This is a genomic window from Acinetobacter sp. WA-87 (genome assembly GCF_039938935.1).
Classification (GTDB): domain Bacteria; phylum Pseudomonadota; class Gammaproteobacteria; order Pseudomonadales; family Moraxellaceae; genus Acinetobacter; species Acinetobacter seifertii.
In genome coordinates this window covers 519,045-576,715 of sequence record NZ_JBDUVF010000002.1, presented here as the reverse complement: position 1 = coordinate 576,715, position 57,671 = coordinate 519,045, and the positions used below count along the sequence as shown (strand labels likewise).

General features: G+C 38.4%; 51 protein-coding genes and 2 pseudogenes (2 of these 53 cut by a window edge). 28 read left to right on the top strand and 25 right to left on the bottom strand.

The genetic code is table 11. From position 1 onward, the window contains the following. On the bottom strand, window positions 1–1,099 hold the 5' portion of the coding sequence (locus ABFY81_RS09670) for a glycerate kinase (protein ID WP_347913641.1). Its footprint begins 59 nt before the window's first position; 1,099 of the gene's 1,158 nt are visible here — the first part of the coding sequence; the start codon lies at window positions 1,097–1,099; the stop codon falls past the left edge of the window. Between the two features lie 394 nt (window positions 1,100–1,493). On the opposite strand from ABFY81_RS09670, the gene ABFY81_RS09665 reads away from it, so the two are divergent. The 5 genes from ABFY81_RS09665 (at window position 1,494) to epmA (ending at window position 7,415) form a co-directional block, all read left to right on the top strand. Further along, a complete protein-coding gene (locus ABFY81_RS09665) occupies window positions 1,494–3,902 on the top strand; it encodes an FdhF/YdeP family oxidoreductase (protein ID WP_347913640.1) in 2,409 nt (802 codons plus the stop codon). 78 nt (window positions 3,903–3,980) lie between these two features. Then, window positions 3,981–4,772 (top strand): formate dehydrogenase accessory sulfurtransferase FdhD, encoded by a 792-nt coding sequence (gene fdhD / locus ABFY81_RS09660; RefSeq protein ID WP_347913639.1) that lies wholly within the window; start codon window positions 3,981–3,983, stop codon window positions 4,770–4,772. 107 nt (window positions 4,773–4,879) lie between these two features. After that, complete coding sequence (locus ABFY81_RS09655; protein ID WP_077163187.1) at window positions 4,880–5,272, top strand: DUF1232 domain-containing protein; 393 nt, start codon at window positions 4,880–4,882, stop codon at window positions 5,270–5,272. A gap of 104 nt (window positions 5,273–5,376) precedes the next feature. After that, entirely contained in the window at window positions 5,377–6,444 is a 1,068-nt protein-coding gene (locus ABFY81_RS09650; protein ID WP_347913638.1) for a 4-phosphoerythronate dehydrogenase, read from the top strand. Further along, on the top strand, window positions 6,441–7,415 hold the full coding sequence (gene epmA, locus ABFY81_RS09645; RefSeq protein WP_019457319.1) for an EF-P lysine aminoacylase EpmA: 975 nt from the start codon (window positions 6,441–6,443) through the stop codon (window positions 7,413–7,415). Before ABFY81_RS09650 ends, epmA begins: the two co-directional genes overlap by 4 nt. A gap of 57 nt (window positions 7,416–7,472) precedes the next feature. On the opposite strand, the gene ABFY81_RS09640 is transcribed toward epmA, so the two are convergent. After that, the gene (locus tag ABFY81_RS09640; RefSeq protein WP_151750076.1) at window positions 7,473–8,453 is read right to left on the bottom strand and encodes a TIM44-like domain-containing protein; all 981 of its coding nucleotides are present in this window, start codon (window positions 8,451–8,453) and stop codon (window positions 7,473–7,475) included. A gap of 82 nt (window positions 8,454–8,535) precedes the next feature. After that, a complete protein-coding gene (radA, locus tag ABFY81_RS09635; protein WP_049063572.1) occupies window positions 8,536–9,924 on the bottom strand; it encodes a DNA repair protein RadA in 1,389 nt (462 codons plus the stop codon). A 339-nt stretch (window positions 9,925–10,263) separates the two neighbouring features. Here radA and ABFY81_RS09630 point away from each other — a divergent pair, with 339 nt between their 5' ends. From ABFY81_RS09630 to ABFY81_RS09605, 6 genes and pseudogenes are all read left to right on the top strand, one after another. Further along, on the top strand, window positions 10,264–11,787 hold the full coding sequence (locus ABFY81_RS09630) for an alanine/glycine:cation symporter family protein (protein ID WP_347913637.1): 1,524 nt from the start codon (window positions 10,264–10,266) through the stop codon (window positions 11,785–11,787). Window positions 11,788–12,088: 301 nt separating this feature from the next. Further along, window positions 12,089–13,495, top strand: coding sequence for an amino acid permease (locus ABFY81_RS09625; RefSeq protein WP_031944927.1), 1,407 nt, complete (start codon window positions 12,089–12,091; stop codon window positions 13,493–13,495). 140 nt (window positions 13,496–13,635) lie between these two features. Then, window positions 13,636–13,860: a lipoprotein gene (locus ABFY81_RS09620; protein ID WP_347913636.1), complete on the top strand. Its 225-nt coding sequence runs from the start codon at window positions 13,636–13,638 to the stop codon at window positions 13,858–13,860. A gap of 22 nt (window positions 13,861–13,882) precedes the next feature. Further along, window positions 13,883–15,133, top strand: coding sequence for a diaminopimelate decarboxylase (gene lysA, locus ABFY81_RS09615; RefSeq protein WP_200027181.1), 1,251 nt, complete (start codon window positions 13,883–13,885; stop codon window positions 15,131–15,133). 5 nt (window positions 15,134–15,138) lie between these two features. Next, window positions 15,139–15,984 carry a diaminopimelate epimerase gene (gene dapF, locus ABFY81_RS09610; protein WP_019457312.1) on the top strand — a complete coding sequence of 282 codons (846 nt, stop codon included), beginning with the start codon at window positions 15,139–15,141 and terminating at the stop codon, window positions 15,982–15,984. A gap of 104 nt (window positions 15,985–16,088) precedes the next feature. Continuing rightward, window positions 16,089–16,694: pseudogene (locus tag ABFY81_RS09605) on the top strand (alpha/beta fold hydrolase). Between the two features lie 49 nt (window positions 16,695–16,743). Here the strand turns inward: ABFY81_RS09605 and ABFY81_RS09600 are convergent. Next, the gene (locus tag ABFY81_RS09600; protein ID WP_347913635.1) at window positions 16,744–17,367 is read right to left on the bottom strand and encodes a LysE family translocator; all 624 of its coding nucleotides are present in this window, start codon (window positions 17,365–17,367) and stop codon (window positions 16,744–16,746) included. Window positions 17,368–17,531: 164 nt separating this feature from the next. On the opposite strand from ABFY81_RS09600, the gene xerC reads away from it, so the two are divergent. The 4 genes from xerC (at window position 17,532) to gyrA (ending at window position 23,663) form a co-directional block, all read left to right on the top strand. After that, complete coding sequence (xerC, locus tag ABFY81_RS09595; protein WP_077169680.1) at window positions 17,532–18,419, top strand: tyrosine recombinase XerC; 888 nt, start codon at window positions 17,532–17,534, stop codon at window positions 18,417–18,419. 465 nt (window positions 18,420–18,884) lie between these two features. Beyond that, window positions 18,885–19,634, top strand: a complete 750-nt coding sequence (locus ABFY81_RS09590; RefSeq protein ID WP_004699812.1) for an electron transfer flavoprotein subunit beta/FixA family protein — start codon at window positions 18,885–18,887, stop codon at window positions 19,632–19,634. Between the two features lie 17 nt (window positions 19,635–19,651). Continuing rightward, window positions 19,652–20,584 (top strand): FAD-binding protein, encoded by a 933-nt coding sequence (locus ABFY81_RS09585; RefSeq protein ID WP_347913634.1) that lies wholly within the window; start codon window positions 19,652–19,654, stop codon window positions 20,582–20,584. A gap of 364 nt (window positions 20,585–20,948) precedes the next feature. Then, entirely contained in the window at window positions 20,949–23,663 is a 2,715-nt protein-coding gene (gyrA, locus tag ABFY81_RS09580; RefSeq protein WP_347913633.1) for a DNA gyrase subunit A, read from the top strand. A 56-nt stretch (window positions 23,664–23,719) separates the two neighbouring features. Here gyrA and ABFY81_RS09575 read toward each other — a convergent pair whose 3' ends face one another. The 8 genes from ABFY81_RS09575 to ABFY81_RS09540 all read right to left on the bottom strand — a co-directional run bounded on the left by ABFY81_RS09575 (window position 23,720) and on the right by ABFY81_RS09540 (window position 32,631). Next, a complete protein-coding gene (locus tag ABFY81_RS09575; RefSeq protein WP_347913632.1) occupies window positions 23,720–25,366 on the bottom strand; it encodes a glycosyltransferase family 39 protein in 1,647 nt (548 codons plus the stop codon). 9 nt (window positions 25,367–25,375) lie between these two features. Beyond that, entirely contained in the window at window positions 25,376–25,756 is a 381-nt protein-coding gene (locus ABFY81_RS09570) for a GtrA family protein (protein ID WP_019457304.1), read from the bottom strand. A 1-nt stretch (window position 25,757) separates the two neighbouring features. Next, the gene (locus ABFY81_RS09565) at window positions 25,758–26,738 is read right to left on the bottom strand and encodes a glycosyltransferase family 2 protein (protein WP_174724749.1); all 981 of its coding nucleotides are present in this window, start codon (window positions 26,736–26,738) and stop codon (window positions 25,758–25,760) included. Beyond that, window positions 26,735–27,529, bottom strand: coding sequence for a ChbG/HpnK family deacetylase (locus ABFY81_RS09560; protein ID WP_346788858.1), 795 nt, complete (start codon window positions 27,527–27,529; stop codon window positions 26,735–26,737). The genes ABFY81_RS09565 and ABFY81_RS09560 overlap by 4 nt, the downstream gene beginning before the upstream one ends. A 257-nt stretch (window positions 27,530–27,786) precedes the next feature. Continuing rightward, entirely contained in the window at window positions 27,787–28,878 is a 1,092-nt protein-coding gene (locus ABFY81_RS09555) for an ABC transporter permease (RefSeq protein WP_347913631.1), read from the bottom strand. After that, complete coding sequence (locus ABFY81_RS09550; protein WP_347913630.1) at window positions 28,875–30,005, bottom strand: ABC transporter permease; 1,131 nt, start codon at window positions 30,003–30,005, stop codon at window positions 28,875–28,877. Before ABFY81_RS09550 ends, ABFY81_RS09555 begins: the two co-directional genes overlap by 4 nt. 3 nt (window positions 30,006–30,008) lie before the next feature. Next, window positions 30,009–31,130: an efflux RND transporter periplasmic adaptor subunit gene (locus ABFY81_RS09545; RefSeq protein ID WP_347913629.1), complete on the bottom strand. Its 1,122-nt coding sequence runs from the start codon at window positions 31,128–31,130 to the stop codon at window positions 30,009–30,011. Between the two features lie 13 nt (window positions 31,131–31,143). Continuing rightward, window positions 31,144–32,631 carry a TolC family protein gene (locus tag ABFY81_RS09540; RefSeq protein ID WP_347913628.1) on the bottom strand — a complete coding sequence of 496 codons (1,488 nt, stop codon included), beginning with the start codon at window positions 32,629–32,631 and terminating at the stop codon, window positions 31,144–31,146. Between the two features lie 376 nt (window positions 32,632–33,007). Between ABFY81_RS09540 and serC the strand changes: the two genes are divergently transcribed. Beyond that, window positions 33,008–34,087, top strand: a complete 1,080-nt coding sequence (gene serC / locus ABFY81_RS09535; protein ID WP_347913626.1) for a 3-phosphoserine/phosphohydroxythreonine transaminase — start codon at window positions 33,008–33,010, stop codon at window positions 34,085–34,087. 58 nt (window positions 34,088–34,145) lie between these two features. Here the strand turns inward: serC and ABFY81_RS09530 are convergent, their stop codons facing one another. Together ABFY81_RS09530 and ABFY81_RS09525 are read right to left on the bottom strand one after the other, a co-directional pair. Continuing rightward, window positions 34,146–34,292 (bottom strand): hypothetical protein, encoded by a 147-nt coding sequence (locus tag ABFY81_RS09530; RefSeq protein ID WP_347913625.1) that lies wholly within the window; start codon window positions 34,290–34,292, stop codon window positions 34,146–34,148. Between the two features lie 33 nt (window positions 34,293–34,325). Continuing rightward, window positions 34,326–35,267, bottom strand: a complete 942-nt coding sequence (locus tag ABFY81_RS09525) for a hypothetical protein (protein WP_347913624.1) — start codon at window positions 35,265–35,267, stop codon at window positions 34,326–34,328. Window positions 35,268–35,523: 256 nt separating this feature from the next. Here ABFY81_RS09525 and ABFY81_RS09520 point away from each other — a divergent pair, with 256 nt between their 5' ends. Continuing rightward, window positions 35,524–36,009: a YaiI/YqxD family protein gene (locus ABFY81_RS09520; protein WP_077163168.1), complete on the top strand. Its 486-nt coding sequence runs from the start codon at window positions 35,524–35,526 to the stop codon at window positions 36,007–36,009. A gap of 10 nt (window positions 36,010–36,019) precedes the next feature. Then, window positions 36,020–36,928 (top strand): EamA family transporter, encoded by a 909-nt coding sequence (locus ABFY81_RS09515; RefSeq protein ID WP_019457293.1) that lies wholly within the window; start codon window positions 36,020–36,022, stop codon window positions 36,926–36,928. Between the two features lie 29 nt (window positions 36,929–36,957). Here ABFY81_RS09515 and ABFY81_RS09510 read toward each other — a convergent pair. Continuing rightward, window positions 36,958–37,059 (bottom strand): annotated as a pseudogene (locus ABFY81_RS09510) (PilZ domain-containing protein); the annotation flags it as partial. 116 nt (window positions 37,060–37,175) lie between these two features. On the opposite strand from ABFY81_RS09510, the gene ABFY81_RS09505 reads away from it, so the two are divergent. From ABFY81_RS09505 to ABFY81_RS09495, 3 genes are all read left to right on the top strand, one after another. After that, window positions 37,176–38,411: a lipoprotein-releasing ABC transporter permease subunit gene (locus ABFY81_RS09505; RefSeq protein WP_031944926.1), complete on the top strand. Its 1,236-nt coding sequence runs from the start codon at window positions 37,176–37,178 to the stop codon at window positions 38,409–38,411. Then, window positions 38,404–39,090: a lipoprotein-releasing ABC transporter ATP-binding protein LolD gene (gene lolD, locus ABFY81_RS09500; RefSeq protein ID WP_004699850.1), complete on the top strand. Its 687-nt coding sequence runs from the start codon at window positions 38,404–38,406 to the stop codon at window positions 39,088–39,090. Before ABFY81_RS09505 ends, lolD begins: the two co-directional genes overlap by 8 nt. A gap of 83 nt (window positions 39,091–39,173) precedes the next feature. Further along, on the top strand, window positions 39,174–41,588 hold the full coding sequence (locus ABFY81_RS09495) for a DNA internalization-related competence protein ComEC/Rec2 (protein WP_347913622.1): 2,415 nt from the start codon (window positions 39,174–39,176) through the stop codon (window positions 41,586–41,588). On the opposite strand, the gene ABFY81_RS09490 is transcribed toward ABFY81_RS09495, so the two are convergent. After that, window positions 41,559–42,542: a lysophospholipid acyltransferase family protein gene (locus ABFY81_RS09490; protein WP_347913621.1), complete on the bottom strand. Its 984-nt coding sequence runs from the start codon at window positions 42,540–42,542 to the stop codon at window positions 41,559–41,561. The genes ABFY81_RS09495 and ABFY81_RS09490 overlap by 30 nt on opposite strands. A 132-nt stretch (window positions 42,543–42,674) precedes the next feature. Here ABFY81_RS09490 and sppA point away from each other — a divergent pair, with 132 nt between their 5' ends. Together sppA and ABFY81_RS09480 are read left to right on the top strand one after the other, a co-directional pair. Beyond that, complete coding sequence (gene sppA / locus ABFY81_RS09485) at window positions 42,675–43,691, top strand: signal peptide peptidase SppA (protein ID WP_019457289.1); 1,017 nt, start codon at window positions 42,675–42,677, stop codon at window positions 43,689–43,691. Between the two features lie 19 nt (window positions 43,692–43,710). Further along, window positions 43,711–44,520, top strand: coding sequence for an alpha/beta hydrolase (locus tag ABFY81_RS09480; RefSeq protein ID WP_347913620.1), 810 nt, complete (start codon window positions 43,711–43,713; stop codon window positions 44,518–44,520). Between the two features lie 63 nt (window positions 44,521–44,583). Here ABFY81_RS09480 and purN read toward each other — a convergent pair whose 3' ends face one another. Both purN and purM read right to left on the bottom strand, forming a co-directional pair. After that, window positions 44,584–45,213: a phosphoribosylglycinamide formyltransferase gene (purN, locus tag ABFY81_RS09475; protein WP_347913619.1), complete on the bottom strand. Its 630-nt coding sequence runs from the start codon at window positions 45,211–45,213 to the stop codon at window positions 44,584–44,586. Then, window positions 45,210–46,280, bottom strand: a complete 1,071-nt coding sequence (gene purM / locus ABFY81_RS09470) for a phosphoribosylformylglycinamidine cyclo-ligase (RefSeq protein WP_347913618.1) — start codon at window positions 46,278–46,280, stop codon at window positions 45,210–45,212. Before purM ends, purN begins: the two co-directional genes overlap by 4 nt. 135 nt (window positions 46,281–46,415) lie before the next feature. Between purM and cxpE the strand changes: the two genes are divergently transcribed. From cxpE to ABFY81_RS09450, 4 genes are all read left to right on the top strand, one after another. After that, window positions 46,416–47,597, top strand: a complete 1,182-nt coding sequence (cxpE, locus tag ABFY81_RS09465) for a chloramphenicol efflux transporter CxpE (RefSeq protein ID WP_049064268.1) — start codon at window positions 46,416–46,418, stop codon at window positions 47,595–47,597. 32 nt (window positions 47,598–47,629) lie between these two features. Then, window positions 47,630–48,328 carry a DnaA regulatory inactivator Hda gene (gene hda / locus ABFY81_RS09460; protein WP_347913617.1) on the top strand — a complete coding sequence of 233 codons (699 nt, stop codon included), beginning with the start codon at window positions 47,630–47,632 and terminating at the stop codon, window positions 48,326–48,328. 306 nt (window positions 48,329–48,634) lie between these two features. Beyond that, entirely contained in the window at window positions 48,635–50,488 is a 1,854-nt protein-coding gene (gene rbtA / locus ABFY81_RS09455) for a rhombotarget A (protein WP_347913616.1), read from the top strand. 15 nt (window positions 50,489–50,503) lie between these two features. Further along, window positions 50,504–52,930 (top strand): CSLREA domain-containing protein, encoded by a 2,427-nt coding sequence (locus ABFY81_RS09450; RefSeq protein WP_347913615.1) that lies wholly within the window; start codon window positions 50,504–50,506, stop codon window positions 52,928–52,930. Between the two features lie 81 nt (window positions 52,931–53,011). On the opposite strand, the gene ABFY81_RS09445 is transcribed toward ABFY81_RS09450, so the two are convergent. From ABFY81_RS09445 to ABFY81_RS09425, 5 genes are all read right to left on the bottom strand, one after another. Then, window positions 53,012–53,401 (bottom strand): DUF3106 domain-containing protein, encoded by a 390-nt coding sequence (locus ABFY81_RS09445; RefSeq protein ID WP_004699871.1) that lies wholly within the window; start codon window positions 53,399–53,401, stop codon window positions 53,012–53,014. After that, entirely contained in the window at window positions 53,391–53,711 is a 321-nt protein-coding gene (locus ABFY81_RS09440; RefSeq protein WP_019457283.1) for a hypothetical protein, read from the bottom strand. The genes ABFY81_RS09445 and ABFY81_RS09440 overlap by 11 nt, the downstream gene beginning before the upstream one ends. Further along, window positions 53,701–54,315 carry an RNA polymerase sigma factor gene (locus tag ABFY81_RS09435; protein ID WP_019457282.1) on the bottom strand — a complete coding sequence of 205 codons (615 nt, stop codon included), beginning with the start codon at window positions 54,313–54,315 and terminating at the stop codon, window positions 53,701–53,703. Before ABFY81_RS09435 ends, ABFY81_RS09440 begins: the two co-directional genes overlap by 11 nt. A gap of 159 nt (window positions 54,316–54,474) precedes the next feature. Further along, window positions 54,475–55,251 (bottom strand): RNA methyltransferase, encoded by a 777-nt coding sequence (locus ABFY81_RS09430; protein ID WP_077169603.1) that lies wholly within the window; start codon window positions 55,249–55,251, stop codon window positions 54,475–54,477. A gap of 58 nt (window positions 55,252–55,309) precedes the next feature. Further along, on the bottom strand, window positions 55,310–56,281 hold the full coding sequence (locus ABFY81_RS09425) for a class 1 fructose-bisphosphatase (RefSeq protein WP_004699879.1): 972 nt from the start codon (window positions 56,279–56,281) through the stop codon (window positions 55,310–55,312). A 182-nt stretch (window positions 56,282–56,463) separates the two neighbouring features. Between ABFY81_RS09425 and ABFY81_RS09420 the strand changes: the two genes are divergently transcribed. After that, window positions 56,464–56,652, top strand: coding sequence for an NF038105 family protein (locus tag ABFY81_RS09420; RefSeq protein WP_002052586.1), 189 nt, complete (start codon window positions 56,464–56,466; stop codon window positions 56,650–56,652). A gap of 57 nt (window positions 56,653–56,709) precedes the next feature. Here the strand turns inward: ABFY81_RS09420 and pal are convergent, their stop codons facing one another. Both pal and tolB read right to left on the bottom strand, forming a co-directional pair. Then, the gene (gene pal / locus ABFY81_RS09415) at window positions 56,710–57,273 is read right to left on the bottom strand and encodes a peptidoglycan-associated lipoprotein Pal (RefSeq protein WP_347913614.1); all 564 of its coding nucleotides are present in this window, start codon (window positions 57,271–57,273) and stop codon (window positions 56,710–56,712) included. A 27-nt stretch (window positions 57,274–57,300) separates the two neighbouring features. Continuing rightward, window positions 57,301–57,671 carry the 3' portion of a Tol-Pal system beta propeller repeat protein TolB gene (tolB, locus tag ABFY81_RS09410; RefSeq protein WP_347913613.1) on the bottom strand. The gene runs 910 nt beyond the window's last position, so the window shows 371 of its 1,281 coding nt (coding positions 911–1,281); its start codon lies off the right edge, out of view; its stop codon occupies window positions 57,301–57,303.

The window sequence follows — 57,671 nt, the reverse complement described above, 5'->3', positions numbered from 1 at the left end:
CTGTTCTTTCATAAATAAGTTCCGCCGCATGTTCACAGGCTTGTTCTAATGTAATGGGACCATTGGCGAGTGAAAAAGCAGCCGTAACCCCATGTTCATAAAGCGCTTGGTAGCCTTCGCCTAATGTCCCAGCAATCACAATCACAGGTACATTGTGCGCCTTTGCTATTTGGCTCACCCCAAAAATGGTTTTGCCACTTAAAGTTTGCTGGTCAAATTTACCTTCACCCGTAATCACCCAATCTGCATCAGCAATTTTACGTTCAAGTTCATTCAGTTCAGCCACGACTTTAACACCAGCTTTAAACGACGCATTTAAATAACTTTTGGCAGCAAAGCCTAAACCACCCGCAGCACCTGAGCCTGCTTCATCTCGTTTGTCGAAACCTAAAAGTTGTGCCGTGACATCGGCAAAATGGGCAAGGGCTGCATCGAGTAACTGTACTTGAGCAGGGGAAGCCCCTTTTTGTGGGCCAAAAATATGTGATGCGCCATTTGGACCGCAAAGTGGATTGGTTACATCGGCAGCCAGTAAAAACCGTGTATGTTCAATACGAGAGTCGAGATGTGTTAAATCAATGTGTGATAGGTTGCTTAGAGCGAGGCCACCTGCGGGTAAAACCCTTTGATTGGTATCGAGCAAAACTGCGCCCAAAGCACTGAGTAAGCCTGAGCCACCATCATTAGTTGCACTACCGCCCAAGGTTAAAATAATATCTTTTGCGCCTGCATCTAAAGCATCCAAAATGAGCTGGCCTGTTCCAAACGTCGTGCTGTGGCAAGCGTCTCGCTCAGTCGGTGGGACTAACTGTATGCCGCTTGCTTGAGCCATTTCAATAATGGCAATTTTTTGATGCTCTAGCCATCCCCATTTGGCCTGAACAGGCTGACCTAATGGCCCGACTACAGTTTTTTCACGCCATTCACCTTTGCAGACTTCTAAAACAGCTTCAATAGTTCCTTCACCGCCGTCTGCCATTGGGCAAATCAACGTTTCTGCATGAGGAAAAACCTCTTGCCATCCTTTGGCAATGGCTTGTGCTACCTTCAAAGCAGATAAGCTGTCTTTAAATGAGTCAGGGGCAATCACAACCTTCATAAATGCTCTAATACGAATAGATTTCTCATTGTTTTATACTGCTTAATGCCAAAAAACCATAGATAAACACATGTAAGTGTCAATTTAAAAACACTTTCACTCTGTTAAGTGTGAAGGCTAATAATGTTTTGATCTGTAAAAACCACAGTTATTATTTTTTTAAATATTTGTTTTAATTGGTATTATTTAAATAGTGTACTTGGGGTGAATGATTGTAATTGTAAACAATATGGCACATATTATAAGAAGCCTTGAGCCAGCTTTTAAAATATGAGCAATAACATCAAAAGCAGACTCTACTCATCGGTAAATAGCGGGTAGCTTTGATCAAACCATAATTAAATTGTGATTTCATTGAGCCTGTTGAGTGTAAAAGAAATAAGAGGATGAAAAAGTGGATAATTCAGAAGAACAAAAGCACATACAGGAAAATAATAGTTTTGCGCGAATTGAGCCATATACTCATCCTGCTGGTGGGTGGGGCGCACTGCTCAGTGTTGCTCGAAACCTAAAGCGACAAGATATTTTAGGCAAAGGCTCAATTACCTTACTCAACATTAATCAGCCGACAGGCTTTGACTGTCCCGGCTGTGCATGGCCAGAAAAGAAAGACGCTCACGCATTTAACTTTTGTGAAAATGGTGCCAAAGCGGTTGCCTTTGAAGCAACCAGTAAAACCGTTACTCCCGAATATTTTGCAGGTCATACCGTCAGTTGGTTGTCAGAACAAAGTGACTTTTTCTTAGAAGACTTAGGGCGCTTAACCGACCCAGTTCGTTATGACGCTGCAACCGATAAATATGTGCCTATTTCATGGGATGACGCATTTAAGCTCATTGCTCAACATTTACATGCGCTAGACAACCCAGACCAAGCGGCGTTTTATACGTCTGGCCGTGCCAGTAACGAAGCAGCATTTTTATATCAATTGTTTGTGCGAAGCTTCGGTACAAATAACTTTCCAGACTGTTCGAACATGTGTCATGAAACCACAAGTGTCGGCTTGCTCGACTCGATTGGTTTAGGAAAGGGCACAGTCACCCTAGACGACTTTGATATAGCCGATGCTATTTTTAGTTTTGGGCATAACCCCGGCACGAATCATCCGCGTATGTTAGGTACTTTACGTGAAGTGTCTAAACGCGGCGGCAATATTATTGCGATTAACCCAATTAAAGAACGAGGCCTAGAGCGTTTCCAAGACCCGCAAGCACCGCTTGAAATGATGACCAACGGCAGTACGCCAATTAGTCGTTATTATTTCCAGCCTAAAATTGGGGGTGACTATGCACTCATGTTAGGGATGTTAAAGCATTTAAATGAGTGGGATAAAAAAGCACTTGCCTCAGGTAAACCAAGCGTTTTTGACCGAAACTTTATTGCGGTGAATACCGTTGGTTTCGATGAAATGATTGCCGAGGTAGAAAGAACCGAGTGGGCAGATATTCATAAGCACTCAGGTCTGTTACCTGAACATTTAGAAAAACTCTCTAAACTCTTTTTAGAGTCAGAGCGCTCCATTTTCTGTTGGGGTATGGGGATTACCCAGCACCGTCACGGAACTGCTAACGTACATATGCTGGCAAATTTATTGTTGGCGCGTGGTCAAATTGGCAGACCGGGTGCAGGACTTTGTCCGGTTCGTGGGCATAGTAATGTGCAAGGCGACCGCACGATGGGTATTAATGAGTTGCCTAGTCCTAAGCTGCTCGATAGCATTGACCGTGTATTCGGTATTAAATCACCAAGAAAAAATGGGCATGGTGTAGTCGAAACCATTAAAGCTATGGCTGAAGGTGAGGTTAAAGTCTTTATTGGTTTAGGCGGAAACTTTGCAGTTGCAACCCCCGATACCCCATATACCCAAGAATCACTTAGAAAATGTGATTTAACTGTTCATGTCGCAACAAAATTAAATCGTAGTCATTTGGTGTGTGGTAAAGATGCACTCATTTTGCCGTGTTTAGGTCGTACCGAAATTGATGAGCAGCTTCATGGCCCACAAGCTATTTCAGTTGAAGACTCAATGAGTAATGTTCACTTGTCAGCAGGGCGCAACACGCCAATTTCTAAAAATATTTTGTCTGAACCGGATATTGTGGCAAGAATGGCTGAAGCGGTACTGCCAGACAGTCAGATTAAATGGAAATGGTATATCGAGAGCTATGACCGCATTCGTGACTCAATTGCCGATGTATTTGATGAATTCCATGACTTTAATTTACGTGTTTATAAACCGGGCGGTTTTCACTTAGAGCATCCTGCTAATCAACACATCTGGAATACAAAAAGTGGTAAAGCGCAGTTTATGATTACACCTCTGAGTGAGGTTTATGCCGATAAGGAAAATCAGTACGCTGCGGCATATACCGAAAGTAAAGTATATACCTTAATGACTACTCGTTCTCATGACCAATACAACACCACTTTATATGGGCTAGATGACCGTTACCGCGGAGTGTTTGGTCAGCGCCGCGTATTATTTATGAACCAAGCCGATATTGATGAAGCAGGCTTCGAAGCCAACCAATGGGTCGACATTGAAAGTGTTTTCTCGGATGGTGTAAAGCGTATTGTGCATAGTTTCCGTATTGTGCCGTATAACATTCCGCGTGGCAGCTTGGCCGCTTACTATCCGGAAACCAATCCTTTAGTCGCATTAAGCAGTCACGACAAATATGCCAAGATTCCGGCTTCGAAAAGTGTTCCTGTGATTTTGCATCCTGGAAATGCACCTGAGCATTTTAACTTGGCAACAGCCGTTGACCCTCAAGATGCAGATAGAAAAGTCAGTAGTCTTTAAATCAAACACGACATTTAAAATGTAACTCAAACAAATGGCGCTCTAAACAAGCGCCATTTTGAAATAAGGGAAATAACTTTGACACCACATGCTTATGGGGTTGAAACATTACAAGTACAGCGGTTTAACAAAACCGAATCTGAAAATGTTTTAGATCATATTGTGCAAGAGTACCCAATCGCCTTGGTGTATAACGGTATTTCACATGCGGTGATGATGGCAACACCAACCGATGTCGAATTATTTGCCAAAGGTTTTAGTCTCTCAGAAGGTATTTTGACCAGTTTAAAAGAGCTATATGTGCTTGATGTACATCAAAATGAATTGGGCATTACGGTGGAAATGACCATTTCATCGAGAGCATTTACTGCTTTAAAACAACACCGCCGTATGATGGTAGGTCGTACAGGCTGTGGTTTATGTGGAATTGAAAGTTTGGAGCAATTTCAGTTAGATGTTCCTAAAATTACAACGCATGCATCAAAGCTATGGCTTGAGCAAATTCCGAGCGCCATTTCCCATTTAAAAGCCCAGCAAGAAATTACCGCTTTAACAGGTGGGGCACATGCCGCCGCTTGGGTGGTTGATGGTCAAATCGTGGCTTTATTTGAAGATGTTGGCCGTCATAATGCCTTGGACAAACTAATTGGTTATTTAGCCCAAGAAAACTACGACACCAGTTTAGGTTTTGTGGTGATGACCAGTCGGGCAAGTTATGAACTAATACGAAAATGTGCGCAGTTGAATATTAGCTTGCTAGCTTCAATTTCAGCTCCGACCAGTATGGCTATTCATTTAGCCAAACAATCTGGACTGACATTGGCTAGTTTCTGTAGGGGAGATAGGTTTGTTTTATATACTGACATTTAAAATATATTTTTCTTAAAACAAAGCTCATCTGACATTTCTGTTGCTTTTAAGCTATGGGTAGATTTTATAGATTATGATAAAACTCTACAGGTTCAGAGACAGTCCAAATGTCTTGGGTACAATCACTAAAAGAATGGGCAAAACGTCTAAGAAAACAGATTATTATGCTTTGGTTTGCATCAAGACATCCTCAAATGCCGTGGTTGCCTAAAGTTATTGCGGTCGTGGCTGTAGCTTATGCTTTTAGTCCCATCGACCTAATTCCAGATTTTATTCCTATTTTGGGTTTTGTAGATGATGCGATTATTTTGCCCATACTCATTTGGTTAGCACTTCGCTTTACGCCAGAACAAGTCATTTTTGATGCAGAACAGCAAGCGAATGAATGGTTAGAGGAACATGAAAAAGCACCACGAAATTATTTAGTTGCTGTTCTTATTATTCTAATTTGGATAACACTTGCGGTCATGGCTTATTTTTATTTAGGTGGTGGTTTGTAGATAAGCCAAACTTAGAAACCCTTTGTGAATTTAGCGCCTTGAACATTGTGCTTTATTGCAACTCAAAGGATAATAACGTTTTTATAAGCTATGAGTTGCAGACAATGAAAATCGTCGCAGATGAAAACTTGGCATTTACCGATTACTTTTTTTCAGAATTTGGCGATATTCAACACCATGCAGGACGCACCTTAACGCACGCAGATGTAAAAGATGCTGAAGCTTTATTGGTTCGCTCAGTCACCGCAGTGAACGAAAGTTTAATTCAAAACACCACTTTAAAATATGTGGGTAGTGCAACAATCGGAACCGATCATTTAGATATTCAAGCTCTAGAAAAATATGATATTACATGGGCCAATGCAGCAGGTTGTAATGCCCAAGCGGTTGCTGAATATGTGATTACAGCTTTACTTTATTTAGATGTGAACCTTTTAGAACAACAAGAAAAATTTACGCTAGGCATCGTTGGTCTTGGCAACGTCGGTAAACGTTTGGCTTATATGGCTCAGTTACTTGGTTGGAACGTCATTGGTTTTGACCCCTATGTGCAGTTAGATTCAATTGAAAATGTAAGCTTTAAAACCCTATTGCAACAAGCCAATGCCATTTCAATTCATGTGCCGCTCACCAAAAACGGTGAACATGCGACATATCATTTGTTTGACGAAAATGCTTTTGCAGCGCTTCAACCTAACACAATTTTAATTAATAGCGCTCGTGGTCCAGTCGTGAAAGAAGCCGCTTTAATGCAAGACATTCAACGTACCCAGCGTAAAGTCGTGCTCGATGTATTTGAACATGAGCCAGTGATATCAGATGAGCTTTTAAATATGTTAGCGTTGGCAACACCGCATATTGCAGGTTATAGCCTCGAAGGTAAGGCTCGCGGTACACAAATGATTTATGAAGCGTTTTGCCAAAAATTTGGATATGACATCAATAAACGTTTTGAAACTCAGTTGCCTGAATGCGAAGACTATTTTTCAGGACATGATTTAAAAGCGGTTTTAAAGCAAAAATTAGCTCAAATTTATGATATTGCTCAAGATGATGCCAACATCCGTGCCTGCGTTAAAGACGGTAAAGTAGAGCAAAAAGCATTTGATTTATTACGTAAAAATTATCCGCTGCGCCGTGAATGGGCAGCACATGGGGGGCCACAGGCATGAGTTTAAGTTATCAGCCTACTTGTTCAATTGATGCTTTAAAGGCTCGTGCTAAGCTTTATAACCAAATTCGCCAGTTCTTTGCAGAACGTGATGTCATGGAAGTCGAAACGCCAATTGTTTCACAAGCAGGCGTTACCGATGTACATTTAGCTTCAGTTCAGACTTTGCGTCATATTCATGGCAAGTTGCAGACTCAATATTTACAAACCTCGCCAGAGTTTGCCATGAAACGTTTGCTAGCAAGTGGTAGTGGGCCGATTTATCAAATCTGTAAGGTTTTCCGAGATGATGAACACGGGCGTAAACATAACAGTGAATTTACCATGCTTGAATGGTACCGTCCGGGTTTAGACTTAAAAGCATTAATGCATGAAACAGCCGATTTATTACAAACTTGTTTGCAGCATCGTTTTGGTGAAGTGCGTCCATTTATTTTAAGTTATAAACATGCTTTTCAGGACCGTTTAGACATTAACCCTTTGCAGGCCACTTTGAAGCAACTCAAAGATACGGCAAATCGTGTGGGGTTAAATCTAGATTTGGGTGATGACCGCTTAGCTTATATGGATTTGTTGTTTTCTCATTTTGTTGAGCCAAGTTTAGGTTTTGATGCACCTGTATTTTTAACTGACTTTCCACCAGAAATGGCGTCTTTGGCAAAAGTGAAAGTAGATGAAGATGGGGAAGAGGTCGCAGCGCGTTTTGAGGTTTATATTGAAGGCTTAGAGCTTGCCAATGCTTACGATGAATTGCTCGATGCAGACGTGTTACGTTCACGCTTTGAAGCAGATAATGCAGAACGGGCTAAGCAAGGGCTTCATGTCATGCCACTAGATGAGCACTTGTTGGCTGCGTTACCTCATATGCCTGAATGTTCAGGAATTGCTTTAGGCATAGACCGTTTACTCATGGTTGCAACTGATCAACTTAAAATTGAAAAAGTCATCGCATTTCCAGCCGAAATTGCTTAAAAACAATGAAATAAAAAAGCCACATAGTGTGGCTTTTTTATTTAGAGCTTAGTTAAATTAAGCTTGTTGAATACCTGCAACAACCCAGTCTTGCTGAGAGCCAACAGGTTTTACAAAGTGCCAGATTTCAGTAAATGGCTGTGGCAAGCTATTTAAATCTTCACTTACTGTACCTGTGAAGCGTACGCTCACAATGTATTGACCATTTTCAGTCGCACTGTCTACAACCATTGCGTTTAAGTTACTAAACTCAGCAACGTCCTGATCTTGATTCTCCATGATGTCGTTATACATAGAGTTATAAAGCTCAGGTGTTAAGTAGCGACGAATTTCTTCAACGTTACTTGCACTGTTAATTGACTGAATGTGGTTAAAACGCTGACGAGCGACACGTAAGAAAGAAGCAGGTTCGCTACCATCTGGTAACTGGTTGCCGTTACTTGTTGTTGCACCACCAAACGGAGCCTGAGTTGCTGCTGCACCGCCAGCAACCGACTGACCAAAAATATTGGTGTTGTCGTTTGAGTTAGTTGGAGCAGCCGAACGTCCAAAAGTGTTTTGACCGTTGCTGTTTGGAGCATACGGATTATTCGCTGCTAATTTTTTTTTCCCGCCAAATTTGCGAAATACAAAAAAGGCAACAGCAGCAGCAAGTAATACCCATAACCAACCTGGGATACCACCTTTCTTCTCTTGTTGTTGAGCAGCTTGTTGCTGATTGTCTGGCTGTGTTACACGTTGTTCAGTTGATGTTGGTTTATCATCAGCTAAAGCATGTGCTGCAACAGCACCTACGGCAGCACCAGCTACACCAGCCGCAACCATTGAACCCACACCCGGACCAGATCTTTGAGGTGCTGTAGCAGGTTGTTGAACTGGAGCCACTTGACGAGGTTGTTGATATGACTGGCTTGAAGTGGTAGAGCGTGCCATGCCGTGGCTTTTACCACCACCTGCACGTTTTGCTTCAGCAAGCGGAGAAATTGCCAAAGCAGCCATTAAAATACCCGTTATCAAGCCGCGCTGGTGTACTTCCATAGGAAATTCCTGTTTAAAATTAATTTGTAATTGTATTTATGCAGCCATTTACACTAAATTTCAACTATAAAAATATGTTTTTTTATGTCAATTCATCACTGAGTTGCATTGCTTCAGTGAGGGCTTCATGTAAGCGTGCCACAGCAATCACTTGAACGCCCGGAATCTCTTTTTGTGGTGCGTTGCCTCTAGGTAAAATGACATATTTAAAGCCATGTTTTGCTGCTTCTTTCAAGCGCTCTTGTCCATTTGGTACTGGGCGAATTTCACCTGAAAGCCCAACTTCACCAAAAACTGCAAGTTGCTGTGGTAATGCTTTGGTACGTAAACTCGAAGCACAGGCAAGTAAAACAGCTAAGTCTGAACCTGTTTCAGTAATTTTTAAACCACCGACAATATTGACATAGACATCTTGTCCTGTGGTTTGCACACCACCATGACGGTGCATGACAGCAAGTAACATGTTTAAGCGGTTTTGTTCAAGACCAAGTGCGACACGTCGTGGTTGTCCTTGAGCATCATCGACTAAAGCTTGAACTTCAACTAAAAGTGGGCGAGTTCCTTCACGGCTAATCATGACAATTGAACCGGGAATAGCTTCATCGTAACGACTTAAGAAAATAGCAGAAGGGTTAGCTACTTCACGTAAGCCTTTATCGGTCATGCCAAATACGCCTAGTTCGTTAACTGCACCAAAACGGTTTTTAACAGCACGAATCATACGATAACGTGAGTCAGATTGGCCTTCAAAGTAAAGTACACAGTCCACCATATGCTCTAAAACACGCGGACCTGCAAGTGCACCTTCTTTGGTCACGTGGCCAACAATAAATAGCGCCGTGCCACTATTTTTTGCATAGCGGGTTAACAAAGCAGCAGATTCACGAATTTGTGAAACACCACCCGGAGCAGATTGGAGGGTTTCTGTATAAAGCGTTTGAATCGAATCTAGAATAGCGACTACAGGTTTTTCTTGCTCTAAAACTTCACAAATGCGTTCTACACAGGTTTCAGCCATGACTTTTAACTGATCTGTCGGCAGGTCAAGGCGCTGAGCACGTAAAGCCACCTGAGACAACGATTCTTCACCAGTAATATAAAGTGCAGAGCTTTTTGCACTTGCCATATGGGTTGCGGTTTGCAAAAGAATAGTCGATTTACCAATACCCGGGTCACCACCAATTAGGACAACAGAGCCTGTGACCAAACCACCGCCAAGTACACGGTCAAACTCGCTAATACCTGTAGGTAAGCGGGTTTCATGAGAAACTGAGACTTTATTTAGTGTTGTGATATTGGCAACTTGGCCTGCGTAGCCCCCAATTTTAGGACGCGCGCGATGGGCTGTAGTCGGCTCGAGTTTGACTTCAGTCAGAGAATTCCATTCACCACACTCTGAACATTGACCAGCCCATTTAAGATGATCGGCACCACATTGCTCGCAACGGTAAACAGTTTTGACTTTACTCATAAAAAATTGAAATTTTGCTCGATATTATAGAAATATAGTTCTTTGGAAATTCTTCATACATTTTCCCTTAATTTTTCATAAAAGAGTATTAGGAAATTTGAAGGGATATTTTTAAGAACTAACAAAGGAAGGACACCAAAAATAACACGATATAAGATTTTTACAAGTCAGATAGGGTTTGTTTTAAGTGCCTATACAAAATCTAAGCTATCCCCAAGGAATGTATTTTTACTGAAGTCTATATCACGGTTTATCATAGGTATGGCATGGATATTGCTCAATTGAAAATGAACAAAATAATATGAGTATTGTATTTTAAAAATACAAAGGTTGATATCTATGAGTGCAGCAGAAATTGTTGATTGGGTTAATAGTGTTATATGGAGTAAGGCGCTGATTTATTTATGCTTAGGCGTCGGTTTATTCTTTTCTATTTTGACACGATTTGTTCAAGTCCGCCAAATTAAAGAAATGGCCAGACTATTAATAAAAGGGACTTCTTCAGAACAGGGAGTTTCATCATTTCAAGCTTTATCCGTATCTCTAGCTGGTCGTATTGGTGTAGGTAATATTGCGGGTGTTGCAGCAGCAATTGGCTTTGGTGGACCTGGTGCAGTTTTTTGGATGTGGATGGTTGCATTCTTTGGTGCTGGCACAGCTTATGTAGAGTCAACACTTGGTCAACTTTATAAAGTTGAGTATCAGGGGCAATATCGTGGTGGCCCAGCATTTTATTTTGATAGAGGATTAGGTCAGCGTTGGTTGGGAATTGTATTTGCTATTGCTGCAATTGTTGCTTGTGGTTTATTTTTACCGGGGATTCAAGCAAATGCAGTAGGAAAAGCTTTTACCCAGATTACTGGTGAAGGTGCAATTGTTTTTGGTGATGTAGGTGTTTATAAACTGGTTGCTTTAGTTGTCGTAATTGGTTTGCTTGCTATCCTCATTTTTGGTGGTATTAAACGAATTGCTCAATTTGCTGAACTGGTTGTACCTTTCATGGCAATTGGTTATTTCCTCATGGCTGTAATCATTGTTGTGGTTAACATTTCAGATCTTCCAAAAGTATTAAGTCTAATTTTCACTGATGCATTTACTCCAATGGCGGGTCTTGGTGCTGCAATTGGTTGGGGGGTAAAACGTGGTGTTTATGCCAATGAGGCAGGGCAAGGAACAGGTCCACACGCAGCAGCGGCAGCAGAAGTTCAACATCCAGCTCAACAAGGTTTAGTACAATCTTTTTCAATTCACTTTGACAGTATAATTGTTTGTTCTGCTACTGCATTTATGATTTTAATGACAAGCCAATATAATGTTCAGGGGGCTTTAGAAGCAGGTCAATTCCTTGTTCAAAATGTTCCCGCATCGACTGAAATTGGTTCACCAGCATTTACACAATTAGCAGTGAGCACTATTTTTGGTAATTTTGGTCAGATCTTTGTCGCTTTAGCCGTATTCTTTTTTGCCTTCACTACCATCGTAGCTTATTACTATATAGCAGAAACAAATCTTGCTTATTTGAGCTACATTACAAAATCACCATCATTATTGTTTATTGTGAAATGTTCAATCATTCTCGCTGTAGGCTATGGTTTGCTTAGTGCGACAGGTTATATCTGGGGTATTGGTGATATTGGTGTAGGTTTAATGGCATGGATTAATATTATTGGTATCGTAGTCACCTACTTTATTTATAAACCAACGATTAAAGCACTCAAGGATTACGAAGAACAACAAAAAGCTGGAGTAAAAGAATACACTTTTGATCCTATTAAATTAGGAATTAAAAATGCAACATTCTGGGAGGAACGCTTGAAGAAAAAACAAGAAATAGATACACAGTTGAAAAAAACAGGTAGTTAAATTTTAGAGATAACATAACTCACAAAAGGTGGTCATATTGACCACCTTTTTTTATATGAGATTGATCATTAAATGAGAAACTGCATGTTCCAAAGATGTGCGTTGTATTGCTTGGTTCTTGTGCGTATTATCAGATTTAATGGTATGTATCTTTAAATTATCAGCCATACAGACAAAATTGGTTAGCTGAAAAGTTGTCAAAAAATATACATTTAAAAGATACCTGCAAATGGTGCGATATCGTCTTTTTGATTTGGATTTAGCTAACGGACTAAAAAAATTACTGGAGTGTATTCATAAAATGTCGAATCAAAATCTGAGTGAGCCTCATGAACAAGGTGAACTCCATCGAAGCCTCTCTAATCGGCATTTACAGCTGATCGCGATTGGCGGTGCAATTGGTACTGGATTATTTATGGGATCAGGCAAAACAATTAGTCTTGCTGGTCCATCGATCTTATTCATTTATTTGATTATTGGCGTGATGGTGTTTTTTGTCATGCGCGCGCTTGGTGAATTACTTCTTTCAAATCTTGCCTATAAATCATTTATTGACTTCACCACTGATTTAATCGGTCCATGGGCGGGTTACTTTGTGGGATGGACATACTGGTTATGTTGGATCACGATTGGTATCGCTGACCTTTCTGCAATTATCTACTACTTACAATTCTTCAATAATGGTCTACCTTTCTCGCCTGTCGAAGGGGCAATGATTAGTGTTGCCGCGATTGTATTTATTATGGGTTTAAACCTACTGACAGTACGTTTATTTGGTGAGTTAGAGTTCTGGTTTGCACTCATTAAGATTTTAGCAATTATCATTTTAATTGCTGTAGGTCTATGGATGATCTTTACTGGCTTTACGTCTAGTACGGGTGAGGTTGCTTCATTTACTCATTTGTGGGCGAATGGTGGTTTCTTCCCAACAGGTGTGCATGGCTTCTTGGCTGGTTTCCAGATTGCAATCTTTGCTTTCGTTGGTGTCGAACTTGTGGGAACAACGGCTGCGGAAACAAAAGATCCAGCACGTAACTTGCCAAAAGCAATTAACTCCATTCCAATTCGTATCATTATTTTCTATGTGTTGGCATTGCTTATTGTGATGTCTGTAACGCCGTGGAATAGAATTGATCCAGCGATTAGCCCGTTTGTAAACTTGTTTAGCCAAGCAGGTGTTGCAGCAGCAGCAATCTTGATGAACTTGGTGGTGTTATCATCGGTTATGTCATCAATGAATAGCGGTGTATTCTCAACAAGTCGTATGTTGTTTGGTTTATCGCGTGAAGATCAAGGGCCAAAAGCTTTTGGTAAACTGAATAGACGAGCAGTTCCTGCAAATGCATTGTATTTCTCTGCTGCGTGTTTATTGTTAGGTGCAGCATTACAGTATTTTGTACCTAATACAGTAGAAGCATTTACGCTAGCAACGACGCTTTCAACCATTCTGTTCATTTGCGTGTGGTTACTTATTATCTGGAGTTATATCCGTTACTACACGACACGCCCTGAACTGCATGCCAAATCAACATTTAAATTGCCAGGTGGTTTATTTACCTGTTGGATCACGATTATTTTCTTTGTGGGCATGATTTACGTGTTGTCTTTAGAGCCAGACACGTTTAAAGCGCTTAAAGTTAGCCCAATTTGGTTTGTTATCTTGATCATTGGTTATTTCTTCTTTTATAAACCACGTCATAAAAAGTAATTAAATTTATTTGCTTATGACTAAACGCTGGCTGAAAAGCTGGCGTTTTTTATGCATATTGTTTTTCTCTTTAAGTTTACTCTTTAGCCGCTTGCATGATCACGGTATACTGCATCGAATTGTTTAAATCAGGTGCTCAGATGCTTCGTGTCATTTGCCTCATCAGTTTATTGAGCAGCAGTATTTTGCTTACAGCTTGCGGTCAGTCAGGAGCATTGCAGCTACCTTCTGATCCAAATTATGACAACCGTGCAAAATACTTGCTTTATCGTAATAAAGAATCAAAACCAGCTGTGCAAAAGGATGAAAAGTCTGAACAGCCAGTCGAGTCATCATCAGCCAAAAACCAAACTACATCACCTTAAGCTTTGAAATAAGGACACATTCATGAGTTTCACTCGCATTAATGGAGTATTGCATGCAGAGCAATGTTCTATGGAGCAGCTTGCGCAGCAATTTGGCACCCCTTTGTATGTTTATTCAAAAGCGGCTTTTGAAAAACATTACTTGGATATGGACCGTGCTTTTGACTTTATTGATCATCAAATCTGTTTTGCGGTGAAATCTAACTCAAATTTAGCTGTTCTTAATGTCTTAGCAAAACTTGGTGCGGGTTTTGATATTGTATCTGGTGGTGAGCTGGCTCGCGTTTTAAAAGCGGGTGGAGATGCATCTAAAGTTGTTTTTTCAGGTTTAGGTAAAACCGAAGCAGATATTGAAACATCACTCAATGTAGGTATTGCTTGCTTTAACGTAGAGTCTTATGCCGAATTAGACCGCCTTCAAAAAGTGGCAGCTCGTTTAGGCAAGAAAGCGCCGATTTCATTACGTGTAAATCCAGACGTTGATGCAAAAACGCATCCTTATATTTCAACTGGTTTAAAAGAAAATAAATTTGGTATTCCAAGTGATACAGTTTATGAAACTTATCAATACGCGGCTTCTTTACCTAATCTTGAAATTGTAGGTATTGATTGTCACATTGGTTCGCAATTGACCGAGACTAAACCGTTTGTTGATGCTTTAGACCGTGTCATGCTGATGATTGATGAGTTGAAAAAACTTGGTATCAATCTTAAACATATTGATATCGGTGGTGGTTTAGGTGTTTGCTATAAAGATGAAACACCGCCAAGTGTTGAAGAATATGCAAACTCTATGAAACCAGCTTTAGAAAAGTTAGGTCTTAAGGTTTATATGGAGCCGGGCCGTAGCATTAGTGCAAATGCGGGTGTACTTTTAACTAAAGTTGATTTGCTTAAACCAACGACACATCGTAACTTCGCCATTATTGATGCAGCAATGAATGATTTGATTCGTCCTGCTTTATATGAAGCATGGATGGATATTCAGCCTGTTGTACCACGTACCGATACAGAAGAAAAAGTATGGGACCTCGTTGGTGCGATTTGTGAGACAGGTGACTTTATTGGTAAAGATCGCTCACTCGCATTACAAGAAAATGACTTGTTGGCTGTACTCGGTGCAGGGGCTTATGGTTTTGTCATGAGTTCAAATTACAACACGCGTGGCCGTGCAGCAGAAGTCATGGTATCAGGTGAAAAGAGCTATTTAATTCGTGAACGTGAAACGGTTGAGTCGCTTTGGGAAAAAGAACGTTTATTGCCTGAGGAGTAAATGAGATGTTATTAGAATTTACCAAAATGCATGGTTTGGGCAATGATTTCATGGTGGTTGACCTAATTAGCCAAAGAGCTTACTTAGATACGGCAACCATTCAACGTTTGGCAGATCGACACTTTGGTGTTGGTTTTGACCAGCTTTTAATTGTTGAGCCACCAGATTTACCAGAAGCTGACTTTAAATATCGCATTTTCAATGCAGATGGTTCTGAGGTTGAACAGTGTGGTAATGGCGTACGTTGTTTCGCGCGTTTTGTACACGAGCGTCATTTAACCAATAAAACCAACATTACCGTGCAAACCAAAGCAGGTATTGTAAAGCCAGAGCTTGGGCAAAATGGGTGGGTGCGCGTAAATATGGGCTACCCAAAGTTTCTACCAAATGAAATTCCATTCATTGCTGAACAACCAGAAGCTTTATATACCCTTGAGTTAGCAAATGACCAAAACATTAGTATTGATGTGGTCAACATGGGTAATCCACATGCAGTCACTATTGTTCCAGATGTACTCACTGCTGATGTAGCAGGTATCGGTCCACAAGTTGAATCACATCAACGATTCCCTGAACGTGTGAATGCTGGTTTTATGCAAGTGATTGATGAAAAGCATGTGCGTTTACGTGTATTTGAACGTGGTGTAGGTGAAACACTCGCTTGTGGTACAGGAGCATGTGCTGCTGCGGTAAGTGGTATGCGCCGTGGCTTACTTGCGAACTCAGTTGAAGTTGAACTTGCTGGTGGTAAGTTACAAATTGAATGGCAAGAAGGTGATGTAGTTTGGATGACTGGTCCAACAACCCATGTATATGATGGACGTTTGGATTTACGTTATTTCCAAGGCTAATCGCATGGCCTAAATAGTAGCCTCTTTTTCATCAGTTAAAGTGATAAAAGAGGCTTTCTTTTATATGTACAATAATTTTTTAATTTCATTACTTTATAAAAAATATGAATAATTTAATTTTCTTACCTGGTGCGTCAGGCAGTACTGCATTTTGGCATCCTTTAATTGAAAAATTACCTCAGCAATACCGTACAAAAATTATTGGTTACCCCAGTTTCGGTGATACACCAGAATCTCTTGAGATCAAAAACTTTGAAGACCTAACAAATTATGTGGTCGATCAAATTAATGAAGAATCTATCATTGTTGCCCAATCTATGGGTGGGATTTTTGCCGTTGCCACAGCGCTACAAAAACCTCATTTGGTGAAAGGGTTGGTCTTAATTGCAACTTCTGGTGGAATCAACCTTAAACGATTTAATGTGCAAGACTGGCGTGAAGCATACCGGCAAACATTTTTAAAATATCCAGATTGGTTTGTTACCACTAATGCTAACTATTAAGAGTTTTTAGCGGATATAAATGTTGAAACTTTATTAATCTGGGGTGATAAAGATCCGGTAAGTCCAGTTTCGGTGGGCCAATATTTAAATCAAAAGTTTGAAAAGTCGACTTTATATGTTGTGAAAGATGGGGACCATCAATTAGCAGAAAAACATGCCGATGAAGTAGCAGTCAAAATAGAAAGCTATTTAAGAAACCTAATGTAAATCTTTAGCTATTATTTAGCGTGCTATGCGTTAGCACGCTTTTTAAAAGTTATCTTTTACTCAACGCCAATTTCAATGCAAACAGAACAAAAATACTGCCCGTAATTCGGTCCATATATTTCACAAATTTAGGTTGTTTTAGATAACGTGAAAGTGGCTGCATGGCTAGAATTAATAAAGTTGACCATACTATTCCAATCACCACATGAATCATTACAAGTCCCATTACCCAAGTGACAGCCGATGCTTGGGCTGGAATGAACTGGGGAAGAAATGAAATATAAAAAATGCCTACTTTGGGATTGAGTAAATTGCCAAAGAAACCTTTGATAAACCAATTCTCTGAAGTAGAGCGATTGGAATTATTTTCTTGCATATCTGCGAGTCGGCTACGTGGTTTTAAAATCATATTTAAACCTAGCCACGCTAAATAAGCAGCTCCCATCCATTTTAGAATATTAAAAGCTAAATCAGATGCCATAAGTAGAGCGCCTAAACCGCAGGCCACGACAATTCCCCAAGCAATACAGCCAAGACTAATTCCTAGAGCTGCTTGGAACGCTTTAGATTTACCCTCAAGTGTAGCGGTACGAATAATTAAAGTCGTATCTAAGCCAGGAGTAAGCGTAAGTAAAGTAATGGCAATTAAGTAGGGAATGAGTATGGTAGTCATGACAGCAAGGTTCCGACGAATACTTAAAGTGAAGTGTAATATATAAGTTAGATTCATTATGCTGTGCGATATGAAATTTTCATGATCAATTAGTTTTTGGTACACTCAAAAAAATGGGCAAATAAATGGAGAGCAATTTGGATTTTGCATTACAACTGCTCTCGATGTGGTTGAAAGAAAGAAAAATTCAGAACCAGTCTGAGCATACAATCACGGCTTATGAGCGAGATGTGAAAAGCTTTCTTGAGTTCTGTGACTCAAAAAAAATTGATTTAAAAAATGTTGAAGCTTCAGATTTACGTGAATATCTAGCTCAACGTGTTGAGCAAGACCAGTTAAGCGCAAGTAGCATGCAGCGTCATCTCACTTCTATTCGTCAGTTTATGAAATGGGCTGAACAAGGCAAATATCTAGAAATTAATCCCACTGACGATTTTAAGTTAAAACGCCAGCCTAGACCCTTGCCAGGCATGATCGACATAGAAACGGTTAATCAAATTTTAGATCAACCCATGCCGGAAAAACCAATTGATCAGCAGCTTTGGTTGCGAGATAAAGCCATGTTGGAACTACTTTACTCAAGTGGTTTACGACTCGCTGAACTACAGGGCCTAACCATTAAAGATATCGATTTTAATCGTCATCTTGTTCGTATTACGGGTAAAGGAAATAAAACCCGTATCGTCCCGTTTGGGAAAAAGGCAAAAGAAAGTCTATTGAACTGGCTCAAAATTTATAAAATCTGGAAAGGTCATTTTGATCAAAATGCTTTTGTATTTATTTCACAGCGTGGTGGTGTACTCACTCCACGGCAAATTGAGAAACGTGTAAAACTTCAGGCGCAAAGAGCCGGTGTAAATGTCGATTTACATCCGCATTTACTTCGACATTGTTTCGCCAGCCATATGTTATCGAGTAGCGGTGATTTGCGTTCAGTCCAAGAAATGTTAGGCCATAGCAACTTATCGACTACGCAAATTTATACGCATATCGATTTTGATCATTTGGCTCAAGTGTATGATCAAGCTCATCCGCGAGCGACCAAGCATTAAGTCATTTAAGTTAAATTATTTATCAATATACGACTTTGATTGCACTAAATAAGGTGAATGTAGAGATCATTTGTATTTATTTACAAATTTGTATAAAGAAAAAGGGTGAAATTACCCAATTGACCATTTTGATCTTTGCACAATTTGTCAGCATATATAGCCTAAAAACGACAAATTTTGAGTCTTTTACACCGTGCTTATGCTTCTTACTAATAAGGTAAATAAAATAAAAAGATAATAAAAATCAATGTATAAAATAGACTTTAAAAAGAATAAAATAGAGGGTAATCATGTATAAAATTTTTTTTATGAACTGATGATTTCATTTTTTTTGTACTGTTCCAGAAAATTGTGACTTGACCGAAATGCCAAACACATTGCAAGATAGGGTACCTAAAAAATTTTAATCGAAGAGTTAATATACTTTTCTCAACATTTACTTTTGCTAGAACAGCCGAGGATTACATGAAGGCTCTTGTTGCTGTAAAACGCGTGGTTGATGCCAACGTTAAAGTTCGTGTTAAGCCGGACAATAGTGGGGTTGACCTTACCAACGTTAAAATGTCAATCAACCCATTTTGTGAAATCGCAGTGGAAGAAGCGGTTCGCTTAAAAGAAAAAGGAACAGTATCAGAAATCGTTGTTGTTTCTGTTGGCCCTAAAGAAGCTCAAGAACAAATCCGTTCTGCAATGGCTTTGGGTGCAGACCGCGGTATTTTAGTTGAAACCACTGACGAAATTGGCGCTTTAGAAGTTGCTAAAATCTTAAAAGGTGTTGTTGATGCTGAAAAACCAGAACTTATCCTTCTTGGTAAACAAGCAATTGATGATGACTCTAACCAAGTAGGTCAAATGCTTGGCGCATTATTAGGTGCTGGTCAAGGTACGTTCGCTTCTGAAGTGAAAGTAGATGGCGGTAAAGTACAAGTGACTCGTGAAATCGACGGTGGTTTACAAACTGTTGAGCTTGCACTTCCTGCAATCATTACAACTGACTTGCGTTTAAACGAGCCACGTTATGCAGCATTGCCTAACATTATGAAAGCTCGTAAAAAACCGCTTGATACTAAATCTCCTGCTGATTACGGTGTTACAGCTGGTACTAAGCTTAAAACTGTTAAAGTTGAAGCTCCAGCAGAACGTAAAGCTGGCGTACAAGTGAAATCTGTAGATGAGCTTGTAGAAAAATTGAAAAATGAAGCGAAAGTGATCTAATACGGAAGGATAAAATCATGAGTATTTTAGTTATCGCTGATCACAACAACCAAACACTTAACGGTGCTACTTTAAACGTTGTTGCTGCAGCACAAAAAATCGGTGGTGATATTACTGTATTAGTTGCTGGTTCAGGCGCTCAAGCAGTTGCTGACGCTGCTGCTAAAGTTGCTGGCGTAAGCAAAGTATTGCTTGCTGATAATGCGGCTTATGCAAACCAATTAGCTGAAAACGTAGCTGGCTTAGTTGCTGACTTAGCTAAAGGTTACAAATACGTTTTAGCTGCTTCTACCACTACTGGTAAGAACATTCTTCCACGTGTTGCTGCACTTCTTGATGTAAGTATGATCACAGACATTATTTCTGTTGAATCTGCTAACACATTCAAGCGTCCAATCTACGCTGGTAACGCAATTGCAACTGTTCAATCTGAAGAAGCAATCATTGTTGGTACTGTTCGTGGTACAGCATTTGATCCAGTTGCTGCGGAAGGTGGTTCTGCTGCGGTTGAAACAGTTGGCGAAGTAAAAGACGCAGGCATTTCTAAGTTTGTATCTGAAGAAATCGTTAAACTTGATCGTCCAGAATTAACAGCTGCTCGTATTGTTGTATCTGGTGGTCGTGGTGTGGGTTCTGGTGAGAACTACCACAAAGTACTTGATCCATTAGCTGACAAGCTTGGTGCAGCACAAGGTGCTTCACGCGCAGCAGTTGATGCAGGCTTCGTACCTAACGATTTTCAAGTTGGTCAAACTGGTAAAATCGTTGCACCTGAGCTTTACATTGCTGTAGGTATTTCTGGTGCGATCCAGCATTTGGCTGGTATGAAAGATTCTAAAGTTATTGTTGCAATCAACAAAGACGAAGAAGCGCCAATCAACAGCGTTGCTGACTACTGGTTAGTTGGTGATTTAAACGCTGTAGTACCTGAATTGGTATCTAAGCTTTAATCTATACTGATTGAAGTTAAAAACCCTTAGTTTTACTAAGGGTTTTTTTATTGGAAATAGTAATATGAAATGCATAATTGAGACTTGTATCTCATTTGAGGTTTGATTTTTATAGAATAAAAATCACATAGTTTTATGAAGGTAAGACGATGTAGGTTATAGCGATATGATAAGAATAATATGCAATTAAATTATACAAATATCACTAGATTGGCAGTGTAGATTCCGCACATTACAAAGTGCTTTTATGCTATAGTATACAGCTATATTTTTTTCGATTTTAGTTCACTTTCCGGAACTAAATTTTTTGCAAGATCAAGACATATAAACGGATAGAAATATCTATCTGTAAGAAGGAGTATGCATGAGCGTATCGGAAATCCGACCGATTGCCATTGAGGACGAACTCAAGCATTCATATTTAGATTACGCAATGAGTGTAATCGTATCTCGTGCATTGCCGGATGTGAGAGACGGTCTTAAACCTGTTCACCGTCGTGTGCTTTATGCCATGCACGAATTGGGCAATGACTATAACAAAGCCTACAAGAAATCTGCTCGTGTCGTTGGGGACGTAATTGGTAAATATCACCCGCATGGTGACTCAGCTGTTTATGAAACCATTGTTCGTATGGCTCAAGACTTTAGCTTACGTTATTTATTGGTTGATGGTCAGGGTAACTTCGGTTCGATCGATGGTGATAGTGCCGCGGCGATGCGTTATACCGAAGTCCGTATGACTAAGCTGGCACATGAGCTTCTTGCAGATTTAGAAAAAGACACAGTTGATTGGGAAGATAACTACGACGGTTCAGAACGTATTCCTCAGGTACTTCCGACGCGCGTTCCAAACTTGTTAATTAACGGTGCTGCTGGTATTGCTGTAGGTATGGCAACCAACATGGCACCACACAACATGACAGAAGTTGTGAATGCATGTTTGGCTTATGCTGATAATCCGAATATTTCGATTGAAGGATTGATGGAATACATTACCGGTCCTGACTTCCCTACGGGCGGTATTATTTACGGTAAATCAGGTATTGTTGATGCCTACCGTACTGGTAAAGGTCGTTTACACATTCGCGGTAAATACCATTTCGAAGAAGATGAAAAGACAGGTCGTACAACCATCGTCTTTACTGAAATTCCATATCAAGTCAACAAAGCAAGAGTGATTGAACGTATTGCTGAGTTAGTTAAAGAGAAAAAACTTGAAGGTATTTCAGAGCTTCGTGATGAGTCTGATAAAGACGGTATGCGTATTGCAATTGACTTAAAACGCGGTGAAAACGCAGAAGTCGTTGTAAATAACTTATTCTTAAATACCCAGCTTGAAAACTCATTCAGCATCAACATGGTTTGTTTAGACAATGGACAGCCAAAATTGATGAATCTGAAAGATATTATTGCGGCATTTATTCGTCACCGCCAAGAAGTTGTGACACGCCGTACCATGTTCGAATTACGTAAAGCACGTGAACGTGGTCATATCTTGGAAGGTTTGACAGTTGCTTTAGCAAATATTGATGAAATTATTGAAACCATCAAAACTTCTGCTAACCCTGCTGAAGCGCGTGAGCGTTTACTTGCTGGTGAGTGGGCAGGTGGTGGTGTTATTTCATTACTTGAAAAAGCAGGTGCAATTTCTGTTCGTCCAGATGAGATTGAAGGTGAAGATCCAAATCGTCCATTTGGTCTAAGCGATTCAATTTACCGTCTATCTCCGACGCAAGTAGGCGCAATTTTAGAATTACGTTTACACCGTTTAACAGGTCTAGAACAAGACAAGTTACACGCAGAATATACTGAAATTTTAGGTCAAATTGCTGAACTGACGGCAATTCTAAACGACTTCAACTTGTTGATGGCTGTTATTCGTGAAGAGCTAGCACAAGTATTACAACAATATGGTGATGCACGTCGTACCGAAATTGTTGAATCTCGTGTTGATTTCTGTCGTGAAGATTTAATTCCAGAAGAACAAGTGGTATTAACTGTTTCTCAAACGGGCTATGCAAAAACTCAACCACTTTCAGATTATCAGGCACAGCGCCGTGGTGGACGTGGTAAGTCTGCAACCTCAATGAAAGATGATGACTTTATTCAACATCTGATTGTGGCATCGAACCACGCGACGGTACTTTGCTTTACCAACGTAGGTAAAGTGTATCGCCTGAAAGTATTTGAAGTTCCTCAAGCATCACGTGGGGCAAAAGGCCGTCCAATCGTGAACTTGTTACCTTTAGATGCAAATGAAACCGTCACTGCTATCTTGCCGTTAACAGAGTTCCCAGAAAACCACTATGTGTTTATGGCGACTGCTTCTGGTACGGTTAAGCGTGTTGAGTTAGAACAGTTTGCTAACATTCGTTCAAATGGTTTACGTGCTATTGAACTCAATGAAGAAGATACCTTAATTGGTGTTGCGATTACTGATGGTAATCAGCAAATCATGTTGTTCTCTAACGAAGGTAAAGCGATTCGTTTTGCTGAAACTGACGTACGTGCAATGGGTCGTACAGCGAAAGGTGTACGTGGTATGCGCGTGAGCTTCGCAAGCAGTACCTTAAGTGAAGAAGATGCAGACGTTGAAAACGATGAATCGGATGATAATGATGATTCAGCAGATTCAAATCTAGTAAGTCGTATCGTATCGCTTGTTGTTGTCCCAGAGACAGGTGAAGTGTTATGTGCGAGTGCTAACGGTTATGGTAAACGTACCCCTGTAAATGACTTCCCAACCAAGAAACGTGGTGGTAAGGGTGTTATTGCAATTAAAACAACTGAACGTAACGGTGAGCTAGTTGGTGCAGTTTCTATTGATGAAACTAAAGAGTTATTGTTGATTTCTGATGGTGGTACGCTTGTTCGTACACGTGCCGCAGAAGTTGCAATGACAGGCCGTAATGCTCAAGGTGTTCGTCTCATTCGTTTAAGCGAAGAAGAAACTTTAGTTGGCGTAGTTTCAATTGAAGCTGTAGAAGACGAAGAAGAACTTCTTGAAGGCGAAGTAGATACGACTGAAACCGATAACGAAGAAGTTGTATCTAATAATGAAGATACTTCTGAAGAGTAAAACGTTTTAAAATAAAAAAAGGAAGCTTAGGCTTCCTTTTTTTATTTCTGATTTATTTATTTTGCTGAATGGAAAATAAACACATTATAGTTTCTGTAATGCAAAGTTTTTACTGACGGGTCTTTAGTTGCAAAATTATTAGGTTGGCTTACCACGATCAAATCTTGCTTTTGAGATAAAGCATCTTTGAGCTGCTGTTCGCTCCATAAATACTTCTTACGTTCAGGCTCAAATAATAAACCATCCTTAATTTCTAAAGAGGCGCTATCAGAATGAACACTATTCCATTCATTTACAACATACACAGGCTGTTTAAGCTGTAAAAGGAAAGGCACATCATAGAAATAGTAATTATAGAAAACTATTTTTGTAGATGGGGTGATGTACTCAGCAAAATCTGTTTGGCCCACATTATTTTTAGTATCTAAAATACGAACAGCAAAAGGAACCGAACTACATAGAACAATCAAACTCATAAAAATATAGTTTAAATAGTTCACTTTTTGCTTTTTATATAACCATACTAAAACCAATGGAAGCACAATTAACAGTGTGCCAATCGTGTAAATGAATATGGCTTGATGTTGGAAAAAAGGCTGATTCGCACGCAGAAAATGTGGGGTAGCCACAATGCCTATTCCAAGAATCATAATAAATACAGGAGTACCCCATACCTGTAATTTGGTTTTATAACTGCTTTCAAGAACTTTGTTAATCACAAGTGCCAAGAAAATAGTAAGGGGCGGTACTGCAGGTAAAATATAGCCCGCTAGTTTAGAAGGCGGAATAGAGAAGAAAACCGTGACAGAAATAAACCACCATACAAGCAAGGCAAATACACCAGATTGCTTATGATCTTTAAAGACGGTCTTAATGGACTCAAATCTACTCGCAAAAACCCAAGGTAAAGAACCAACAAATAAAATAAGCAGATAGAAACACCATGGTTGCTTATTATTAAATTCTTTTGAACTAAATCGACTAAATTGTTGGTCAATAAAGAAATAATGTAAAAATTGAGGATATTTACTTTGTACTGCGTATAACCATGGACTAACGATAAGTAAGAATAGCAATATCCCTAATGGATTAAGAAGCGAAGGTATTTTCTTCCACTGTTTTGTGTAGAGTAACCAAGGTAATAAAATCATACCTGGAATGAGAACACCAATAAGTCCTTTACTGAGAAAGGCTGCTGCACCTGCAACATAACCTAAAAATAAGATAGGTTTACGTGCAGAAATAGTGAAATCAGCAAAGCATAAAACGCTTAATGTAATCCCGGATGCTACTAATAAGTCATGGTTAATGTATTGACTACTACCAAAAAAAAGTAGGTTAGTCGCTAAAATAATAACCGTGAGTTGCGCTACACGCTCTGAAATATGTTTTTTTACAAACCAGAATAGACCAACTAAGGTGAGTGTAGCTGCTAAAACAGGTACTAAGCGTAACACCCATACATGCACCCCAAAAATTTCCATAAAAATAGAACTTAACCAATGGAGCAATGGCGGTTTATGCATAAATGGTAAACTATCGATTCGTGGAGTTAACCAATCTCCAGATTCGACCATCGCTCGGCTAATATCTCCGTAGCGGCCTTCATCCGGTACTGACAAAGGTCTTATCCAAGAAAGAACAAGTAACCAGCATGGTAAAAAAAATAATAAAAATTTCGAATTACGAAGCCATTGCTGCATACACAATCCTTAATGTTGAAATGCAAAAAAACGGTTAAGCAAAAAAGTCACGACGGAGGTCAGAACAATTGCAATACACACTAAGGTTGAAACAGGAATGTCAAAATAAAGATTTGAAAGTAAAAGAAAACTTTCATTAAATAAAAAACCTAAGCCTGCAACTAATGTGAATTTTGGTAAAGTCTGACGATGAGCAAGATGCTGTGCTTTAAAAGTAAAAATGCGATGCCCGAAATAGCTCACCCAATAGGCAACTAAAAATGCAAGTAAATTGGCATATTGCAGCTCGACATGCTTCTTAAACAGAAGCATGGCTACACTATAGTGGGTGAGTGCTGCTGCGGCACCAGTAGTGGCAAACCGCGTGAGCTGAAAAATATGAGCAAACATGTTAGAAACTTGAGAATGTATTTTCAGGCTTTGTGATGGATTTTTCTTGTTTAATATGAGAATGTTCGGATGCAACAATATACTTTGGTCTATTTTTTACTTCCGCATAAATTCGACCTACATATTCACCAACAATACCCAGGAATAGCAATTGTATACCACCTAGTAATGTCATACCTGCTACAAGTGTTGCCCAACCTGGAACAGAAACACCCTCAATCAAGGTTTTAAGGATAATCCATGTTCCGTAACCCATAGCACCTAAAGCTAAGATTGCACCTAAATAAATACAAATGCGTAAAGGTAAATCTGAAAAACCAGTTAGACCTGACATAGCTAAGTTAAAGAGAGCTTTTACGTTAAAACTGGAACGACCATGTTGACGTTCTTGCTCAGAAAAATTAACGCCTATACTTTTGAATCCAACCCAAGCATATAGACCTTTCATATAGCGGTTTTTTTCTGGCAATTGTTTAATTGCTTCAACAACTTTTGCATCTAGTAGGCGGAAGTCGCCAGCGCTTTCAGGAATATCTATCGGAGAACTTAAGTTTAATACACGATAGTAACCTTGGGTTAAAACACGTTTGAGCCAAGACTCAGTAGTACGATTGCGAATGCCATATACCATGTCATAACCATTTTTCCAAAGGTTAATCATGGTTGGAATTGCTTCAAATGGATGTTGAAAATCAGCATCAATGAGTAGCGTCACTTCACCTGTTACGTGATCTAAGCCAGCACTTAGCGCTGCCTCTTTACCAAAGTTGCGTGAAAGTTCAAGCACAACCAATGGGTAATCATCAATCATTGTTTGTAGAATAGGAATGGTGTCGTCTTTACTCCCATCATCTACCACAATAATTTCATAGCTAAGATTTTGCTGTTTTAGACTATTTGCTAAAGCAGGAATAAAAGTTTTTAAATTTTCTGCTTCGTTATAGGCTGGAACAACGCAGGATAAAAATGGTTTTGTGTTCATTGCATTGCCCCTAGTCTAGTGAGCTGGATACCATATTGCTGACAATCAAGTTGGAACTGATCCGAACTGAAATATTCATATTCTTGTATTCGGGCATGTTGAATCGGATCTTGATCATTTGATTCTGCAAGCGCTGGATGGCACATAATCAATAAATGGTCTTTTGCATGTGCAAGCCAATATTGATTGAGTTCGCCATAGTCAGTTTGCTTAAAATCATAGATGCCAGCAAATTGGTCATTTTGATTAAAATGATATGTTTGACATGCTTTTGCTAAAGAATTAGAACCCAGTGCAGACAGCACACGAGTCTTAAAACGATAGTGAGGTAAATCTATCGGATGTTGTAAATTTCGAATCCAACCCGTAAATTTTTTCTCTTTTAACAATTGCAGCAAAATATCGCGTATGAATGGAAATTGATGAATATGCTGATGTCCATCAATAAAATCGGGGTGCTTTCCCATGACTGAAACGAATAAATCCCATTGTTCTTCAATACATTGGGTAATTGATTCACGATTCAGACTTGAAGACCATGCACGTAAAATCAGCATGGGTAAGGAAAAAACAGTATTACTTGAAGCGAAAGCATGGGTAAGATTTAAATGTAAACCGATATCAACTTGATCGCTAAAGGGTTTTAATTTGGCAGCAGCAGTTTCCCATAGTTCAGATTGGGTCATACATGAGGTTGCTTGAAGTGCACCTTGTTCAATTAAATGAATAATTGCATCAGATATTTCTGCATTCATTGCAAAGTCATCTGCGCAATAACACACTTTTGCCATATCCAGATTCCGTCATAGGGCAGGATTACAGAATACTCTGCGTAGCTGCTGAAAAACTATACTAATTACTATGGAGAAAATTTCTTAATTTCAACTTAAAGTTTTCTTAAGGTTTCGTGACAATTGATACAAATTAATACTTTGAATTTATTTATTTTTTTATAAATTTTTGGTCAATTATTTAAGAAATAAGCTTTAACTATAAGATTTTATAGTAAATAAAAATATAATTTATACACATTCATGTACCCTTAAATTTACTTGGAATTTTTTAAACGTGAATGGGCAATAATTAAAAAAATGATTCCAATTGTTGCAAGAAAAATCAATTTAGGTATCACAACATTTAAAGGAACACCCATTTGATTAAGCTGTACAAACATTTGTACACCGTGTGTAGAAGGTAAGCACCAAGCAAACCATTGTAACCATTCAGGCATAGCATGGTGAGGCCATGCTGTACCAGTTAATAAGAAAAGCGGAACTGAACTAAATACAATGATATGCCCGGCACGTTCAGGCATGTCTAAAAGTGAGCCAATCAACATGCCTAATCCAATCACACAACTAATAAAAATCGGAACCGCGACGAGTAAACCAATAAAATTACCACCATGTGGATAGTCGTTGAACCACAAGGTAAAACCAAAAAGGTAAAAACTGCTTAAACAACCAATAGTAAACAGGCTAGCAAAAATTCCAGCAAAGCGAATGGAGGTAATTTTTTCATGCTTTTCGCGGTAGCTTGCAATCAGCATGGCTAAACCTAATACAATCGTTTGATGAATAATGAGTGTTGCAACTGCTGGAAAAATATAGCTTCCATAACCTGAAAGAGGGTTAAATAAAGGAACCTGATGAATAGAAAGGGCTGGTTGGAAATGTGTACGCTCTCCAAATTTTTCAACATATTCTTTTAATGTGGCCTCAATAGATGTGGCAAGACCTAGGCCAATTTCTTTAGTTTTTAAAAAGTTGGTTGTACTTAAGTATAAGCCAATTCCACCAGTTTCTCCGCGGCGTAGGCTCTGTGTTAAGTTGTTGGGCAAAAGTAAAATACCATCTGCTTTTTGCTCGCGAACCATTTGTTCGGCTTCGAGAAAATTAGCAGTGACATCAACAATTTTAACGTGCGGACTATTGCTAGTTTGTCCAATAATTTGAGAGCTTAAAAGACTCTGTTCCTCATCAACAATGACAATTGGAATTGATTCGGCACGTTCAGCTTTATAGGCAGTTGGATAAAAAAAGCTATAAAGAATGACTGATAAAATCAGTGTAGTGAAAACCGAACTGTTACTGACAATATCTTTAAATGTTTGGGCATAAGCCTTTAAAAATTCTTTCATTGTGCTGTCCCCCGAACTAGTTTTTTAAGCAGCAAGGAACTCAAAATGAAATAAATAAGACAGTAGCCAATCAGTATTAAAAAGGGTGTCATTGAAATAAAAAGTGGACTTCCAATCACCCATTGTTCGGTTTGGAGCTTTGCATAAGGTGTATATGGAATAATTAAAGACCAAAATTTAGTGAAAATTGGTGCATTATTTAAAGGCAGAGTAACCCCTGCAAAACTTAAAGAAGACCCGCCATATACCGCAATAAAACCAAAAGTTTTACTTAAATTTTTGGTGGCAAGAATGACGGTGCTACTAATGAGTGCATAAGAAAAATAAAGCAAGAACTGGGCAACTAATAAGAAACTGAGAGAACCTGCGACAAACCAACCGCGAATCTCAACGAGCCAAAACATCCATAACCAAGTCCAGAGACAAAAAATAAAGCTATAAAGTAAATTTTTAGTCAGTAAGCCGCGAATAAAATTTTCACGGTTAACCCACTGGTTTAATGTGCCGCGTTTAAGCTCTTGTCCAATAGCAAAAGCCACGCAACAACAGAGTAATAGGTGCAAAACAGCAGGAACCATAAAAGGTTCTAAATAAAATTCATAGCTCATGCTTGGGTTATAGAGCGTTGAAATTTTAACGTGCGCTGTAGGAACATCTAAATAGGGGATATTATTTGCTAAATAACTCTGGCCTGCATAGTCTGCTAAAGCATTGAGTGTACTGACTAACATGGCAGAGGAAATCGTATTTCCTACGCTAAAAAAAGATTGGTTAAATGCAATGCTAATTTGAGCATCTTGAGCTTTTACAAAACGTTTTTCAGCGCCGTCAGGAATAAAAACATAGCCCCAAATTTTGGTTTCATTGAGTAGTTTTTCAGCTTCGGTCGAGCTTGCAGTAATTGTTTTAACATCTACCGTATGATTTAACGAAAGATACTTTTCAATATTGCGGCTCAGCTCACTTTGGTCCTGATCAATAATTGCGATAGGTAAATGTTCAGCCTTACCTGCATAAAACATGCTGCTAAACAAAAAAATGATAAAAGCAGGGATGAGTGTCACCATACACAAATCCCATTTATTGCTTCTTAGATAGTTTAGTTCACGTAATATACTGGCAAACATGTTTTATTTTTCTTCTTTAATTTTAAATAGAACACTCATGCCAACCTTTAAGTCTTTGACAGGACGCTCAGGCACTAGATGCAATTTAAAGCTACGAATATCATAACCACCAGTCTGACGAGTGGTTTTAATCGTGGCAAATTCACCTTCAGCATCAATATTTTTTACTTTAAACATTACGGTTTGATTTAGCGCAGGAATGAATCCTTCTAGCGTTTTGTTTTTATAAACAGAAGCGTACTGATTTTCACCGACATTTAAACTCACCCACAAATCATCATCTTCTAAAATGCTGACAACCGGCACACCTATTGCAACCAGTTCAGAAGGTTTGCCATAAGTTTTTGAAACTGTACCTGAAATAGGAGCGAGTAAGCGGGTTTCTGCTTCAAGTGCTTGGGCTTCACTGACAGCTGCTTTTGCAATATCCACTTGAGCATCTGCTGTAGATTTCTGCTGACTGGTACTTCCGCGCTTTGCTCGCGCATATTGTTGATAAGCTGCCTCACTTAACTCTTGAGCAGAGGTTTGGGCTGCAAACATCTCATCTCGTCTTTGACGGGAAATGACACCTTGTCTATATAAATTTTCCCCACGCTGATAAGTGGTCTTTGCAAGATTTGCTTGAGCTTTCATACTCTGCCAGTTGGCATACAGAGTATCAATATTTTCTTGTTGCGAACCTCGATCCACAGTCGATTGAAGTGCTAAAGCTGATTGTAAGGTTGCTAAGGCTTGTTGCTTTTTGGCTTCTATTTCTGGACTGACTAAACGAACTAGAGGTTGTCCTTTAGAAACTTTTTGGCCTTCTTGTACATAAATTTCTTCAATACGACTTGGAACTTTAGTGCTCACGTGAATCGTTTCAGCCTCAACTCTGCCTTGTAATTCAATATGCTTTGGTTGATAACTTTTCCACAAACCGAAAATGATCAAACCTAACAAAGCAATAATGACCACACCAATTATTAGTTTAATTTTTGAATTTTTAGGTGGTTGAGGATTACTTTTATTCGACTTTACTTCTTGAGTATTGTCAGTTTGAATATTTTGTTGATCTTGACCTGTATGCTCTGTATCCGTAACAGGTGAATCTTGCTGAGAAGAAGATGATTCTTGATTCATTTTATGCCCCCTATTAGCGGATATAGTCAGTATGTGGTTGAGTCACATAAGCTTTAAACTGGTCCATAGAACCATGGCTTTGCAATAATGTTGCAAGTGACATGACATATTTATATGCATTTAAAGCCATTTCTGTTTTTAGAGCACTTAATGCATTTTGCGCATCAATAACTTGTGTGGCTGTTCCCATACCTTCACGGAATGAAAGCTCCTGAATACGCAAGTTTTCTTGAGCTGCACTAATATTTCTTTGCAATAACGTATGACTTTGCTGTGCTGAATTGAGCTCGTTATATGACTTATTTAATAATCCTTCAATTTCCTGTTTCGTTCGCTCAGTTAATAGTTCTGAGGCATAACGTTTTAACTCGGCCGCATGAATATTCTTATTTTTATCTACACCTGAAAACAAGTTGTACTTTGCCATCACACCTACAATCCAGTTTTCCTTTTCATCTAGTGCATATTCGCCAAAAGCAAATAGACTTGGTTTCTTTGCTGCTTGTTGAGCTTGAATATTTGCATTAGCCAATTGAGTATCTAACTGCATTTTTTGCACAAGACTCGATTTTTGAGCGTAACTACTTAGCAGTGCTTCTAAAGATTGGCTACGAACTGTATTTACAAAAAGAGGAGTACTTAAATCAGCATTACTTTGCTGATGAAGAAGATTGTTTAAACTGAATTGACTGGCATTTAGGTTTGCTTGTGCGTTTTGTAAAGCTCGCTCTGCATTGTTACGAGCAACTTCAAATTGCATGCGTTGGCCTTTACTAATAAAACCTTGCTGTTCGAGCTTTAACGCATTGCTATAATGTTTCTGCATTGCATTAAAGTTAAATAAGCTACTCGCGACAAGTTGCTGTTGTAATTGCACATTAAAATAACTTTGTACGACTTCAAAGCGCTGGATATCTTGTTGTTGTTGGCTTGAAAGCTCTGAGCGCTGAGCTTGAATGTTGGCTATCTTTTTTGCACTGCTGGTTAAGCCTCCTGTATAAAGAGGCATCACAACTGAAATAGACGGGCGTACGACCTGATCTTCTAAAGTCAAATTTGCGTAGTTGGGAAAGCGATTTATGCCATCATGGATGATTTGGTTTGAACCTTCCTGAATTTGTCCCAAAACATCGGATGGAATGACATTGTTCCACTGGGATAATTTGTCATTTAGCCCTTGGCTTAAATCATTCTCAAGCTTTTGTTTGAAACCACCAAGTGGTACGTCTGTTTCACTGTGAAATGCGTATGCTCTTACGTTTAAATCAACTCTAGGTAACCCTAGGCCTTTGACTGCTTCAGCTTCTAATTGAGAAGCTTGTTGCAATGCTTGGTTGGCTTGGGTGCTATATGAGCTTTTTAAAGCTTGTTGTTCAGCTTCGGCATAACTTAAGCTTTGTGCATAAATAGGCGTTGCAATAAATATTCCCAATACCAAAGCAATATAATTGGGTTTAAAGAGAAAAGGGCGTATTGACTGTCGATACTGATGTGTTGGCATTTTATATAACAATTTTTGATCATCCCTTATAGTTTAAATTTCTTGTTATTAAATTCAATTATCATATTGTTTATTATACAATTGTATAAAAGCACAAAATGATTTTGAGTTTACTTTTCTTGATGGAAAATCATACAGCAAACTTTATATATTCATCACAGTATGGGAAACTCCATTCACAAGTCAAGTTGAACTTTATTTAATAAAACTTATAAAAAAATAAGTGAAAGCAAAGAAATAAATAAAATAGTTATTGAAAAAATAAACCTAAATACGTCCTAGCATTGAAATATTTACTAGAGAAGCTGCTGCAAGCTTAAGCAATCTGTGGTTAAATGCCTTTTTTTATTGTGTTTCACTTTACAAGGGAAAAATCATGCGCGCGTACAATTTCTGTGCTGGTCCTGCTGCATTACCTACTGCCGTTTTAGAAAAAGCTCAACAAGAATTGTTGGATTGGCAAGGTAAAGGTCTATCCATCATGGAAATGAGTCACCGTAGTGCTGACTATGTTGCGGTAGCTGAAAAAGCTGAAGCTGACTTGCGTAAGCTTATGAATATTCCTGAAAACTATAAAGTGCTATTTTTACAAGGTGGCGCGTCATTACAATTTTCAGCAATTCCTTTAAATCTGCTTGGTAAAAATAACAAAGCAGATTATATCCATACAGGAATTTGGTCTGAAAAAGCGTTAAAAGAAGCAAAACGCTATGGCGATATTAATGCTGTAGAAGCAGGCATTAAAGTAGATGGTAAGTTCGCAATTTCTGATCAAAGCGAATGGAACTTATCTGATGATGCTGCTTATGTTCACTATGCAGATAATGAAACAATTGGTGGTTTACAGTTTGCAGGTATTCCTGATGTTAAAGCACCACTTGTTTGTGACTATTCATCAAGTATTTTATCTGCTCCATTAGATGTGACCAAGTTTGGTTTAATCTATGCTGGTGCGCAAAAAAATATTGGTCCTGCTGGTTTAACAATCGTTATTGTTCGTGATGATTTACTTGACCAAGCTAAACCAGAAATTCCAAGTATTTTAAAATATGGTGATCAAGCGAAAAATGGTTCTATGGTAAATACACCATCGACTTATGCTTGGTACTTGTCTGGTTTAGTATTCGAATGGTTACTAGAGCAGGGTGGGGTAGACGCTATTCATAAAGTTAACCTTGAAAAAGCTCAGTTACTTTATGGTTATATCGATTCAAGCGATTTTTATAATAACCCGATTGCTATTCCAAACCGTTCAATTATGAATGTACCATTCACTTTGGCAGATGAAGCTTTAGAAAAGCAATTCTTGAAAGAAGCTGAAGAAAATCATTTATTGAACTTGGCAGGTCACCGCTCAGTTGGTGGTATGCGTGCAAGTATTTATAACGCAGTACCATTAGAAGGCGTTCAAGCACTTATCCGTTTTATGGATGATTTTGCTAAATGTAATGGTTAAGTAAATCAAATAAATAAAGCCCTCGAAAGAGGGCTTTATTTATTGTGCAATTTATTTATTAAAAAGGGACAAAACCAGATTGATGGATCATCATTGCGGCTAAGAACATACCTAAAACAAAAAAGCAAAACGCACCAGTATCGACCCTTATACGTGGGTTACTAGTTTGAATGAGGCTGGTGGTTTGTTCAGGTATAATCTTCATTCAATAGCCTAATTTTTAAAATATTAGTGAAATTCAATTAGTTTCACTATTTTTAGCATAAATATTCGCCTGAATCCAGATATTACCGCGAATATATTCACCAATATTAAAGTTTTTGTACAAATTATTTTGGGTCGCAATGCGCACTAATATGGCAGGAAGATCATCTTCCAAAACTAAAGTGACATCATAAAGAGTATATTCTGCACCCATAAATGTCATTGAAGTTTTACCGACAATATTACCTTGGAACCAAGCTTCATCTTCTTGTCCAAGATTTTCCCCATATAAATATGCAACCATTTTTGAAAAATCAACCGTTACAGGCTCTTGATCTTCCTCAGTTTTTGGTTGCCATTCATTAATGAGTTCTTGTAGGTTTTCAGGTGCAATTCCATTATGTTCAGTTAAAATTGCATTTAGTGCACGGTGATGCTTAATTGATGCTGGATCATCTACAACAATGGTTTCACCAGCAGGGACTGGTTCTAACTCATAAGCCCATGCATTAAATTGAACTTGATAAGTTTGGGTTTTGTCATATTGACAACGATTAACACTAAATAAATTATCAAATGCATAAACAGTCGTATTTTTATTTAATCTTAAACTTAATACTGCCTGAGTTGCTGAGTCACAAGTAATGATGCGCTCAATTTGCGCATTATATTGATAAGGACTTTCAAAACTAGGAAATGCTGTTTTTAAAGCACGAGGTTTTTGATTTTCAACTGCAATAATTTGGTTAATGGTGACATTCTGTCCTTGAGGACCTTGAATTAACCAGAAAGATTGATCCATCTCATCTTCATGCTGACATAAGCCCATTGGCATTACAGGTGCATCAAGCGCCAGTCCAAGCCATTTTGGTACATCTGTCTCTGGATAGGAGGTTAATAGATTCCAATGCTCGCCATGACTACCAAAATTTTGGTCGTTTACCGTAATAACTTCTGGACTGTTTTGATTTTTCATAAGTACGATTGATGTTGGGTTTATCTCACTTGTTATATTAAATCGAGGGTGATTGCTATTTTTCAAGTCAACATGTGTAAATTCTCTTGTAAAAGCACATATTTACTTATCAATAATCCTTCCAATCGATAAATCACTTGCTTTTAAGAGTGAATATGCTCGATTGTTAAGGTATTGTTAAAATTAAATTTAGAAAATAAGTTTTATATTTAGCGCTATTCTCGAGTGAAATGCATCTGTTAGACTTATATTTTTAGTGGAAATAGAGAATAACGTGCTGCCATTTAAGCTGTGGGTAGACGCAGATGCATTACCTAAAATTTTGCGTGAAGTCATTTTACGAGCTTCAGATCGTTATCAGTTAGAAGTGATTTTTGTAGCCAATCAAAATGTCGGAATTACCCCATCGGTACGTATTAAATCAATACAGGTTTTAAGTGGAGCCGATCAGGCCGATCAGGAAATTGTAGACCGTATGTCTGAAAATGACATTGTCATTACACAGGATATTCCGCTTGCTGCTCAAGTCATTGAAAAGGGTGGCATTGCAATTCATCCACGTGGAGAAATTTATACCACTGCGAACGTAAAAGCACGTTTGCACTTACGTGATTTTATGGACACGCTGCGGGGCGCCGGTGTACAGACAGGTGGCCCACCTCCAATTTCAGAACGTGATAAGCGTGAGTTCTCGAGTTCACTCGACCAAACGATTTTAAAGCAAAAACGTAAAACTGCTTAGTGAGCCTCTTATGCCATCCCAAACCAACTTGGCTTCAACGTATGTGTTGCTTGTATTTATTTGGGCAACGACGCCTTTAGCCATTGTATGGAGCGTGTCTGACTTACATGTTATGTGGGCTTTGCTGTTACGTTTTTATATAGCATTACCTCTTTCGGTTATCGTGTTATTAGTCTTAAAAACAGCTTTTCCGATTCATAAACAAGCTCTCCATAGTTATTTTGCAGGTTCTTTTAGTTTAATTGGCTCTCAAATTTTTACCTATGCTGCAACTCAATATTTAAGTTCAGGCATGATTGCTCTCATGTTCGGTCTGGCACCTATTATGGCTGGTTTAATTGGTCGTTTCGGGTTTGGTCAGCATCTTTATAAACTACAGTGGCTTGGTATGGCGATTGCTGTTTGTGGCCTAGCAATCATTTGCTTAAATGGATCTGGTCAGCACGTGCATCCATTTGGCATTGTTTTAATGTTGATTAGTGTTTTCGTTTATTCATTTTCTATTTTTTGGGTAAAAAAAGTGAATGCCAAAATTCAACCTATGGCTCAGGCAACAGGCTCAATTTTGGTATCTTCACTTTTGGCGAGCTGCCTAATTCCATTTATTTGGCAATATGCACCGACCCATTTACCGCAAGCTAAATCTCTATTTGCTTTAATTTATACAGTGCTTATGGCCTCGCTTGTGGCTATGTTCTGTTATTTCAAACTTGTACAAAATATAAAGGCAACCACTTTATCGCTTACCACCGTTATTACACCTATGCTAGCTATGGTAATTGGTGCTGTTTTAAATCATGAGCACCTTTCGATGATGGTTTTTGTGGGAGCATTTATTATCTTGTTTGGTCTATTCCTTTATTTCTATAAAGACATTCAGGCAAACCGTAATTTTGCTCAACATATTAAATCTAAATAGCAGAAGATGAGGGTAATTTGTTGAGCTTATTCATTAAATTGTTCTAATTCGTAGCTAAATGCATGATCAAATTGATCTCATATCTTAAGTAGTAGAAAATAGCGCAGCAATATAATATTAGGATTGTTAAGGATAGATCAGAACTTACTGATTTTTAAACCTTAATACTGCATCTAACGATATGGCCAAATAGGAAGTGTAACTTGCACTTCTCTATTTTCCATCAATGACCTTGGATTTAGAAGGTATGTTTAAACCAATCTCACTGTATATAGGGTTGAGATATACTCGCGCACGACGCAGTAATCATTTTATTTCTTTTATTGCATTGGTTTCCATGATCGGTTTGACACTTGGTGTTGCTGTACTGATCACGGTACTTTCTGTAATGAATGGTTTCGACCGCGAATTGAAAAATCGTGTTTTGGGAATGGTTCCGCAAGCGACAGTTTCATCGACGCAAATTCTTACGGATTGGCCTGAACTGGTTAAACGAGTTGAAAAACATCCCCATGTCACTGGAGTTGCACCTTTTACCCAATTGCAAGGTATGTTAACTGCTCAAGGGCAAGTGGCTGGTATTATGGTGACGGGTATTGACCCAAAATATGAGAAGAATGTATCTATTATTCAAGATCATATTGTTGCTGGTAGCCTTGACTCACTGAAAAAAGGTGAGTTCGGTATTGTGCTTGGTAAAGACATGGCTGATTCACTTGGTTTACGTCTAAATGACAGCGTGACACTGGTTTTACCTGAAGCAACTCCATCTCCAGCAGGTGTTGTGCCTCGTTTTAAGCGCTTTAAAGTGGTTGGTATTTTCAGCGTAGGTGCTGAAGTGGACTCAATGGTCGGGTACATTGCTTTATATGATGCATCGACTTTATTGCGTTTACCTGATGGTGCTCAAGGCGTCCGTTTAAAAATGGACGATATCTTTGCTGCTCCTCAAGTTGCCGATGATATTGTGAAAAATTTACCAAGCAATTTCTATGCAACGAACTGGACCTATACACACGGTAATTTGTTTAACGCCATTCAAATGGAAAAAACATTAGTTGGTTTATTACTTGTACTGATTATTGTAGTTGCGGCATTTAATATTGTCTCTTCTTTGGTCATGGTGGTTACCGACAAAAAATCGGACATTGCAATTTTACGTACTTTAGGTGCGTCACCATCTATGATTACTAAAATCTTTATGGTGCAAGGTACAGTGATTGGGGTGATTGGTACAGTTGCTGGTACGGTTTTAGGTGTAATTTTGGCACTTACAATTAGCGATATTATTTCTTGGTTTAATAATGTGCTCGGACTTAATTTGTTCGATGCCTATTTTGTACATTACTTACCTTCTTACTTAAGATGGCAAGATGTGACAATTATCGTAATTGTTTCTTTACTCTTAAGTTTCTTGGCAACTATTTATCCGGCACTTCGTGCAGCCAAAGTTCAACCTGCCGAGGCATTGCGTTATGAGTAAAATCGTTTTAGAAGCAAAAGAGATTTATAAGCATTTTGATGACGGTAAATCTAAGGTTGAAGTCATTAAAGGTCTTTCTTTACAGGTTGAAGCAGGGCAGTTTGTATCTATTGTCGGTGCAAGTGGTTCGGGTAAAAGTACTTTGTTGCATGCACTTGGTGGCTTAGAGCAACCAACTCAAGGGCAAGTATTTCTAAATGGACAGCGCTTTGATAACTTGGGTGAAGCAGAGCGTGGTTTCCAACGCAATAAATACCTTGGTTTTGTGTATCAATTTCACCACTTATTACCTGAGTTTTCTGCACTTGAAAATGTAGCAATGCCTTTAATGCTTCGAGCAGACAGTCAATTTAAGTCTGTAAAGGCACAAGCTGAGTATTTGCTAGATCGAGTTGGGCTATCTCATCGTATGGACCATAAACCAGGTGAACTTTCTGGTGGTGAGCGTCAACGTGTGGCTCTTGCTCGAGCATTGGTGACTAAGCCTGCGGTCGTTCTAGCTGATGAACCAACGGGTAATTTGGACCGTAAAACAGCTGTGGGTATTTTTGAGTTACTTACTGATCTTAAGAAAGAACTAAACATGGCAATGCTCATTGTGACCCATGATGAGCAATTGGCTCAGGCGGCAGATTCTATCTTACATATGGAAGATGGTTTGTGGGTAAGCGGTTCTTAAAAAATTGTCATTAAATCACATTGTTAAAGCCCACTCAGTTGGGCTTTAATTTTGCCCCTAAAATGATAATGACAAGATTTTGAATGTTTAAAATTATTCTATTGGGGTGGATTGGCGGTATTGCATTAATGGGTATTAATTTACCTTTAATCATGCAATATGGAGAAGTAGCTAAGGTTTTACTTTTACTTGCCTTTATTTTTTATCTTTTTAGACGCTCAGTATTTGTTGGTCGACCACTTTTAAAGGCAATATATTGTCTGTTATGTACAGTCAGTCTATTTATTGTCGGGTATCAATATGCCGAGACAGCACTGATTGAACGGTTACAACAAAGAGAAACGGATTCAAAGAATGTCGATATTATTGTTTATATAAAGAAACTTAGTGAAGAAAAAGACAATAAAGTTCAACAAACTGCACAAGTATTAAACTTATCAAAAGAACCAGTAAATTGGCTGTTGTATTTAAAAAATGATAATCAGGATGGGTTGAAGAGCAATCAAGAACTTGAATTAGGCCATTACTATCGACTATCTGGAAAAACAAAGCCTGCTCATAGTTATGCCACAACAGGAGCTTTTGATCAGGAAAAGTGGTTTATTCAGCGAAATATCATGTCTGGTTTTATTGTTCAGCATATTGAGCCTTTAAGCCTGGATGAGATCTATCGATTGGGATATCAACAGCATTTAAGAGGACAGCAGTCCTTTTTTAATAGATTACATTTACATATAGAAAAGCTTCGTTTGAATTTTAGGCATTTATTGAAAAATTCTACGCTACAACAAAAGGGCCTACTTTTAGCTTTGCTGACGGGTGATGAAAGTCTTTTATCAGACGAAATTCAACTACAGTTTAAACAATTAGGAATTGCTCACTTATTGGCGATTTCAGGGCCACATGTACTTATTTTTGCCATCATGTTGTCTTGGGTGTGTCATCAACTCATTTGTCGTTATTACCTTCAAATTTATTTATGGAAACCCAAACAAGTTTTATTGGTTGTACCATTTAGTTTCGGGGTTTTAATTTATACAGCTTTTGTTGGGTTTGAAATTCCTGCACTACGGACATTGTTGTCAGTCTTTATATTTATTTATTTCCTAGTATTAAAACAACCCATTAAACCATTTGCATTACTTGTATATAGCGCCAGTCTACTGTTGCTAATGGATCCGTTTAGTGTTCTTTCTGCAGGTTTTTGGCTGTCTTATGGGGCATGCTTTATTTTATTAAGAATTTATCAAACTATAGTGCAGTTACCTGAGCAACATTTTTTAAGCTTAAGCTCAAGACTGATTTTTATGAGTAAGGTGTTAATTGAGTCTCAAGGCAAAATATTTATTGCATTGAGTCCTTTAACCTTACTTTTCTTTCAACAAATTTCTTGGGTTGCTCCATTAACCAATATTATTGCTGTGCCTATTGTTGGTGGTGTTATTGTCCCTTTAAATATCATGGCTGCTTGTGCATGGTTTATCGTCAAACCATTCGGGAATATGCTATTTCAGTTTAATGATATTTTACTGACTATCTTACTAAGTTGCCTAAGCTTATTAGAAAAACTCTCTTTACCACTACAAGGTATAAGCTTGACGCCACTGGCTCTATTTGCAGTGAGTTTAGGTATTCTTACTTTATTTTTACCTAAAGGTGTTTTGCCAAAAACATGGGGATTACTCTGTTGTTTACCCCTAATTGTAGTGAATAAAACGAACCAGCAAATTCAGCTTAATATCTTAGATGTTGGACAGGGGCAGGCTATTTTCTTGAAACATTCTGAACAAAACTGGCTAATTGATACAGGTGGTTCTTACGATGAAAAGAAATTCAGTATCGGTCAAAATGTTGTAGTCCCTTTTTTACGCCAACAAGGAGTAAAACAATTAGATCGTGTTGTATTGTCTCATCTTGACCAAGATCATAGTGGCGCTTTTCCTGCCATTCAGCAGGAGATTCCTGTAAAGCAGGTTCTCTCAAATGAACAATCTTCAAATGCCCTCAAACAGTCATTTCAATATTGTCATCAAGGTCAACACTGGCAATATCCAGAGGTGGATATCCAAGTTTTATGGCCTAAAGAAAAAGATTTAGTTTTTGTACCTTCTCAACAGAATCAATATTCTTGCGTTGTATATATCCACTTTAAAGGAGTCAGTGGTTACCAAAATTTTCTGATTATGGGAGATGCAGGATGGGAAGCAGAATACGAGTTGTTAAAAGACTATCCAAGCTTAAAAGTAGATGTTTTGGTATTAGGGCATCATGGAAGCAAGCACAGCTCTGCTTATGATTTCTTAGCAACTTTAAAACCAAAACTGGCAATTGCATCAGCAGGGTTTGATAACCGTTATGGCCATCCTAGCCAAGAGGTTATCAATCGTTTAAAAGCCCTTCATATCCCACTTAAAAGTACAGTAGAGCAAGGAGCGTTAAGTTTTATTCTGGAAAATCACAAAATGGTTTTACACGACCGACGTTTTGAGCGGCTCTGATTGCGTAGAGCTCTCTAAAGCTTCAGCTTTGAGTCTATTCACAGTTTTTATCGCTTCTAAAGGGTCAATATTATAAACATTATCTAAAGCTGGGTTTGCTTTAAAGCGTTTATAGCTCCAGTGATAGTGTTCTGGATATTTATGAATGAGCTGCTCAATTGCTTGGTGGATGACATAAGTACCATCGTCCGCAGAGCCTTCATAGATTTTCTCATCCATAGGTTCAATATGCATGGTAAAGCCGTCATTTTCATTACGGATTGCATAGAGAAATAAAGCTTTCGCTTTTGTTTTTTGGATGAGTTTTGCACTTAAATTACTTGAAGCAAGCGGAACACCAAAATACTTCACCATATCTCCCCCAATGTTTGGAGTGTGATCTGGCAAAATGACGGTAGTTTCCCCCTTTTTGAGTGCTTTAAAAATTTGTCTTACACCACTTTCATCGGTCGGAACTAAATTTGCTTGTTCACGACTGCGAGCTTCTCGTACAAAACGATCAGCATCATCATTTTTGACTGGTTTATATAAAATGGTCATTGATGTGAACTGAGCGCACCATGCATTCATGACTTCCCATGTACCAAAATGTGGGACGACTAATACAACACCTTTTTTTTCAGCTAGTGCATCATGAAAATATTGTTCGCCTTCTATACGATGAATACGAGCAATATTTTCTTGATTAGATGAACCCCAAATACTTAAAAACTCAAAATATGAGGTCAGCTCATTTCGTACAGCTTTTTCTGTAATCGCTATACGCTGTTGCGGTGTTAAATGGGGCAGAGCAATTCTTAAATTAAGTTCTATACTTTTTGATGTTCTGGTAATTTTTAGAGTATTTACTAGGCCAGCCAATATACGAGCAATAGAACGCCCAAATTGAATAGGTAGTCGGCTAAATGTTTTGAGTAATTGATAGTTCATGCTTTTTGAATCTGGTCTAGTCATCTATAGCAGTAGGGAGGAAACAACAAGTAAAAAAAGACAAAAATATTATAAATGAAATCATATTATTTAGACAGTTTTTATCAAATCAATGTATATAATGACATCATTTCGATTGATTTGGATTGGAATTTTATGTCCGATTGGCCACCAAAACCACAAAATGAACCTATAACCCCTAAACAGAATGGACCAGAATGGCAAATCCTTGAGAAAGCTGTACTCGCTTCTGTGGAAGAACAACGCCGTAGTCGTCGCTGGGGTATATTCTTTAAAACACTTACTTTTATTTATCTATTGTTCATTGTTGTATTAATGGGTAAAGGTTGCTCAACCAGCAAAGAAAGCTCTGCAGCAAGCAGTAGTAGTGCTCATCTGGCTGTGGTTGATATTGTTGGAACCATTGATGCTTCAAGCAATCAGGCGGTAAATAGTGAAGATACAAATAAAGCGCTTAAACGTGCTTTTGAAGCTTCAAATAGCAAAGCAATTGCACTTAATATTAATTCTCCTGGCGGTTCTCCTGTTCAGTCAGACGAAATTTGGCAAGAAATTCGCTATTTGAAAAAAGAACATCCTGATAAGAAAGTCTATGCAGTAATTGGTGATATGGGTGCTTCTGGTGCTTATTATATTGCTTCTGCTGCTGATGAAATTATTGTGAATCCATCAAGTTTGGTCGGTTCAATTGGTGTCATTATGCCAAATTATGGCATTACTGGTTTAGCTCAAAAACTTGGAATTGAAGACCGTACTTTAACCGCGGGTACCAATAAAGACATTTTAAGTATGACAAAACCTATCAATCCTGTACAAAGAGAGCACATTCAATCTGTACTCGATAACGTCCACACTCATTTTATTAATGCAGTGAAAGAAGGACGTGGGAAACGCTTAAAATCTAATGATCCTGCTATTTTCTCTGGTCTTTTCTGGACTGGTGAACAAGCAATCCAGTTAGGTGTTGCTGACCGTTCAGGTAACATTACGAGCTTGATGCGTGAACTGAAGCTTGATAATAAAGTTGACTACACGATTGAACGTAACCCATTACAATCTATTCTTGGTCGAATGGGTGCAGAAATGGGTAAAGGCTTAAGTGAGTCGGTTGCTCAACGTTTAGAGACGAGTCAAAACGCCAAGCTACAATAATTTAAATCAGGATAACGGTATGTCAGTAAAACCGGTTATACACTTTGCGCATGCTAATGGTGTGCCATCTATGGTGTATCAAAAAATGTTTGATCAATTAAAAGATGAGTATGACGTCATTTATGTTCCTCTTATTGGTCCTGACAAACGTTATCCAATTACCGATCATTGGCCTTTTTTGGTTGATCAGGTGATTGATAGTATTGTTCGTCAAGCTAAAGGGCGAAAGGTGATCGGACTTGGTCATTCGCTGGGTTCAGTTTTGACCTTAATGGCATCCTTTAAACGCCCTGAGCTTTTCTCACAAGTGATTATGTTAGATCCGCCTCTTATTTTGGGTCGATACTCTTTTGCTTTTCATATGGCAAAACTGTTTAAACCTAAAATAGTCGATGACATGACACCTGCGGGTTTATCTGCACGTCGTCGTGAACATTGGGAGTCACGTGAGCAAGCGGCTTCTTTATTGCGTCCAAAAGGTTTTTATAAAGACTTTGATGAAGACTGCTTTCAAGCTTACATTGATTATGCTTTGAAAGAAGATTCGGTACGTGGCGGCGTAACTCTCACTATTTCTCGTGAAGATGAAGTTGCGATATTCCGTAAAAATCCTTCTTGGTGGTGGCTACCTATGCCAAAACCAAAAATGCCTGTACATTTAGTTGTAGGAAAAGAAAGTGCCTTCTTAAAAAGAGGTTTCCCTCAAATGGCAAAGCGTAAAATGGGAATTCCATTTAGTGTTGTTGAAGGAGGGCATATGTTCCCACTAGAGCATCCGATTGACACAGTGAATTATATTAAGAAGCTTATTCATAGCAATTCACGCTAATAAGATTTCTATAAAAAAGGACATGCATGCATGTCCTTTTTTAATTTTCGTTGGGCAAACCTTTTACCAAGATGCAAAACGAATAGGGTGTTCAAGAATTTGATTACGGAAATAGGCGTGTCCATTTTTCCATGTCAGTTGGCCATTACATAACCATTCTGCAACTTGAGGATAAATAAAATGCTCAAGTTTATGTACACGTTCTGCCAAAGAGGCAACATTGTCATGTTCTTTGACTTCAATTGCAGATTGAGCAATTGCTTGACCAGCATCAAGTTCAGAAGTTACAAAGTGAACTGTACAACCATGCAATCGATCCCCTGTATTTAATACACGTTGATGTGTATTAACACCTTTATAAGCAGGTAATAGCGAAGGATGGATATTGAGCATTTTACCTTGCCATTTATCGACAAAGTTAGCAGTTAAAATACGCATGAAGCCAGCTAAAATAACAACGTCAGCTTGCCAAGCCATAAGTTGCTGATGCATCGCTTCATCAAAATCGGCACGACTAGGAAAGTCTTTATGCGAAATTACCGCTGTCGCGATATTGGCATTTTGAGCACGCTCTAGGGCATAAGCATCGGCTTTATTAGACAATACACCTACAATTTGCCCTGATAGACGTGCATCTATCAAGGCTTGTAAGTTACTGCCGTTCCCAGAGACTAGAACAGCAATTTTCATCATTCAAAGATCACACGAATTTTTTCGTCTGCACCTTCCACTGATTCAGCATTTTCTTGGATATGTCCGATTTTCCAAGCTTTTTCACCTTGAGCATTAAGCACTTCAATTGCTTTTTCTGCATCATTTGCGTCAACTGCAATCACCATACCTACACCACAGTTAAAGGTACGGTACATTTCAAAGCGTTCTACATTGCCTTCGCGTTGTAGAAGTTTGAATAATTCTGGCCATTCCCAAGAAGCTTCATTAATTACACCTTGAGCGCCATTTGGTAATACACGTGGTAAGTTACCCGGTAAACCGCCACCAGTGATGTGTGCCATAGCATGTACATCAACTTGTTTGCAAAGCTCAAGAACTGGTTTTACATAAATGCGTGTTGGTTCCATTGCTACATCAGCAAGTGGGCGACCATCAATCACTTGAGTTAAGTCTACATTCTTAACATCTAAGATTTTACGTAGTAATGAATAACCATTTGAGTGAGCACCACTTGATGCAACACCAATAAGTACATCACCTGATTTTACTTTAGAGCCATCAATAATTTTGCTTTGCTCAACAACACCTACGGCAAAACCAGCAAGATCGTAATCTTCGCCTTCATACATACCTGGCATTTCAGCTGTTTCACCACCTACAAGTGCGCAACCTGCAAGTTCACAACCTTTACCGATACCAGTAACTACGTTTGCAGCTACATCTACATTTAAGTGACCAGTAGCATAATAGTCGAGGAAGAATAATGGTTCTGCGCCACAAACTAAAAGATCGTTTACACACATAGCCACAAGATCTTGGCCGATTGTGTCATGACGATTAAGGTTAAGTGCTAAACGTAATTTAGTACCTACACCATCGGTCCCAGAAACCAAAACTGGTTCTTCGTAACCTTTAGGGATTTTGCATAGTGCACCAAAGCCACCAAGTCCGCCCATTACTTCTGGACGAGTTGTACGTTTAGCGACTGACTTGATACGATCGACCAGTGCGTCGCCCGCTTCAATGTCAACACCCGCATCTTTATAGCTTAAGCCGGTATTTGGGGTAGAAGTTGAGTTGCTCATAAATGAAGTCTCCGCATTGGCGGCAGATTATAACCTGAATATACGAAACTCTTATGTTATTTATGCTCGAAAATGCTATCTTTAATAAAAATATTTTTCTATTTATAACGATTAAATCAAAAAAGGCTAGATTTTATGCAAGATCGTATGCTGCGCCGTATTTTCTTACTCGCAGGTATTGTATTGCTGGTATGGGTATTATACTTGCTCAAGCCTGTGGTCATTCCATTTCTTGGTGCTTTTTTCCTGGCTTATTTATTTAGTCCACTGGTCGATGTTCTAGTAAAAATTAAGCTCCCTCGTTGGTTGGCAATTAGCATTGTTTTTATCGGTATTGGTGTAACTTTAACCGTAGCTTTGTGGTATTTAGTTCCACTCATCTGGAAACAGCTTGTTTATGCACGAGATAGTATTCCTGCTGGGATTCATTGGATTAATGCAGAGCTATTACCATGGATTTCTTCAACATTCCATGTCCAGCAAATGGAAATTGACACCGATCAAATGTCGAAAGCAGTTATGGATTATGTCCAGACCAATTATAGCGCAGACAGTATTCAAGCTGTTTTATTAAAGCTTGCGCAATCAGGTCTGAATTTTATTCAGATTGGCGGAACAATTGTTTTAATTCCAATTATTGCTTTCTATTTCTTGCTTGATTGGGACCGTATGCTACAAAACTTACGTCGTCTCATTCCGCGTCCGTATGAAGCAACGACTTTGCAAATTGTTCGTGAGTGTCACAGTGTTTTAGGAGCATTTGTTAAGGGACAATTCCTCGTAATGCTTTTACTCGGTATCGTCTATGCGGTAGGTCTTCAAGTCATTGGGTTAGAGGTCGGGCTAATTATTGGTATGGTGGCAGGCCTTGCCAGTATTATTCCATATCTAGGTTTTGCGGTCGGTATTATTGCCGCTGTGATTGCAAGTTTATTCCAGTTTGGAATGGATTGGATGCATTTATTACTGGTTGGTGTGGTTTTTATGATTGGTCAGGCAGTAGAAGGCTACATTCTGCAACCATTCTTACTCGGTGATAAAATTGGTCTTTCGCCTGTTGCTGTCGTATTTGCCGTTTTGGCAGGTGCACAACTTGCTGGCTTCTTAGGCATGTTGATCGCATTACCTGTAGCTGCTGTGATTGTAGTGCTCTTAAAACATTTAAGAGAAAACTATGAAAAGAGTTCATTATATGCACCATCTTCTACATTAGTGATCCAAGAAGGCAATATTGAGCAAATTCATATAGAAACTGAAGATACTAAACTTGATCTTGAAGTTAAAAAACAGCAAGATACAGATACACCGAATCTTTAAGATCAGAAATAATTTCAAGGCCAATTCATTATATGCGTCAACTCCAACTGGATATAGAACCTCAACTTGATGCTCGAATCAGTGATTTTTCGGGACCAGGTTGGGGGCATGTAGTTGATGCAGTGCGTCAATTACATACAGGTCTAGTGAATAGATTTTATATCTATGGTGGAGCAGGAACGGGAAAGAGTCATTTGCTATCAGCAATTTGTGATTCTTATTTAGAAGTAGGCAAGTCTGCAATAAAAGTTTCTCTGCTTGAACTGCTTGACGCTCCAATTGAGGCAATTACTTGTTTAGAGCACTATGACCTAGTTGCTTTAGATGATATTGAGTCAATTAGTGGTGTGCCTCACTGGCAAAAAGCGGTTTTTCACTTAATGAATAATCATGAAGGGCAACTCGTGTTTTCTTCGCGTGTTGCGCCGATTGAATTGAAATTAGAGTTACCAGATTTACAATCAAGACTTACGCAAGCAGTGAGTGTAAAAGTGCCAAGCGGAAGCTTATATGCTGATCGCTATGCTTTAGTAACGTCTGTAATGTCTAGACGTGGGATCCATTTCGATCAGCAGATTGTAGATTATTTGCTTTTGCATGGACCTCATCAAGCATCTGTATTATTGCAAACGGTAGCTCAATTAGAGAAACTTCTTAAAGGTGAGAAGACGAAGCTGTCAAATGCAACTTTAAGACAAATCTATGCTTTAATTGATGAGTATCAACAATAAAAAATTTAATTTTTAGCTTAAGCCTGTACTTTACTATAAAAAATATTCATCTATTAACTACTTATAATTTAAATTCTAAAGTGCACTAATAAATTTTTAGATAAGTAAAATCTACATATATTAATAGATGTTTAATTAAGCAAATATTTATAAAGCTGCTTATCTAAAATGACACTATAGACCGATCAAAACATCTTGAGAAATTCTGACTCCTGTGACAAAGTACGCACAAAGGATGCGTTTGCAAAAGTTAAAACTTTGCAATATTGACAAAGAAAAATGAAAAAAATAGGTAAGGAGAAGGGTATGCTCAAACGGAGCATTGCTTTTGCATTATTGGCTGCTGCTGGGCACGCTTATTCTGCTGATATTCAAGTCACAAGTTTAGTTGATGAAGATAAAGATGATACGGTATGTACCTTACGCGAAGCGGTACAATTTCTGAATTATCGTGGTTCATCAAACGCTGCTGATGTTGAAAAATATGCAAATGGCTATCATGGCTGTGGGAATAAAGATTCCTCATCAAATATTATTTTGCAGCGTGATAACGAATATACGTTAAATAGCAAAATAACGATTACAGCTCCCCTTACCATTAGTACAGTAAAAAATGATTCTACATTAGTTGATACTGATCAGCCTGGTTCTCATAATGCAACCATCAAAATGGTAGGTACAGATCAGTTATTTAAAATTGATGATGGTAGCGTTGAAAAACCATCATTTGCTGTAACCTTGAGTGACCTTAACTTACAAGGTGCAGGCGCAAACTCTAATGTGTTAACAGGCGGTTTAATTTTAAACCATGAAAAACTCACTATTCAAAACTCTCGGTTGATTGGCGGATATGCGAATCAGGGTGGGGCAATTTACAATCAAGGATTATTATCTAAAACCGGTCAAACAGCTGGCTTTGTAACTATCATAAATAGTTTATTTCAAAATAATAAAGCAACCCAAGGTGGCGTTATTTATAGCGAGCAACCTTTGTATTTAGTAACCCAATCTGTAGTACGTGATAATGAAGTTTCCTCAGCAGATGGAACCTTATTTTATGGTGCAACGAAATTTGATGATGAAAGTACTGGTGGGTATTTAAATATACGTGCCATAGGTTTTAGTAACAGTACATTCTTTCATAACAAAGTCGGTTTTATTGCAAACATTAAAGATGGAATGTTTGTTAATAATATTACAATGATTAAAAATGCAGCAGGCTTGTTTCTTGATGCTCCTCAAGGAAATGCTTCTATTTCTAACAGCATTTTAGTTGGCAATACTGCAAACTGTACTGCAAATACGGATGACAAGACTGTTATTCAAAGTAATTTAGTTATTTCTGACTGTAATCGCAATACTACTGCAAAGTTACCTAATATCCTTTTTCCTGCTAGTGAAAAGTTAATCGCTGGAGATACCGATGAAGGTGTCTGTGATGTAACAGCAAAAGAGGGGTTGTTATGTCCATTTAGCACACCGAAAGATAGCTTTCTTGGATTTTTTAAGCCTCGCCTGCTTGAGAGTTATAATAGCCTAGCTGATTCTTTAATTATTAATAAAGGACGGTTATATAGTGACGGTTCATCGGTTGGATTGGCTGGTTGTGAAAGACTTGACCAACGTGGAAAAAATCGTAGTGGTTACGATGAACTATGTGACTTAGGTGCAATCGAATATATTTTAAATAATGAAATTGCGACAGTGGGGCAGGATATTAAATATGGCCAAGTTGCAAAATTTAATATTTTAAACTCCTTAAGTGAAGCCGATTTGGTCACACCTGCTACATGTAAACGTTTATTTGGTGACCGTCCTGATGGTAAAGAATGGCAACCTGGCTGTTTGAAAATAAAACAAAGTACCGATACACCAGTCTCTAAAGGTAGCGTCACAATAGATCAAAATGGAAATGTTGTTTACACACCAAATGGAAACTGGCATGGCGCAGACATTTTTAGTATTCAAGTAGTTACGAGTGTATCGAGATTTAATGATGGCTCGTATTTCCAATATGTCTCGATTCCAGCAACTGTAGTCCAAGAACCTGTATCTGGTATTGAAGATAAATCTGTGAGTACAGGTGGCGGGGGAAGTGTCGGTGGTGGATTAATTTTAGGGTTATTTGGATTAATTGCATTACGCCGTTTCAAGTCATAATCAGGGATGAGGACTATGAAAAATTATAAAAAAGCAGTATTAGCATTAGCTGTGCTAGCGGCTATGCCTCTTTTTGCCGATACAGCAAATCAAAGAATTGAAGTGACAACTTTTGCGGATGAAGATGGTGAAAACCCTAATGCTTGTTCATTAAGGGAAGCGATAAAAGTTGCTGAAACACGAAGATCTGACTATGGATGTACAGTTTATAACACTTCTAAAAGTCAGGTGATCCAATTAAAAGCAGGAACTTATACATTAAACAAAGAATTGGTTCCAAATGCAGATATAGCAATTTATGGGTTCGGTGAAAAAGATCAAGATAAAAATTGGTCAGAAAAAAGTGTGTTAACCAATGACTATCCAGCACTACAACCGTTACAGACAATAATAAATGCTGCTGGAAAATCGCGTATTTTCAACACAGCCGTAAATAAACAGCCTCTATTTATTCAAAACGTTATTTTGGAAAATGGTGTAGCACCAGATTTTGGCGGTGCGATTTATGCTGGTGGCAATGTCACATTGCTCAATACTCAGATATTAAACTCTCAAGCTCCAAAAGGAGGAGCAATTTTTCTGGGTGGTGATAATGTTAATTTGTCTACAACACATTCTTTAATTCAAGGTAATACAGCAACATCTGGAAGTGTGCTTTCGATGAGCTGTTGGAATGGTACAGCCTATGCAAAACGGGAAGTAACATTTACCTCTTCTAGTATTATCAAGAATGGTTCGAATAGCTCTAATAATACTTTTGAGTTTTGCGGGGAGCCAAAAGCAACTTTTACAATTAATACCATTGCTCAAAATATTGCAAATACAGTAAATGGCAGTATTTTGAAATTTACCGGTGATGCTACTCCAAACGGTACTCCTAATCCTTCAACCATACTTAGCGCTAACAGTACTTTATCTTTAAAAAATAATACTATTGTTGAAAATAACGCTTATAGCACCTTCTTATATGACACTATGGGAAGTAAAGAGTTAAGGTTTAATGTAATTGGTTATAATTTGGGAACCTATGCTTGTCATTATTTTATAGGACCTGCGGCTGATTTAAAAAATGCTGGTTTCGCACTATCATTTAATGCTCTGAATCTGACAAATGATTCAGCGAAATGTGACTTACCAACAGAAACACTCACGGCTACACACCGAACTGTTGATATAGCTGGTCAGTCTTTTAATGCATTACTTGAACCTTTACATGCATCTGCTCCAGAAACTGGTTTTTTGCCCATTTATTATCCAAAAAATAATATTGGTGGAAAAAATCTAGTAGATGTAGATCCTGAAGGTAAAGATACCTGTACGTCTATAGACCAACGAGGTTTATCACGACTTGCGGACAGTAAATTATATTATCAACCAAATAGTCGTAATAGTTGTGATATTGGCTCAGTCGAGTTAATGAAACTTACTGCTGGTGATATAAAAGGTTTAGGTAATACCTCTCTTACGGATTTGCTGGCTAAGTATCAATCTCAATATGATACGGTTCAGAAGAATATATTGAATCCAGATTATGCGTATTTGTTGAATGTATTAAAAATTGATTCAGCAGATTATAAAAACCTTCTTGATCAAACCAAAGCAAATGCAAAATATCGAGCAATCTATATTGATTTGAAAGCAAATGGCTTGCCTTTGCCAAATGAAGATAGTAATCATGTTTTAAAGTTCTTTAATACAACGGATTATAATATTAATCTTGAAACTGTTGGAACCGGATTAATCGACGATAAAGTTACCAGCATTAAAAAAGATGATGGACTCTTTTGTGAATGGAATGCTGCTTTGCAGCAAATTGTATTCTATCGATCAGATGATATTATTACCCAAGCTGGTGATTATAACTATTGTAAATATACGATTAGCAGTAAAGATGGAACCACACAATCATCTGGGCTATTGGAAGCTCGCTTTGATAATATTCCACCCGTTGCCGGTAATGGTACGGTAACGTTTAAGTATTTAGCAAATGAAATCATTCCCTTAAATTTATTGCAGTATGCTAATGATGATGGGGATGGTCCTGTAAACACACTTAAGACTAAACCAAATAAACCTAAATTTTGGGTAAATGATCAAGGTGTGGAGTTACCAATTTATATACCAAGCAAAACCTCAAAAGACGGTATTTTCAAGGTAGTGAAAGCAGATCGGGAAGGTCCGTGTCCTAAAGATGATAGTGGTAATACTTGCTATGGTGGTAACATCTATATTCAAGCGAGCAACGTGTTTAATACTTTCAATGACACATTGACCTACTATGTATACGATGCAGATGGAACTATTTCAGCTAGCGCAGGAACGATTAATTTAGTAAGTACAGCAACTACAACTGATGATTCAAGAAGTGGTGGGGGAGGTATAGGCATTCTCTCTATTGCATCACTGTTAGGTTTGATTGCTTATAGACGTTATCGTAAATAAGAAAAAATAAAAAAGCCTCCATAGGAGGCTTTTTTATTGCTAGTCGGATTTCAAAACAAGCATTTTTATTAGAAATTTAGGTTAGTGTTCTAAATATTTATTGATATATTCTTCGCGTATAGCTGTTCTTTCATCTGCACTTGCTTTAAGCATACGCTGACGTAAATCATTACGCTCTTGTGTACTCATTTTTTGCCAAGCTTCACGCATTTTCTGCTTTTCTGCATCTGGGAGTTGGTTGAACCAATCCATGCGTTGTTGTAGATTAGCGCTTTGGTTCGCTGGTAATTCTTTTAAGCTTTGATAGCGCTTAATTACAGCTCGTTGTTCTTCTTCAGACATAGCATTCCAAGTATCATCTACTTGTGTATTGGCATCTTTAGAAAAAATCCAGAAACGTTCAAAACCCGCAAAACTTGTTTGCAGGAAACTTAATGAACAAAGGATAAGTGCTAACTTTTTAGCTACCATGTTGAACTTTATCCTCACCCAACACCATCAGCATTTCTAAATCTTCAACCATCTGTGGCGATAATTTAGGATTTACAATAACTTGATTTTGTGGCTTTTCGATCAACTCCGCTGAATTTGGTAAAATGACAAAACCAGTAATTGCTGCGGCAAGTGCGAAACCCGTCATTTTCCAGACACTATAGTAAGATGCTGGCTTCTGTTGGATATGGTCAAGCACATGATTCATTACCACTGTTTTATTTTTATGGTGATCAGCCAAACTATCGAGTTTAGACGTCACCTTTTTAGTGAAATCATCATGATTCATTAGAACCTCCCATGGGATTTAAATGTGCTAAGTACTCTCTAAGTCCCTGAATTGCTCGATGATAATGGGTTTTGACACTACCTTCAGTACAGTTCATGATTTGTGCTGTAGTATGAGTGTCAAACCCTTCCCAAGCACGTAACATGAAAGCCTGCTGTTGACGAACAGGTAGTTTTGCAATCGCTTCTCGTATCTCTTCTATCGTCACTGCTTGATCTAGAAAATCTGCTGGATTGATTGCTTTTTCATCGACAACATCAATGATTTCTTCATCATCATTGTCTAGACTAACTTTTTTGAAGAATGAAAATGGATTTGCCCGACGTGCTTCTTTACGACGCCAATCCTGAAGCTTGTTATTTAGAATAGTATAAAACAGCGGATACCATTCTTCAGTACTTCGATCGGCGTAAGACTTGTGTAAAGCAATAAATGCTTCTTGAACCAAGTCCATCGCAATGCCTTGTTGACCTTGGGTAGCACTCTCCATCATCACCAAAGCACGACCCGTAACATCTTGCATAAAAACCTTTAGGCGTTGCTCAGCCGTGCTGGCATGAACACTAGATGCTTCCGATCGAGACTTTTTCGGTGCTAAATCCATGGAGATGGAAAATCCTGTCATTGGACGTACCCACCTTATCTTCAATATATCTCTTATATAACGTTGAAAAGAGGTGGGAGGTTGACAACAATCGGCTATTTTTTAGTAGTGTAAATGATTTTTTTCACAAATATGAGCGATGTAAAATAAATTAACGTTTTATTGGCGTTGGCGAACCATTTCAAAAAAACAAATAGATCCTGCAATTGCTACATTTAATGACTCTTGACCACCGGGCTGCGGTATTGTCACCGACTGCGCATGCTCTAAAGCATAATCACTTACGCCTTGTCCTTCGTTGCCTAAAATCCAAACGCATGGCTTTGAAAGATCTTTTGAATAAAGACTGGTTGAGCGATGAGAACTTGTAACGAAAACAGGAATATCGAATTTAGGAAGAATATCGGTCAATTGAAAGTTTTCAAAGCAATGTAAGCTAAAATGAGCTCCCATACCTGCTCTTAAAACGCGAGGAGACCAGAGGGAGGCAGAGCCTTGGGTACAAATGATTTGTTTAATATTTGCTGCTGCTGCTGAACGTAATAATGTACCTACGTTGCCTGGGTCTTGTACATTTTCGAGAATTAGAGTGTCTAAACTATAATCAATCGTTGATGCTGTTTTAGGTAAATCAATAATAGCCAAACAAGGAAGAGTATTACCTAAGGTACTTAAGTCTTTGTATAGAACTTCACTAATAATAAAAACATGACCCTGATGAAGTTCGATAATTTTCTTTAAATCGTTATGTTCCAAAGCCTGTTCAGTTGTAAACAACGAAAAGAGCTTTTTCTGCTGTTGTAACCAAGCTAGGCAAAGGTGAGTACCTTCAAGAACTGTTTGCTGATGCTTTTTTCGGGCGCTATTGAGTTCAATTAAACCACGCAAATGTTTAATTTTTGCATTGTCTTTTGATTCTAAAAAAATAACCGCCATAAGGATATATCCAAAAGGGCGTCATCATACTATATGACGCCCTCTATAATTTAAATTATTAATGATAGCTTGTTACGCGTTCAACTTCATTTTTAGAACCAATAATTACCGGAACACGTTGGTGAAGTTCTGTAGGTTCAATATCTAAAATACGAACACGGCCAGTAGTTGATGAACCACCTGCTTGTTCAATAAGCATACTCATTGGGTTAGCTTCATACATTAAGCGTAAACGACCAGCTTTTTTCGGGTCTTTTAAGTCATATGGATAAAGGAAAATACCACCACGGCATAAAATACGGTGAATATCGCCTACCATACATGCAACCCAACGCATATTGAAATCTTTTTCACGTACAGATGTTTTACCTGCAAGTAACTCTTCAATATACTGTTTTACTGGTTGTTCCCAATGACGCTGATTAGATGCGTTAATTGCAAACTCTTGAGTGTCTGCTGATACTTGAACATTCTCTGTTGTAAGTAAGAATGTTTGAGTTTCTGGGTCTAAAGTAAAGAAAGCTACACCGTTTCCAACGGTTAAAGCCATCATTGTTGATGGGCCATATAACACATAACCAGCAGCAACCTGTTGAGTTCCTGCTTGCATGAAATCTTGTGATTGTGTCACTGCATTTTTTGCAGGAAGAATCGAGAAGATTGTTCCTACGCACATGTTGATATCAATATTACTTGAGCCATCTAATGGGTCGAATAAAACTAAGTATTCGCCGTTTTCTTGCGCAGGTGTAAATTCATCAAGCTCTTCAGATGCAAGACCACCAACATGAGGGTGAACTTTTAAAGCATCAATTAAATAGTCATTAGAAATCACATCAAGTTTTTTCTGTGTTTCACCTTGAACATTTTCATTACCAGCACTACCTAAAATTCCAGCCAAAGCACCTTTTTGTAGGGCTTGGTCAATGGTTTTACAAGTCGTAGCAATGGTGTCGATGACTTGGGCCAACTCAGGTGTTAGGTTCCCTTTTTGTTGTTGTAAAAATTGGGACAATGTGAGGTTGGACATAAAAAAACGCTCCTGTGCGCAAGCATCAAAATGAGTCAAATAAATACGTGGCATATTCTAGATGAGAATGCCGGAAAATAAAAATTATCTTACTTTATTTGTGTTGCATTTATGCTTACAAGCCTCATTTTACATGGTATGTTGTTTGCATAGCAAAGGAATGTATATTTAGGAGAATCGAAATGACAACTAAGAAGTTTGATGCGACCCCAACGGCAGGTGAACCAATCAATTTAGAAGAAATTTCGAAAGAAAGTGTTCAGGAAGCTTGGAAAGACTATGAAGCTAAACCTGAATATAAAGCTTTTAATAAGCATGATTTGATTGAGTCGATGCAACATTCAGAAGAAGAGGAAAATAAATCTTCTTAAATTAAGAAAGCAAAAATAAACGCCCATCTATGGGCGTTTATTTTTTAAAGAGATATTTTATTTTAATAGAGGAGGAACTGCCTCATAGTTAATTTCAACACGGCGATTTTCTTTCCAAGCTGATTCGTCATGGCCTGGGTTAACAGGAGCTTCTTTACCATAACTTACAGCTTCAAGTTGCTGTGGATTTACACCATTTGTAATGAGGTAACTTTGAACAGCTTTTGCACGACGCTCACCTAAAGCCATGTTGTATTCACGTGTACCACGTTCATCTGTATGACCTGTCAATGCAACTTTTGAATTTGCATTTGCCATGAGGAACTGAGCATGGGCTTGAAGTGTTTGATAATCTTCAGCAGATAAATCACTACTGTCGTAATCGAAGTGAACAACACGTTTAGCTAAAGCAGCATTATTTGCTTCAGTTACACCTTTTGATGAAGCACCTGCCAAATTTTGGGCATTTAATGCAGCATCTTCACTTAAACCTGTCGTATTTACAGTGCTTGGGTTTGTAGTACCAGCATTTGCAGTCGTTGCTGGTTTACGGCTCGCACAACCTGTCATGACAAGCGCTACACTAAGTAGAGGAAAAGCCAAATATTTGATTGATTTCATCATCATCTCCATCAATGGAAGAAAAAGTTATTTAGGTGCCCAGGCTGGTTCACGTACCTCACCTTGTTCACTTGGTAAATTCATACGGAAACGACCATCAGTGGACATGACAGACAGTAAACCACGGTTCCCTTCACGAGTTGCGTAAACCACCATTTGTCCATTTGGTGAGAAACTTGGTGATTCATCTAAACTCGTAGGGGTAAGAATATTAACAATCCCTGTATTAATATCTTGGATAGCAACCTTATAGTTACTACCACTTGGTCGATGCACCAGTGCAATTTTTTTACCATCTGCACTTAGAGTGCCACGTGCATTAAATGACCCTTTAAATGTTAAACGTTTTACTGAGCCATCTCCAAAATCATAGCGATAAATTTGAGGAGAGCCTCCAC

Coding starts and splice junctions, on each gene's coding strand:
- ABFY81_RS09530 (WP_347913625.1), bottom strand. CDS start 34,292: ATGAAGATTATACCTGAACAAACCACCAGCCTCATTCAAACTAGTAAC.
- sppA (WP_019457289.1), top strand. CDS start 42,675: ATGTCCGATTGGCCACCAAAACCACAAAATGAACCTATAACCCCTAAA.
- radA (WP_049063572.1), bottom strand. CDS start 9,924: ATGAGTAAAGTCAAAACTGTTTACCGTTGCGAGCAATGTGGTGCCGAT.
- ABFY81_RS09515 (WP_019457293.1), top strand. CDS start 36,020: ATGCCATCCCAAACCAACTTGGCTTCAACGTATGTGTTGCTTGTATTT.
- ABFY81_RS09585 (WP_347913634.1), top strand. CDS start 19,652: ATGAGTATTTTAGTTATCGCTGATCACAACAACCAAACACTTAACGGT.
- ABFY81_RS09620 (WP_347913636.1), top strand. CDS start 13,636: ATGCTTCGTGTCATTTGCCTCATCAGTTTATTGAGCAGCAGTATTTTG.
- rbtA (WP_347913616.1), top strand. CDS start 48,635: ATGCTCAAACGGAGCATTGCTTTTGCATTATTGGCTGCTGCTGGGCAC.
- ABFY81_RS09550 (WP_347913630.1), bottom strand. CDS start 30,005: ATGTTTGCCAGTATATTACGTGAACTAAACTATCTAAGAAGCAATAAA.
- epmA (WP_019457319.1), top strand. CDS start 6,441: ATGAGTTTAAGTTATCAGCCTACTTGTTCAATTGATGCTTTAAAGGCT.
- dapF (WP_019457312.1), top strand. CDS start 15,139: ATGTTATTAGAATTTACCAAAATGCATGGTTTGGGCAATGATTTCATG.
- serC (WP_347913626.1), top strand. CDS start 33,008: ATGCGCGCGTACAATTTCTGTGCTGGTCCTGCTGCATTACCTACTGCC.
- ABFY81_RS09655 (WP_077163187.1), top strand. CDS start 4,880: ATGTCTTGGGTACAATCACTAAAAGAATGGGCAAAACGTCTAAGAAAA.
- ABFY81_RS09575 (WP_347913632.1), bottom strand. CDS start 25,366: ATGCAGCAATGGCTTCGTAATTCGAAATTTTTATTATTTTTTTTACCA.
- ABFY81_RS09495 (WP_347913622.1), top strand. CDS start 39,174: ATGTTTAAAATTATTCTATTGGGGTGGATTGGCGGTATTGCATTAATG.
- ABFY81_RS09480 (WP_347913620.1), top strand. CDS start 43,711: ATGTCAGTAAAACCGGTTATACACTTTGCGCATGCTAATGGTGTGCCA.
- ABFY81_RS09450 (WP_347913615.1), top strand. CDS start 50,504: ATGAAAAATTATAAAAAAGCAGTATTAGCATTAGCTGTGCTAGCGGCT.
- ABFY81_RS09425 (WP_004699879.1), bottom strand. CDS start 56,281: ATGTCCAACCTCACATTGTCCCAATTTTTACAACAACAAAAAGGGAAC.
- xerC (WP_077169680.1), top strand. CDS start 17,532: ATGTGGTTGAAAGAAAGAAAAATTCAGAACCAGTCTGAGCATACAATC.
- hda (WP_347913617.1), top strand. CDS start 47,630: ATGCGTCAACTCCAACTGGATATAGAACCTCAACTTGATGCTCGAATC.
- ABFY81_RS09560 (WP_346788858.1), bottom strand. CDS start 27,529: ATGGCAAAAGTGTGTTATTGCGCAGATGACTTTGCAATGAATGCAGAA.
- ABFY81_RS09590 (WP_004699812.1), top strand. CDS start 18,885: ATGAAGGCTCTTGTTGCTGTAAAACGCGTGGTTGATGCCAACGTTAAA.
- ABFY81_RS09430 (WP_077169603.1), bottom strand. CDS start 55,251: ATGGCGGTTATTTTTTTAGAATCAAAAGACAATGCAAAAATTAAACAT.
- gyrA (WP_347913633.1), top strand. CDS start 20,949: ATGAGCGTATCGGAAATCCGACCGATTGCCATTGAGGACGAACTCAAG.
- ABFY81_RS09630 (WP_347913637.1), top strand. CDS start 10,264: ATGAGTGCAGCAGAAATTGTTGATTGGGTTAATAGTGTTATATGGAGT.
- ABFY81_RS09435 (WP_019457282.1), bottom strand. CDS start 54,315: ATGGATTTAGCACCGAAAAAGTCTCGATCGGAAGCATCTAGTGTTCAT.
- ABFY81_RS09445 (WP_004699871.1), bottom strand. CDS start 53,401: ATGGTAGCTAAAAAGTTAGCACTTATCCTTTGTTCATTAAGTTTCCTG.
- ABFY81_RS09650 (WP_347913638.1), top strand. CDS start 5,377: ATGAAAATCGTCGCAGATGAAAACTTGGCATTTACCGATTACTTTTTT.
- ABFY81_RS09440 (WP_019457283.1), bottom strand. CDS start 53,711: ATGAATCATGATGATTTCACTAAAAAGGTGACGTCTAAACTCGATAGT.
- pal (WP_347913614.1), bottom strand. CDS start 57,273: ATGAAATCAATCAAATATTTGGCTTTTCCTCTACTTAGTGTAGCGCTT.
- ABFY81_RS09565 (WP_174724749.1), bottom strand. CDS start 26,738: ATGAACACAAAACCATTTTTATCCTGCGTTGTTCCAGCCTATAACGAA.
- purM (WP_347913618.1), bottom strand. CDS start 46,280: ATGAGCAACTCAACTTCTACCCCAAATACCGGCTTAAGCTATAAAGAT.
- ABFY81_RS09420 (WP_002052586.1), top strand. CDS start 56,464: ATGACAACTAAGAAGTTTGATGCGACCCCAACGGCAGGTGAACCAATC.
- ABFY81_RS09625 (WP_031944927.1), top strand. CDS start 12,089: ATGTCGAATCAAAATCTGAGTGAGCCTCATGAACAAGGTGAACTCCAT.
- ABFY81_RS09600 (WP_347913635.1), bottom strand. CDS start 17,367: ATGACTACCATACTCATTCCCTACTTAATTGCCATTACTTTACTTACG.
- lysA (WP_200027181.1), top strand. CDS start 13,883: ATGAGTTTCACTCGCATTAATGGAGTATTGCATGCAGAGCAATGTTCT.
- cxpE (WP_049064268.1), top strand. CDS start 46,416: ATGCAAGATCGTATGCTGCGCCGTATTTTCTTACTCGCAGGTATTGTA.
- ABFY81_RS09640 (WP_151750076.1), bottom strand. CDS start 8,453: ATGGAAGTACACCAGCGCGGCTTGATAACGGGTATTTTAATGGCTGCT.
- ABFY81_RS09570 (WP_019457304.1), bottom strand. CDS start 25,756: ATGTTTGCTCATATTTTTCAGCTCACGCGGTTTGCCACTACTGGTGCC.
- ABFY81_RS09540 (WP_347913628.1), bottom strand. CDS start 32,631: ATGCCAACACATCAGTATCGACAGTCAATACGCCCTTTTCTCTTTAAA.
- ABFY81_RS09505 (WP_031944926.1), top strand. CDS start 37,176: ATGTTTAAACCAATCTCACTGTATATAGGGTTGAGATATACTCGCGCA.
- ABFY81_RS09555 (WP_347913631.1), bottom strand. CDS start 28,878: ATGAAAGAATTTTTAAAGGCTTATGCCCAAACATTTAAAGATATTGTC.
- ABFY81_RS09525 (WP_347913624.1), bottom strand. CDS start 35,267: ATGAAAAATCAAAACAGTCCAGAAGTTATTACGGTAAACGACCAAAAT.
- ABFY81_RS09545 (WP_347913629.1), bottom strand. CDS start 31,130: ATGAATCAAGAATCATCTTCTTCTCAGCAAGATTCACCTGTTACGGAT.
- purN (WP_347913619.1), bottom strand. CDS start 45,213: ATGATGAAAATTGCTGTTCTAGTCTCTGGGAACGGCAGTAACTTACAA.
- lolD (WP_004699850.1), top strand. CDS start 38,404: ATGAGTAAAATCGTTTTAGAAGCAAAAGAGATTTATAAGCATTTTGAT.
- ABFY81_RS09490 (WP_347913621.1), bottom strand. CDS start 42,542: ATGACTAGACCAGATTCAAAAAGCATGAACTATCAATTACTCAAAACA.